The organism is Oceanospirillum maris DSM 6286, from assembly GCF_000422865.1.
Taxonomy (GTDB): Bacteria; Pseudomonadota; Gammaproteobacteria; order Pseudomonadales; family Halomonadaceae; genus Oceanospirillum; species Oceanospirillum maris.
In genome coordinates, this window is record NZ_AUGW01000003.1 from 288,357 (window position 1) to 335,836 (window position 47,480).

At 46.5% G+C, this 47,480-nt stretch carries 47 protein-coding genes (1 of these 47 only partly in view); 9 read left to right on the forward strand and 38 right to left on the reverse strand.

Features of this window, described 5'->3' with window-relative positions:
- On the forward strand, positions 1-184 hold the 3' portion of the coding sequence (locus G517_RS0101215) for an electron transfer flavoprotein-ubiquinone oxidoreductase (protein ID WP_245543159.1). Its footprint begins 1,490 nt before the window's first position; only the last 184 of its 1,674 coding nucleotides appear in the window; the start codon falls outside the window, past its left edge; it ends in the stop codon at positions 182-184.
- A gap of 125 nt (positions 185-309) precedes the next feature.
- Here the strand turns inward: G517_RS0101215 and G517_RS17300 are convergent, their stop codons facing one another.
- The 18 genes from G517_RS17300 to G517_RS0101305 form a co-directional block, all read right to left on the reverse strand.
- On the reverse strand, positions 310-2,619 hold the full coding sequence (locus tag G517_RS17300; RefSeq protein ID WP_051205823.1) for an ATP-dependent helicase: 2,310 nt from the start codon (positions 2,617-2,619) through the stop codon (positions 310-312).
- 104 nt (positions 2,620-2,723) lie between these two features.
- Complete coding sequence (locus G517_RS0101225; RefSeq protein WP_084632008.1) at positions 2,724-3,281, reverse strand: DUF1285 domain-containing protein; 558 nt, start codon at positions 3,279-3,281, stop codon at positions 2,724-2,726.
- 276 nt (positions 3,282-3,557) lie between these two features.
- Positions 3,558-3,905 carry a histone-like nucleoid-structuring protein, MvaT/MvaU family gene (locus G517_RS0101230; protein WP_028302876.1) on the reverse strand — a complete coding sequence of 116 codons (348 nt, stop codon included), beginning with the start codon at positions 3,903-3,905 and terminating at the stop codon, positions 3,558-3,560.
- 636 nt (positions 3,906-4,541) lie between these two features.
- Positions 4,542-5,195: a TetR/AcrR family transcriptional regulator gene (locus tag G517_RS0101235; protein ID WP_245543160.1), complete on the reverse strand. Its 654-nt coding sequence runs from the start codon at positions 5,193-5,195 to the stop codon at positions 4,542-4,544.
- Between the two features lie 209 nt (positions 5,196-5,404).
- On the reverse strand, positions 5,405-5,692 hold the full coding sequence (locus G517_RS0101240) for a hypothetical protein (protein WP_028302878.1): 288 nt from the start codon (positions 5,690-5,692) through the stop codon (positions 5,405-5,407).
- A gap of 206 nt (positions 5,693-5,898) precedes the next feature.
- Positions 5,899-6,705, reverse strand: a complete 807-nt coding sequence (locus G517_RS0101245) for a TatD family hydrolase (protein WP_028302879.1) — start codon at positions 6,703-6,705, stop codon at positions 5,899-5,901.
- 39 nt (positions 6,706-6,744) lie between these two features.
- A complete protein-coding gene (locus tag G517_RS0101250) occupies positions 6,745-7,134 on the reverse strand; it encodes a PilZ domain-containing protein (RefSeq protein ID WP_425413764.1) in 390 nt (129 codons plus the stop codon).
- Positions 7,135-7,183: 49 nt separating this feature from the next.
- Positions 7,184-8,194, reverse strand: a complete 1,011-nt coding sequence (locus tag G517_RS0101255) for a DNA polymerase III subunit delta' (protein WP_028302881.1) — start codon at positions 8,192-8,194, stop codon at positions 7,184-7,186.
- 25 nt (positions 8,195-8,219) lie between these two features.
- Positions 8,220-8,861 (reverse strand): dTMP kinase, encoded by a 642-nt coding sequence (gene tmk / locus G517_RS0101260; RefSeq protein ID WP_028302882.1) that lies wholly within the window; start codon positions 8,859-8,861, stop codon positions 8,220-8,222.
- 22 nt (positions 8,862-8,883) lie between these two features.
- Positions 8,884-9,942 carry an endolytic transglycosylase MltG gene (gene mltG, locus G517_RS0101265; protein ID WP_028302883.1) on the reverse strand — a complete coding sequence of 353 codons (1,059 nt, stop codon included), beginning with the start codon at positions 9,940-9,942 and terminating at the stop codon, positions 8,884-8,886.
- 103 nt (positions 9,943-10,045) lie between these two features.
- On the reverse strand, positions 10,046-10,966 hold the full coding sequence (gene pabC, locus G517_RS17305; RefSeq protein WP_084632010.1) for an aminodeoxychorismate lyase: 921 nt from the start codon (positions 10,964-10,966) through the stop codon (positions 10,046-10,048).
- Positions 10,967-11,072: 106 nt separating this feature from the next.
- A complete protein-coding gene (gene fabF, locus G517_RS0101275; protein WP_028302884.1) occupies positions 11,073-12,311 on the reverse strand; it encodes a beta-ketoacyl-ACP synthase II in 1,239 nt (412 codons plus the stop codon).
- A 151-nt stretch (positions 12,312-12,462) separates the two neighbouring features.
- Complete coding sequence (gene acpP / locus G517_RS0101280; RefSeq protein ID WP_028302885.1) at positions 12,463-12,696, reverse strand: acyl carrier protein; 234 nt, start codon at positions 12,694-12,696, stop codon at positions 12,463-12,465.
- Positions 12,697-12,803: 107 nt separating this feature from the next.
- Positions 12,804-13,547 carry a 3-oxoacyl-ACP reductase FabG gene (fabG, locus tag G517_RS0101285; protein ID WP_028302886.1) on the reverse strand — a complete coding sequence of 248 codons (744 nt, stop codon included), beginning with the start codon at positions 13,545-13,547 and terminating at the stop codon, positions 12,804-12,806.
- A gap of 23 nt (positions 13,548-13,570) precedes the next feature.
- Positions 13,571-14,515 (reverse strand): ACP S-malonyltransferase, encoded by a 945-nt coding sequence (fabD, locus tag G517_RS0101290; RefSeq protein ID WP_028302887.1) that lies wholly within the window; start codon positions 14,513-14,515, stop codon positions 13,571-13,573.
- 189 nt (positions 14,516-14,704) lie between these two features.
- Positions 14,705-15,718, reverse strand: a complete 1,014-nt coding sequence (gene plsX, locus G517_RS0101295) for a phosphate acyltransferase PlsX (RefSeq protein ID WP_211224207.1) — start codon at positions 15,716-15,718, stop codon at positions 14,705-14,707.
- 9 nt (positions 15,719-15,727) lie between these two features.
- Entirely contained in the window at positions 15,728-15,907 is a 180-nt protein-coding gene (gene rpmF / locus G517_RS0101300; protein ID WP_028302889.1) for a 50S ribosomal protein L32, read from the reverse strand.
- Positions 15,908-15,942: 35 nt separating this feature from the next.
- A complete protein-coding gene (locus G517_RS0101305) occupies positions 15,943-16,473 on the reverse strand; it encodes a YceD family protein (RefSeq protein ID WP_028302890.1) in 531 nt (176 codons plus the stop codon).
- Between the two features lie 198 nt (positions 16,474-16,671).
- Between G517_RS0101305 and G517_RS0101310 the strand changes: the two genes are divergently transcribed.
- Positions 16,672-17,250: a Maf family protein gene (locus tag G517_RS0101310; protein ID WP_028302891.1), complete on the forward strand. Its 579-nt coding sequence runs from the start codon at positions 16,672-16,674 to the stop codon at positions 17,248-17,250.
- A gap of 41 nt (positions 17,251-17,291) precedes the next feature.
- Here G517_RS0101310 and G517_RS17310 read toward each other — a convergent pair whose 3' ends face one another.
- The 3 genes from G517_RS17310 to G517_RS0101325 all read right to left on the reverse strand — a co-directional run bounded on the left by G517_RS17310 (position 17,292) and on the right by G517_RS0101325 (position 20,067).
- Positions 17,292-18,305, reverse strand: coding sequence for a S49 family peptidase (locus tag G517_RS17310; RefSeq protein WP_051205828.1), 1,014 nt, complete (start codon positions 18,303-18,305; stop codon positions 17,292-17,294).
- Positions 18,306-18,397: 92 nt separating this feature from the next.
- Positions 18,398-19,051, reverse strand: a complete 654-nt coding sequence (locus G517_RS0101320) for an HAD family hydrolase (RefSeq protein WP_028302892.1) — start codon at positions 19,049-19,051, stop codon at positions 18,398-18,400.
- 53 nt (positions 19,052-19,104) lie between these two features.
- Entirely contained in the window at positions 19,105-20,067 is a 963-nt protein-coding gene (locus G517_RS0101325; RefSeq protein WP_028302893.1) for an RluA family pseudouridine synthase, read from the reverse strand.
- Positions 20,068-20,777: 710 nt separating this feature from the next.
- Here G517_RS0101325 and rne point away from each other — a divergent pair.
- Complete coding sequence (gene rne / locus G517_RS17315) at positions 20,778-23,114, forward strand: ribonuclease E (RefSeq protein WP_211224208.1); 2,337 nt, start codon at positions 20,778-20,780, stop codon at positions 23,112-23,114.
- A gap of 186 nt (positions 23,115-23,300) precedes the next feature.
- Positions 23,301-24,134 (forward strand): hypothetical protein, encoded by an 834-nt coding sequence (locus tag G517_RS20835; RefSeq protein WP_211224209.1) that lies wholly within the window; start codon positions 23,301-23,303, stop codon positions 24,132-24,134.
- 100 nt (positions 24,135-24,234) lie between these two features.
- Here the strand turns inward: G517_RS20835 and G517_RS0101340 are convergent, their stop codons facing one another.
- The 10 genes from G517_RS0101340 to G517_RS0101385 all read right to left on the reverse strand — a co-directional run bounded on the left by G517_RS0101340 (position 24,235) and on the right by G517_RS0101385 (position 34,181).
- A complete protein-coding gene (locus tag G517_RS0101340; RefSeq protein WP_028302894.1) occupies positions 24,235-24,573 on the reverse strand; it encodes a hypothetical protein in 339 nt (112 codons plus the stop codon).
- Between the two features lie 188 nt (positions 24,574-24,761).
- Entirely contained in the window at positions 24,762-25,856 is a 1,095-nt protein-coding gene (murB, locus tag G517_RS0101345; RefSeq protein WP_245543161.1) for a UDP-N-acetylmuramate dehydrogenase, read from the reverse strand.
- A 27-nt stretch (positions 25,857-25,883) separates the two neighbouring features.
- Entirely contained in the window at positions 25,884-26,363 is a 480-nt protein-coding gene (locus G517_RS0101350) for a low molecular weight protein-tyrosine-phosphatase (RefSeq protein WP_036589989.1), read from the reverse strand.
- A 47-nt stretch (positions 26,364-26,410) separates the two neighbouring features.
- The gene (kdsB, locus tag G517_RS0101355) at positions 26,411-27,202 is read right to left on the reverse strand and encodes a 3-deoxy-manno-octulosonate cytidylyltransferase (RefSeq protein WP_028302897.1); all 792 of its coding nucleotides are present in this window, start codon (positions 27,200-27,202) and stop codon (positions 26,411-26,413) included.
- A 68-nt stretch (positions 27,203-27,270) separates the two neighbouring features.
- Positions 27,271-27,465: a Trm112 family protein gene (locus G517_RS0101360; protein WP_028302898.1), complete on the reverse strand. Its 195-nt coding sequence runs from the start codon at positions 27,463-27,465 to the stop codon at positions 27,271-27,273.
- Positions 27,458-28,504, reverse strand: coding sequence for a tetraacyldisaccharide 4'-kinase (gene lpxK / locus G517_RS0101365; RefSeq protein ID WP_028302899.1), 1,047 nt, complete (start codon positions 28,502-28,504; stop codon positions 27,458-27,460). The genes G517_RS0101360 and lpxK overlap by 8 nt, the downstream gene beginning before the upstream one ends.
- Entirely contained in the window at positions 28,501-30,279 is a 1,779-nt protein-coding gene (gene msbA / locus G517_RS0101370) for a lipid A export permease/ATP-binding protein MsbA (RefSeq protein ID WP_245543162.1), read from the reverse strand. The genes lpxK and msbA overlap by 4 nt, the downstream gene beginning before the upstream one ends.
- Positions 30,280-30,382: 103 nt before the next feature.
- Positions 30,383-30,784, reverse strand: a complete 402-nt coding sequence (locus G517_RS0101375; protein WP_028302901.1) for an ExbD/TolR family protein — start codon at positions 30,782-30,784, stop codon at positions 30,383-30,385.
- Complete coding sequence (locus G517_RS17320; protein ID WP_342662479.1) at positions 30,781-31,620, reverse strand: MotA/TolQ/ExbB proton channel family protein; 840 nt, start codon at positions 31,618-31,620, stop codon at positions 30,781-30,783. The genes G517_RS0101375 and G517_RS17320 overlap by 4 nt, the downstream gene beginning before the upstream one ends.
- A 104-nt stretch (positions 31,621-31,724) precedes the next feature.
- Positions 31,725-34,181 (reverse strand): DNA internalization-related competence protein ComEC/Rec2, encoded by a 2,457-nt coding sequence (locus G517_RS0101385; RefSeq protein WP_028302902.1) that lies wholly within the window; start codon positions 34,179-34,181, stop codon positions 31,725-31,727.
- A 134-nt stretch (positions 34,182-34,315) separates the two neighbouring features.
- Here G517_RS0101385 and G517_RS17325 point away from each other — a divergent pair, with 134 nt between their 5' ends.
- Complete coding sequence (locus tag G517_RS17325; RefSeq protein ID WP_084632011.1) at positions 34,316-34,966, forward strand: DUF2062 domain-containing protein; 651 nt, start codon at positions 34,316-34,318, stop codon at positions 34,964-34,966.
- 56 nt (positions 34,967-35,022) lie between these two features.
- On the opposite strand, the gene G517_RS17330 is transcribed toward G517_RS17325, so the two are convergent.
- Genes G517_RS17330 through G517_RS0101405 form a run of 3 tightly spaced genes read right to left on the reverse strand, consistent with a single transcriptional unit; the run spans position 35,023 to position 38,053 of the window.
- Positions 35,023-36,054, reverse strand: coding sequence for a phospholipase A (locus tag G517_RS17330; RefSeq protein ID WP_051205831.1), 1,032 nt, complete (start codon positions 36,052-36,054; stop codon positions 35,023-35,025).
- Positions 36,055-36,819 (reverse strand): lipoprotein-releasing ABC transporter ATP-binding protein LolD, encoded by a 765-nt coding sequence (gene lolD / locus G517_RS0101400; protein ID WP_051205833.1) that lies wholly within the window; start codon positions 36,817-36,819, stop codon positions 36,055-36,057.
- Positions 36,812-38,053 carry a lipoprotein-releasing ABC transporter permease subunit gene (locus G517_RS0101405; protein ID WP_028302904.1) on the reverse strand — a complete coding sequence of 414 codons (1,242 nt, stop codon included), beginning with the start codon at positions 38,051-38,053 and terminating at the stop codon, positions 36,812-36,814. Before G517_RS0101405 ends, lolD begins: the two co-directional genes overlap by 8 nt.
- Before the next feature lie 434 nt (positions 38,054-38,487).
- Between G517_RS0101405 and G517_RS0101410 the strand changes: the two genes are divergently transcribed.
- Together G517_RS0101410 and G517_RS0101415 are read left to right on the forward strand one after the other, a co-directional pair.
- Positions 38,488-39,555 (forward strand): agmatine deiminase family protein, encoded by a 1,068-nt coding sequence (locus tag G517_RS0101410; protein ID WP_051205835.1) that lies wholly within the window; start codon positions 38,488-38,490, stop codon positions 39,553-39,555.
- Positions 39,555-40,490, forward strand: coding sequence for a carbon-nitrogen hydrolase (locus tag G517_RS0101415; protein ID WP_028302906.1), 936 nt, complete (start codon positions 39,555-39,557; stop codon positions 40,488-40,490). Before G517_RS0101410 ends, G517_RS0101415 begins: the two co-directional genes overlap by 1 nt.
- Before the next feature lie 553 nt (positions 40,491-41,043).
- On the opposite strand, the gene G517_RS20650 is transcribed toward G517_RS0101415, so the two are convergent.
- From G517_RS20650 to G517_RS0101430, 3 genes are all read right to left on the reverse strand, one after another.
- On the reverse strand, positions 41,044-41,448 hold the full coding sequence (locus G517_RS20650) for a hypothetical protein (RefSeq protein ID WP_157833124.1): 405 nt from the start codon (positions 41,446-41,448) through the stop codon (positions 41,044-41,046).
- Positions 41,449-41,564: 116 nt separating this feature from the next.
- Positions 41,565-42,452 carry an LEA/WHy family protein gene (locus tag G517_RS0101425; RefSeq protein ID WP_028302908.1) on the reverse strand — a complete coding sequence of 296 codons (888 nt, stop codon included), beginning with the start codon at positions 42,450-42,452 and terminating at the stop codon, positions 41,565-41,567.
- A 98-nt stretch (positions 42,453-42,550) separates the two neighbouring features.
- Complete coding sequence (locus G517_RS0101430; protein WP_028302909.1) at positions 42,551-44,017, reverse strand: RimK family protein; 1,467 nt, start codon at positions 44,015-44,017, stop codon at positions 42,551-42,553.
- A gap of 370 nt (positions 44,018-44,387) precedes the next feature.
- Between G517_RS0101430 and G517_RS17335 the strand changes: the two genes are divergently transcribed.
- Positions 44,388-45,497 (forward strand): DUF2817 domain-containing protein, encoded by a 1,110-nt coding sequence (locus G517_RS17335; RefSeq protein WP_051205837.1) that lies wholly within the window; start codon positions 44,388-44,390, stop codon positions 45,495-45,497.
- Positions 45,498-46,676 (forward strand): GNAT family N-acetyltransferase/peptidase C39 family protein, encoded by a 1,179-nt coding sequence (locus G517_RS0101445; RefSeq protein WP_084632012.1) that lies wholly within the window; start codon positions 45,498-45,500, stop codon positions 46,674-46,676.
- Between the two features lie 156 nt (positions 46,677-46,832).
- Here G517_RS0101445 and G517_RS0101450 read toward each other — a convergent pair.
- Positions 46,833-47,480: RNA-guided endonuclease InsQ/TnpB family protein (locus tag G517_RS0101450; protein ID WP_028302912.1), on the reverse strand; the 648-nt coding region annotated here is incomplete at its 5' end.

The following is a 47,480-nucleotide window of genomic DNA, read 5'->3' on the forward strand; positions in this document are numbered from 1 at the left end:
TCAACGCTTCTGCCCAGCGGGGGTTTATGAAGTGGTGAAAGATGATCAAACCGGTGAGGATCGTTTCCAAATTAATTCACAGAACTGCGTCCACTGCAAAACCTGTGATATTAAAGACCCATCCCAAAATATCACTTGGGTAACGCCTGAAGGTGCGGGCGGCCCGAACTACCCTAATATGTAGACGCTCGACGAATAGCCCACAGCCCGCTATCTGTAGCATGACAAGTGCTATGGATAACAGGCTGTGCAGGTTTCTTTGCTTCCGTGCACCTGCTTCTGTGAACCTAAGTAAGTTTCCAGCAAAACTTAAAAAGCGATACGCTGAATCGGTGCTCGCTCGGCGATTAATACTTTTTTACCTTCTTGCTCAAAATCCACGGTAATACGCGTCTGTGCCCCAGACTCAATATGAGTCAAAGTTCCTCGGCCAAAAATCTGATGCTCCACTTTATCACCAACGCGATAGATTGATTCCGTTCGCCCTGTCTGCCGAGCTTTATAAGTTGTCGATTTGCCTTGAGAACGCACCTGAGGCTTTGAGCTAATATCTACATCATCAAAACCAGCAGCATTAAGATAGCCTTTAATAAGACCAACATTCTGTACTTGAAGAGCTGGGGCAATATCCTGTGGCACTTTAATGATACGAGCAACCTTCTTACAATCATCAAGGCACATCTCAGCCACAAAACGACTGGCCCGCTTCTTACGCTCATCGGATAAGCCATGATCTGTTAATAACCAAAGCCGTTCCTTAGCCCGAGTTATCGCGACATAGAACAGTCGTCGCTCGCTTTCTTCTGTTTTTTCATCGAAGTCCGTTGTATTTTGATAGCACGGGAAACTACCTTCCGTTAATCCGGCTAGAACAACATGAGGCCACTCAAGCCCTTTGGCACCGTGCACCGTAGTGATTACAACCGCCTCATTATCACTTTGACTCGCGCCAGATTGCTTCTGCTGCTCGATATGGGCCAGCATTTGACGAACGCTCATCGGCTGTTGGCGCATATAATTGACTAGTGCTTGCAGTGTTTGCTTACGTTCTTGGGCTTGATCTTTAGTAGCCGCAGCTTTATCAATCAGGTCATAGGCATCCGTATCCTGAAGAATTTTCACCGCCAAAGGGCCAACGGGTTGTTCTGCCGATTGTCGTTGTAGACTCAGTAAAAGCTGCAGGCGCTTTTTTAGCCGTTTAGCAGTAAAAGGCTTAAGGTTAAGCCCTGCAATAATATCATCAGGGTTCAAACCATAATGCTGAACCTGAGCCTGAATGGCTTGCTGTTCAACCTGACTCAAAAATAGAGGTGGAAAGCTCAACATCTGCCCTAAAGCAGTCGCCTCAACATCTGTATTAGCCCCACCTGAAGCCAGCTCCAAGTAAGCCAAAAACTGTCCGACCAAAGGCTGATTAAAGACAAAATGTCCCTGCTGGTGTAGGCGAAAAGGAATCTGCTGCTGAAGAAAAACCAACTGAATAGGCATGCTTAATGCCCAGCTACGCACTAATATAGCAAGGTTATCAGCCCCAACCTGAGCAATCACAGGCTGAATACTAGGCGCTAACTGATGTAGCTCTGTCAATAATTCAACCTGAGTATCCTTATGATCGACGGTGGCTAAGCAAAGTCCTGCCTCACGATTTTTATTTCGGCCGATAAGATGATTCGCCGCTAACGCCAAGGTTACGCCATAGCGGAAAGAATAAGATAATGGGTAGCTGGTGGAAGGTTGGAATTGCCGTGAAAAATCTCGCAGCATAAACTCAGGCCGCGCACCACGCCACTCATAGATACATTGATCAACATCACCAACGGCCATAACCTTGGCTCGCTTACCGGCCAAAATACTCAGCAAGAACTGCTGAATACTATTGATATCCTGATACTCATCCACAATAACGTGATCAAGATGATTACTGATCCGCCCTTCAAGCTCAGGGTGAGACAAAACCGCCATAGCTGGACGATAGAGTAGGTCAGAAAAAGTCATTAGGTTTTGTTGCGCTAAAACCTGCTCTAGTTGATCAAAAGCCTCAATAAAATAGCGTTGCTCTTCGGGTAAACCCAACAACCGAAACTGTTCTTTGGGGGATTCAAGATCGGCCTTAACTCGCTCAACAAACTGGATAAAAGCTTCAAGGTGGTCTTTATCCAAAGCCTTACGCCGAGTCGCTTGATCCCTATCGGGTAAGGCCTGAGTGATCCCTTGACGTACTAGCTTCTCATAGGGCCAGCCATCACGGACAAGCTGACGAGAACTGAGCACCCCCCAACGAACAAGACTCTCGCAGAGCTTATGACCAATAGAGTGGAACGTACGAATATCAGGTCGTGGATAATGTACCTGTTGGCGCAGGTATTCACGCTCAAGCTTAGCTGAAAAGTCTTCCCGTGCAGAACGGTTATACATCAACACTAAGACACGCCTAGGTTCAAATCCTTGCGATAGTAAAAAAAGCACGCGATGGACAAGGGTTGTTGTTTTACCAGCCCCTGCTACGGCCATCACTCGGGCATGATCATTACTGTGATGAACAACACTTTGTTGCTGCTCAGTAAGATGTAAGGGAGCAGAAAAAGTATTGCTTAACGTTGGAGGTTTTGGCAAAGACACACGTATTCTCAAAGCAATGATAAGGAAATAAAACAGGCCATACAAAGCCACTTCTCAGTTTAAATACATTCAGACAAATCAAAAAACATAATTCAACCGAGATTTTACAAGGCTCCTAGAGCCCAGTAACGACCATCACTGAAAAGGCCTAAATAGGTTTTACCACCATGCTCAAAAGGCTCTGCCGCCTCGACAAGCTGGTAAAATAGGTTACGATGCAGCCGCCCAGTTAAGCCCGAGCGCACATGTAAGTAGGGCTTTGGCTCACCCGCCTCAGATTCCTCTACGACAAGAGGGTGCTCACGATCAAGCAGCACTTCATCACCAACATTGGTCACAAAGCGTAACGTACCATCAACAGAATCAAGCTGCTGAGTGATGATAAAAGGCACATCATCAACTTGAATACCTACTTTCTCAACCGGTGTAACCAGATAATAACGGTCTTCTTCGCGTTTTAAAATTGTCGAGAACATGCGAACTAAAGCCACTCGGCCAATAGGCGAACCGTTATAAAACCACTGGCCATCGCGAGTAATACGCATATCAATATCACCACAAAAATCAGGGTTCCATTGATCAACGGGAGGCAAGCCAGACTCACCTTGGTTTTTTTCGATATGCTGTGATAGCTGTGCAGGTGAAAAACTACCGGATAACATTCTCTATCTCCTAATACGAGATATCATTTTAACCCAATAGATAGATAATTACTGCGTTTGTCCTTTCAGGAGCGGAGATGTTTCTTATAGCACTAAACAAAATGTGCTAAGTAATATGCCAAAATAACATAGCTAAATAGCAGGACTAAACCTAAAAAAGCAGCCGAAGCTGCTTTTTACTAACCTATCATCTCAATTCAGCATGAATGATGTGAAAAGTTATTTGAAATACAAATACACGCATTTCTAATCATCAGTCATCTATTAAGACGACTCTTAAGAAACCTTCCAACCTTGTACAGTTTCTTTACCATACTGCTTAATCCAGTCTTGGTAATTCTTCTGACGACCACCACGAACCTCGATCACTTCACCTGTGGTCGGGTTTTTATACTCTGTCGGTGTACGTTTACGGCGAGGCTTACTGCCGTCACTGCTAACATTAGCATTAAACAAAGCAAGAAGTTCTGTCTCTGACTTGTCAAACTTAGCAAGAACTTCTTCAATAGCATTTTTAAACTCAATCTCTTGCTTAAGCTCTTGTTTCTCTTCCATAGCCAGCAATTCTTCTTGTAGCTGGCGCATCAAACGTTCTTTTTCACGGTACTTGTTAATAATAGACATTTGCAATCTCTTCTTAAAATACAGGAGTGTGTGGGGTAATGGGTATTCTTCTTGCCTCAGGCAATTTATGCATCAATCTCGCAATAATGTCATTCAGGCCACGTATCATCATGGCCGCATAGACTGTTTTTAAAATCCTTTAAAACACCTGAAGAAAAGCCTTAATCCAGCTTATATTAATATCAGTACAATAGAATTACAAGAAAACATAAAACAACATATGAATACCGCTATTTATTAATCAGATCCAAAGCCTATTTAATTTTCTATTATCCAGCTCTAAATACATACAGCCTCTTACAAAACAGATCATAAACACTTCCATACGTATAAGATATAAACCACCAAGCATAAATTTCTTACTGAACACCTCTTACTGAACAAGGCAGAGAATCGCAGAGAAGCCCGTGTCAAAAGCAAACAAAAGACAATAAAACATAAGAAATGTTCCCGGCACCAGCCGTATTTTGGATTAACAAAGAGATGTAGAAGTATCAAGAAGATATTGAAAACGCACTCTATTAGATTACGTTTTATTAGATTGGTAAGAAAATATCATCAAAGGAAAAGCGATTTAAAACAGAAAACAGGCCTCAAAGAGGCCTGTAGGCAAGATCCCAAAGTAAAAGGAAAGAACTAAGGCTCTTCTCGATTGCGTCCCCGTTGACCACGATTGCCCATGCGTACACCAATTTCCATCAAGAAGGTAAAGAATTCATCTTTATCTTGAATCACTTCTTGGAAAAATCGAGATTGATACAGTGCCGCAGCGCCATGAACTAAAGCCCAATGGGCGCAATAATGAAAGTACGAAGGAACATCTTCTAATTTATTTTCATCGATACGGTCGGTAATCAGATCCGTTAAGCTTTCTAAGTTACGAGCTCTAAAGTTATGTAATTCGCCTAAAATATCAGACTCACCAGATGCTTTAATCAGCTTTTCCTCTAAACGGGAAAAGAGCAGATATTTGCCTGGGTCCTGCATGCGAAACTCAAAATATGCCCGAGAAAGCGCTTCTTTATCTGCTGAAATTTTAGGGGATTGGAATAGATCTGCGAGATCTTTTTCGTAATCGAGCATTAACCGCAAATAAATTTCAGATTTACTGCGAAAATGCTTATAAATGGTGCCCTTACCAATACCCACATGATCAGCAATCATCTCTACAGTGACGCGATCTTCCCCATGCTCCAGAAACAGCTCTAACGCTGCTGCTAAAATATTGGTTTCTCGTTGACGAAACTCTTGCACTTTACGGGCTTGTTTTTCCACTGCTGATAACGTCATACCATCTACTGCCTAAAAAAATGCACATATTGAATTACCGATGTCACCTGAATACAGTTCACACCGACGGATGCTGCGCTGCACACAGTAACATTATAAGGCCAATTTGACCAGATTGTTTTTTTTTAGTCACGCTGTAATAAAATAACCCCCAAAGCTGAATTTCCAGCTATTGAGGGTTATCTCAAATGATATTGTTTTTTTATATGCTAATGAGGCATTACGCTTAATGGAATATGAGCTAATTTAGGATGCACATTCAACTCAGGATTCATGACAAAAACACCGCCAGCATCTTTAACACAACGTAAGCTCTGTTCGCTAATATCTGAAAAAACCAATTCCCTGTCATTATCACGAATAGTTAGGCAGCCATGTTGATCAAAGAAAACACGGGCTGTATCTAAATTAAAATCTGGACCTAATTTCGGTAACAACACACGGTTGAATGCAGGACGAGCAATGATATCAAACTGTTCGACTTGATATGTTTTCATGTCGATTACTCCATGTTTATTTATTTTATAGTCATTGTTATGTCATACATTCAGTATAGTCTTGTTCGGTTTGGGCAATATGACGCTTTGATGAATTCGTATACAAAGAGCCCTATAACTTGATGCCTGTCACACTCTTCTATCGCACTCTTCTGTCACGGTCTCTGACAGCATCCTTCTGACAGAGCAAAAAAGCAGCATTTTATCTACACGTCTAGGTCATCCGCTGTTATTTTCGGCTTAGCACCTTTAAATAAACGGAAGAAGTTAGCGGTTGTCTGCATCGCAAGCTCTTCGTATGAGATACCCCGCTGCTCTGCGATAAACTCCGCGACATCACGAACATACTGAGGCTCGCATTTTTTGCCACGATGAGGCATTGGTGCTAAATAAGGCGAATCGGTTTCAACAAGCAAAGCGTCTAATGGAACAGCCTTAGCCACTTCTCGGACTTGATCTGCATTGCGGAACGTCACAATGCCAGAAATCGAGATATAATAGCCTAAGGCAACACCGCGCCGAGCCATATCCAAGTCCTCCGTAAAGCAGTGCAGCACGCCTTTTGCGTCAGGGCCATATTGCTCTAGCATTTCAAGAGTGTCTTCTTTCGCTTCACGGGTATGGATAATCACAGGCTTATCAACTTTTTGCGCAGCAATTAAATGCCGCTTAAAGCGCTCTCTCTGAAGCGCTTTGCTTTCTGGCGCATAATGATAATCCAGTCCGGTTTCACCAACGGCCACAATCAGTTCATCCTCGGCCTCTTTAACCAGCTCCTCAACCGTTGGTTCATGGGCCAGATCTTGCAAAGGGTGTACTCCGGCAGAAGCAAATACCGTTGGATACTGACGCGCCATATCTTTTAATTCAGCAACATCGTCAAGCGTAACACTAACGGCCAAAAAGTGGCTGACACCTCGATCATGGGCAGCATTTAACGCCAGAGAAAGATCACCCTGATAAGCAGTTAAATCTAAACGATCCAGATGGCAATGGGAGTCAATAAGGTACATAAAAATCCTGTGTCTTTTGAGTAAGTCATGGGTAAAACGCTATAAGGTATGCGTAGGGCTTTGGGAGTTTAGGCGACCGGCAAGGCTAGCCTCTATTTTATCGCGAAGAGAACCTTGCTTGTCCGTAAATTGAACACCAATACCAGCCATTCTTCGACCATGGGCATCTTGGGGAGTCACCCATACCACATGAGCAGTAACCGGTATCTTCTCTGGTTCAGAGGCTAGGTTAAGTAGCAAGTGTAATGTCTGTCCTAAACGGAAATTACCGCGAGTGGGTAAAAAGAGTCCGCCGTTGTGTAAAAAAGGCATATAGGCTTCATAAAGTTCATCCTTGTTAAGCAAATTCACCACAACCGATCGCTTTACTGCAGCCTTATCGTCGCCGGTTGTATCCATTGAAGAGTCTTGTAAAGAGTCTTGCGCCATAACGATTATACCTTTTTCAATATGCAGATACGGCTATTGAAACATACAGTCATACCAGCATTTTATCGGCCCAGCGGATCAACAAAGCCTCCATTGCAAGCTGAGCATTAGGGTTTGCACCTGATGCTAGTTGTGTGCGTAAACGCCCAACATCCCTAAATAGCGCTTGCGCATGATTAAGTGTTGCGGTGTGCTGCCATTGCCGATACAGAGGCAACATATCAGGAAATGATATTGATGCTTCATCCTCAGTAATACTCCAACGACACCAGTCCGTTAGCCACTGCTGCATCCAGCGTAACGTCCAGCGTATTTCCCCTTCAATAAAACTAGGGGCTAGCTCAACAGGATCGCTACCACGGGTTAGCCCTTCCATCAAGGATACTAGCTTGTCTCGCTGCTTATGCAACGATTCTAGCGCTAGCTCTTGGGCCATCAAAGGATTCCCTTGTGCCATTTTCAGCAGCTTTTCAGCATGCAGTGATGCTTGACTAGAGAGATGATTTTTCAACCAGATCAACGATTGTTCATCATTTGGTATCGGTAATGAAAACTGTTGGCAGCGACTTCTAATTGTCGGGATTACAGCACTTAAGCGGTGAGTCAAAAGAATGAAGAGAATATTTTCACCCGGCTCTTCTAAGTTTTTTAGTAACGCGTTAGCCGCATTAATATTCATCGCATCAGCAGGCTTTAAGATAACCACACGAAACCCACCTTGCTGCGCGGTCTTGTTCGCGTATTGCTGTAAGCTTCGTATTTGCTCTATACGTATCTGCTTACCTTCAGATTCCGGTCGAATCTCTAGTAAATCAGGATGAGTCCCTGCGGCGAACAGTAAACAGGTTGCACAGGTGCCGCAAGCACCATTATTAGGCGTACGACATAATAGATAGGCTGCAAATGCTTTCGCAAGATGATGCTTCCCTACACCTTCTTCCCCAGCGATCAACAGAGCATGAGGTAAGCGGCCTGACTGATGCTGCTGAATAAGCTGCGACCAACATGACTCCTGCCAAGCAAAAGGCTTTAAAGGTGAATCTTTAGCAACATTCGTCATGTTCATTTCCGTTAATCAAACCCTATCAAACAAAAAATCGCGCTAAAACCCCAGCAATATCCTGCTGTACTTTATTAATACTCTGTCCGGCGTTAATCACGGCAAAGCGTTCAGGTTCCTGTTTAGCCCGTGTTAAATAACCTTGGCGAACGGTCTCAAAAAAACGGGTTTGTTCTTGCTCAAAACGATCCGTGGTACCTCGCTTTGTCACCCGCTGTTGAGCAATCTCTGTCGGCATATCAAGCAAAAATGTTAAATCAGGACGAAGTTGTTCCTGTACAAGCTGTTCCAACTGCTCAATCCAGCCTAGATTTAAACCGCGGGCATAACCTTGATAAGCATAGGTCGCATCCGTAAACCGATCAGAGACAACACAACACCCTTGAGCCAAAGCCGGTAATATTTTCTGATGTAGATGCTGCGCCCTTGCAGCAAACATGAGTAACAGCTCCGTTTTTTCACCGACAGACTCTTCTCGTTGTGCCAATAATAACTCACGAATTTCTTCCGCCATAGGCGTACCACCCGGTTCACGGGTCACAACAGATCGATGCCCTTGCTCCGTTAACCACTGCTGAATAAAGGCTAAATTTGTGCTTTTTCCAACCCCCTCAGACCCCTCAAGCGTAATAAAGCAACCTGTCTGTGTTTGTTCTGTTCGAGTCATGAATAATCAGCCTAAATATCTATCAATTTTGCGTGGTAGGTGCGGATTGGTAATTCTTTTTGCGTTTATCTATCTGATAACGGCGTACGGCTCGGTTATGTGCCTCTAAAGTAGAGCTAAACTCATGGCTGCCATCACCACGGGCGACAAAATACAACGAACCATCTTTTAATGGATGCAGGGCAGCATGTATCGCCTCACGCCCCGGAAGTGCAATGGGCGTAGGAGGTAACCCATTGATCCTATAGGTATTATAAGCTGTTTTCTCTTGCAGATGTCGACGGGTAATATTGCCCTGATAACGATCACCCAAACCATAGATAACCGTAGGATCTGTTTGTAAGCGCATCCGCTGCTGTAGCCGCTGAACAAATACACCCGCTATTCGCGGGCGTTCATAAGCAACGCCAGTCTCTTTTTCAATAATGGATGCCATGATAAGCACTTGATATGCATTATCATAGGGCTGTGCGACAGAGTCTACTTGCTGCCATTCCTCATCAAGAACCCGCTGCATTTTGTCATAGGCGCGCTTTAATATTTGTAGATCACTAACGCCTTTATAAAACTGATAGGTATCTGGGAAAAACTGCCCTTCATGATGAGGCACCCTAGATAATGGGCGGCCAGAGACATATTGCATAATCTCGGGATAGCTCATCTCTGCTGATTGAATCGTCAGCTTATCTTGTTGCTGCAATATAGCCAGCGCTTCAGAGAAACGTAACCCTTCTGGCAAAGTAACCTGATAGTGCACCGTATTGCCGGAAACTAAAAGCGCCATTAGCTCACAGGCATTAACACCTATAGGGATTTGATATTCTCCTGCCTTCACTGCAGCTTTGTCTGGATTCAATTTTAACCAGATTTTTAAAGGCCATACTTTAGCCAGCACACCGGACTCTTGGAGTTGGGCAACCACTTGATTCGCTCCCATACCCTGACGAACCTCATAAATCATGGGTTCTTTTATGGATAAAGGTGTGCTCAATAACTGCTTCCAGTAGGCAAAGGCCCCAACAGCAACCATCAAAACCAAGCCTACAATTGCACCGATGTTACGGCGAGTTAGAAACCTCATCGATTTTCCTTAGAAATTAATTCTTACGCACTGCTCTTAAATATTTTTCTAAAAGAGCCCCTTAAGTCATTAAGAAACTAGCGTACTACTTAGACTATCGCCTTCATTCGCTACAGGGTAATTGTAATTTAGGGTGAAAATAGTGACTTAATCGCTGCACCAAAGGATCGTGGGCAGAAGGCCACTGTTTAATAAGCTCACCAGAATCCTGCCGAAAAGATTTAACCGGTATCACCCCCCGAACACTGTTACAGATAAAGACAGCCTCTGCGGCGATAAGGTCATTCTCGGTCAAATCAATAACATGGCAGCAAATTTTAGACGCTCTATCTTTCGAAGAGCTTAACGGCATAGAAGTAGACGCAACAAAACAATCAGAGGAAAGGCCGTCTAAAGAATCAATAATAGCATCACGCATAACACCTTGAACGCCGCATAAATCAAGCTTAGGCGTTAACAATTGCCCGTCTTTCACTAAAAAAATATTCGCCATAGTCGCTTCTATTAGATGAGCGTTTCGGCTAAACATTAACCCTTCAAAAACCTCATCCTGCCACTCTGCTCGCGCCATTACTTGCTCAAGGCGATTAAGGTGTTTCATTCCTGCAAGAAAGGGCTGCTCTGCGAGACGTAAATGACAACAGCGAACATCAACACCTGTTTGATAATGATCGATCTCTGCCAAAGGTAAAGCCATGCCTTGCAATACCCAAGAGCTGCTCATCAGATCGAGAGATCGATAACCACGCCCACCTTCGCCACGGGTTAAGATTAGCTTAGCAATACCGTTCTGTCCTGAAACGACCTTCGTTATATAACGCTGAAGCTGATCACGGCTAAACGGAAGAGGTATACCTAAACGTCCAGCAGAACGAGAGAGTCGCTGCCAGTGACGATCAAACAACCACGATTGCCCTTGAAGAACACGGAATGTTTCAAAGAGACCATCACCATAGGCTAGGCCCCGGTCTTTCACCGTAATACCGTTTTCAGTACGACCATTTATTAGTGTATGGAATGTCATAGAGGTTATTTCAAAATAGGAAGGCTGGGTAAAAGATCACGTCATAATTCAGAAAAAACCAGATAAAGAAAAGGGAGCCTTAAGCTCCCTTTTAACTTAACGTCTTTTATACACGGGAGAACAGCAGAGAGCCGTTAGTTCCGCCAAAGCCGAAGGAGTTAGATAGCGCGTGATCGATTTTCATATCACGAGCCGTATGCGGCACATAGTCCAGCACACAGCCTTCCGCTGGATTTTCTAGATTGATCGTTGGAGGAGCAACCTGGTCACGAATAGCCAACACAGAGAATACCGCCTCTACTGCGCCAGCAGCACCGAGTAGATGGCCGATCATCGACTTAGTTGAACTGACCGCAACATTTTTAGCGGCATCACCCATTACCCGCTCAACCGCACGACTTTCTGCAACATCACCCGCCGAGGTAGACGTACCATGGGCGTTGATATAATCCAATTGATCAGGATTTAGGCCCGCATCTTTTATGGTATTCGCCATGGAAGCCGCTGCGCCACGACCATCTTCCGGTGGTGATGTCATGTGGTAAGCGTCGTCACTCATGCCAAAGCCTGTCAGCTCTGCATAAATCGTCGCGCCACGGGCTTTAGCATGTTCGTACTCTTCAAGTACCAGTACACCGGCACCATCAGACAGAACAAAACCATCACGATCACGATCCCAAGGGCGACTGGCCGTTTGTGGATCATCATTACGTGTTGATAGTGCTCGAGCTGCAGCAAAGCCACCAAGGCCCAATGGCGTTGTCGCCATCTCTGCACCACCAGCAACCATCACATCTGCATCACCATAGGCGATAGTACGGGCTGAATAGCCAATATTATGTGTACCTGTGGTGCAGGCCGTTGTAATAGCAATATTAGGCCCTTGGAAACCAAAGCGAATCGCCAAGTTGCCAGAGATCATATTGATAATACTGCCCGGCACAAAGAACGGCGAAATTTTACGCGGCCCTTTTGCCAGTAAATTATTGTGATTGGCTTCAATCATCGGTAAACCACCGATACCTGAACCAATAGCAACACCGATACGAGAGGCATTCTCTTCGGTACACTCCAGCCCAGAATCGCCCACAGCTTGAATAGCTGCCGCCATGCCGTACTGAATAAAAGTGTCCATTTTGCGAGCATCTTTCGCGGACATGTATTCGGAGATATCAAAGCCTTTAACCGAACCACCAAACTGGGTGGTGAAACCCGTTGTATCAAAGTGTTCGATTGCTGCGATACCGCTTTTACCAGCCAGAATACCGTCCCAGCTGTCTTTTACACTATTACCGAGGGGCGTGATTAAGCCCAGGCCAGTAACAACGACCCTTCTGCGAGGCATTGTGCTTCCTCCAAATACGCTAAAAAACTACCGTGGCTTTGACATAGACCTTGTCAGATAGATCTTGCAACGGCAATAAAAGAAAAGCCGCCTCTGCTACGCAGAAAGCGGCTTCTTTGTAGTCAGTCTAAGACTGAATACTCACCGAATCTTACTGGTGAGAAACTACGTAGTCGATTGCTTCCTGAACGGTAGTAATCTTCTCAGCTTCTTCATCAGGGATCTCAGTTTCAAACTCTTCTTCTAGAGCCATTACTAGCTCAACAGTGTCAAGAGAGTCTGCACCTAGATCATCAACGAAAGAAGATGCATTGGTAATCTCTTCGTCTTTAACACCTAGTTGCTCACTTACGATCTTTTTTACACGCTCTTCGATAGTGCTCATAACTTAAAATATCTCCTGTGGGACAAATTCCGAACTGCAATAAAAGCTGACCGGTATTTTATAGAGGGTTACGGAATGGCGCAATAGCAACCAATCAACAACCCGCTTTAGCGCATGTTCATGCCGCCATTAACTTGCAGAGTTTCACCTGAGATGTAACTCGCACCTTCACTCGCCAGGAAAGCGACAGCGTTAGCAATCTCTTCTGGTTGACCCAAACGGGCCAGAGGAATTTGTGTCAGCAACATATTATGTTGCTCTTCAGGTAATGCATGGGTCATATCCGTAGCAATAAAGCCCGGAGCCACAGCATTCACTGTAATATTACGAGAAGCTACTTCACGTGCCATTGCACGGGTAAAGCCTTCCAGCCCTGCTTTAGCAGCCGCGTAGTTGCTTTGTCCCATGTTACCCATGGTTGCCACTACAGAGCTGATATTCACAATACGACCCCAACGCGCCTTAGTCATACCACGTATCGTTGCTTTAGAAACACGGTAAACAGACTTGAGATTGGTATCTATAACAGAATCCCACTCATCTTCTTTCATTCTCATTAGCAGGTTATCTTTTGTGATACCTGCGTTGTTGATAACGATCAAAGGAGCACCGAATTCTTCTGTAATCGCTTTAACAACAGAATCAACAGAATCTTGAGAGGTTACATTTAGCACATAACCTTTGCCTTTATAGCCTTCTTCAGCAAGGCCTTGAGAAATATTTTCTGCGCCGGACTCAGAAGTGGCAGTACCAACAACAATGGCACCCATTTTTCCCAACGCGTAAGCCGTTGCTCGACCGATACCACGGCTAGCACCTGTGACTAGGGCTACTTTTCCTTCAATACTCATCTGATTCTCCATAAGAGTAAAACTTAGGCGCCTTTAACCAACTCAATCGTCGACGTTAATGATTCAGGATCATTAACTGCAAGCACTTTTAGACTACGCTGAATTTTCTTATTAAGACCGGCAAGAACCTTTCCTGGGCCACATTCAACGGTCGTATCAACACCTTGAGCAATCATATACTCAACACAGGAGACCCAGCGTACAGGGCTATACAGCTGCGCTAATAGATTGGCACGGATGGTATCAACATCGCTTGTTGGTAGACCATTTACATTCTGGACAACAGGAATGCGAGGCTCTTCAATAACAATTTTTTCTAACTCTATAGCTAAGCGATCTGCCGCAGGCTTCATCAGCGCACAATGAGACGGTACACTAACAGGCAAAGGTACAACTCGCTTTGCGCCCAGTTCTTGACACTTAACACCTGCACGTTCTACCGCCGCTTTGCTACCGGCAATAACGACTTGACCTGGGCAATTATAGTTAACAGGAGCAACAACGTCGCCTTCTGCTGCCAATAAGCAGGCTTCTTCTACTTTGTCATCGGACAAGCTAAGAATAGCGGTCATAGCACCTGTACCTTCAGGCACAGCATCCTGCATAAACTCTCCACGCAGCTTAACCAAGTTAATTGCATCGGAAAAATTCATTGCACCGGCACAAACTAAAGCACTGTACTCACCGAGACTATGACCAGAAACCATGGCAGGCCTTGGGCCTTCTAATTCTTGCCACACACGCCAAATAGCAACACTTGCGGTTAAAATCGCCGGTTGTGTTTTGTCTGTTTGATTCAGCGTCTCCGCAGGGCCTTCTTGAGCCAACTGCCAGAGATCGTAGCCTAAAATCTGTGAGGCTTCTTCAAATGTCGTGCGAACTACCGCATAACGATCGGCCAGTTCACTCAGCATGCCTACTGCTTGCGAACCCTGTCCAGGAAAAACAAAAGCCAAGGACTGTGTCATAGCAAACCCTTTACACTGTTATTATTAATGCGTTTTCCGTTAACCATACAACCGAAAACCCGATGATTCTTTGCGTCTTAATCTATCCCATTAGACCTATCCCGTTAGAATAGGTCTAAGTCTTTATCCGACGACATAGGCTAGAATAGCGCGCGATTATAGCACAGCAAAAAAAAATCGAACCCAAATTTACAAATTCATACGCGAGTTATCGCACGCAACCTTTTCACCCACCCGATGACACAATCCAGCCTCTACCGCATGCTGCGCATGCACAATCGCCCGATAAAAACCTTCTACCTCAGCAGCACCATGGCTTTTTACCACAACACCTTGTAGTCCAAGCAAGACAGCGCCGTTATATCGCTCTGGATTAAGAGAAAGCTTTATACTCTTCAATACAGGTCGAACCAGCACGCTCACTAGTCGCCCATAAAGCGTTCGCTTAAAACCTTTACGAATTTGCTGAAATAAAAACCGAATCACGCCTTCACTGGTTTTTAAAGCGGTATTACCAGAAACGCCATCGCATACAATCACATCAACTTGCCCGGAAAAAATATCACTACCTTCAACAAAGCCTTGATATGAGATTGCGTCTGACTGCCCTAAAAGAGCCGCCGCCTCCCGAACAAGGTCAGTACCTTTTAATTCTTCCTCACCAACATTGAGCAAACCAACGGAAGGCAAGGGTTTATTCTGCATCACCTCAGCCATCGCAGAACCCATTAAAGCAAACTGATACAGGTCATCCGCATCACAGCCTAAGTTAGCCCCTAGATCAAGCATCAAGCATTCGCCACCTTTAGCCGGTAACTGACTACAGATTGCAGGTCGACTAACCCCAGGATACATTTTAAGCAGATAGCGACTAATTACCGCTAGCGCACCGGTATTACCAGCGCTCACACAGGCTTGCGCTTCTTTATCAGCAACCGCTTGCACGGCGACATGAATAGAAGAACCTTTTTGATGGCGCAACACATGCTTTGGACTATCGCCCATGGCAACAGAAATATCAGAGTGGCGTAATTGAATACGATCTAACAGAGGGGATTTTTCTGGCAGCAACGGCTTGATTTGTTCAAGGTCACCAACAAGTAGAATAGAAAGATACTGACTTTTTTTCAATGCACGAAGGGCGGCAGGGACAGCAACGCGGGGACCGAAGTCCCCGCCCATCGCATCAATAGCGATCAACACAAGCAGACCTTATTCGTCGCCTTTGTCAACCACTTTGGTGCCACGGTAAAAACCATCTGCAGTCACATGGTGACGCAGGTGAGTTTCACCAGTAGTTTTATCTTCTGACAGCGTAGACGCAGTCAATGCATCGTGAGAACGACGCATACCGCGCTTAGAACGGGTTTTACGGTTCTTTTGAACAGCCATGACAACTCACTCCTAAATACAACTAGAGGTTGCAGTTAACGTTTTCCTTTCAACTGTGCAAGCACGCTAAAAGGATTTTCCGGTTTAGTTTCAGGTTGGACTTCTTCTGCTTCACCTGAAACCAGCATTTCACTTGTTACCAAGCAATCACCTTCATCATGATACAACGCAATGGGCAGCGTCAGAAGAATTTCATCTTCTATCACGGGTAATAACTCAAGCTTCTCGTCTTCGACGATCAGCGGTTCATACTGTTTCGGCAAGTTAGCCGCAGCCTCATCAGAAGCGGCGATAGCTAACAGAAATTCGCTATCAACCTCAAAAGGCATCGCTTGCATGCAGCGCTGACAAGGAACCTGAAACAGGCCCTTCAGCCTACCGCGTACAAAGCGGATTCTCTGAGGGTCAATATCGAACTCAAGACGTACATGGCAATGCCCTTCGGTACTCATTAGGACATCAAGCACGCGATGGCATTTTTCTAGAAGAATATCCCCTTCCAGAACACCAGCATCACGAGCTAATTTGTACGGCTCGATCGTAATGGGAAGTCGGTCACCAAACATAAGCGCGCAATAATAGGGATATGACCCGCAACTGTCAAAGAATTGAAGTCAAGAACAGCAAATAATCTCTGAAAAGATCGGATACAATCCGTTTTTCAGGGGGCAATCCATCCCCTAATCAGTGTATCGTTCGCGAAAACTGGCCGATATCAATTTATCAACTGGCCGATACTAATCCATCACAAGGATATTATTTTCATGCTCTCATTAGTTCTGGCGTCCACTTCCCCTTATCGAAAACAGTTACTCAACAAGCTTGGGTTACCTTTTATACAAGATTCACCCAATATTGACGAAACCGCCTATGAAAAAGAAAGCGCCAGCACACTGGTCGAACGCCTTGCCAAAGAGAAAGCTTTCGCTCTGACAGAGAATCATCCTAACAGCCTGATCATCGGCAGCGACCAAGTCGCTACCTTTGACGGGCGCATTATCGGCAAACCGCACACTAAAGACAACGCTCAAAAACAACTTAACCGCTTTAGTGGGCAAAAAATTACGTTTTATACGGGCTTAGCGGTTCATAATAGCGCGACAGGTGAGACCAAAAGCCTTGTGGAGTCCTTTGTCGTACATTTTCGCGACCTAACGGAACAAGAGATCATCCACTATATCGAACGAGAACAACCGCTGGACTGTGCCGGTAGCTTTAAAGCAGAAGGTCTCGGCATCACACTCTTTACTCACTTAGAAGGCCGAGACCCTAATACCTTAATCGGCTTACCACTTATCGCTCTTTGTGATCTTTTAATCGCCTTTGGTCATTCACCGCTATAGCCGTACAAAACGAGCGACTTAGAGAATACAAAACGAGCGACCTAGTACAGCTTTTGCTCACTGAGCAACGCTTTTATCTGAACACCCATTTCACGGCTGATCTGTTTCCACGGAGACAGCTCAGGCGTAAAATCAACCAGTCGACTGACACCAACCTTGCTCTCGGCCACTTGGCGCACACTGGCCAAACCATCAATCAAGCCTAAACCGACGGCTTGCTCACCACTCCAAACAAGACCAGAGAAAACCTCATCTTGATCAGCAAGGCGATCACCACGGCCATCTTTTACTGCCTTGATAAATTGCTGATGGGTTTCATTCAACACTGATTGCCAAAACTGTGCCTGTTGATCGCTCATCGTCGTAAAAGGATCGAGAAAGGCTTTATTATCACCAGCGGTAAAGACACGACGTTCAACGCCGAGTTTATCAATAAGCCCACCGAAGCCAAACCCAGCGGAAACCACACCAATAGAGCCGACAAGACTTGCGCGGTTAGCGTAAATTTCATCCGCACCAGCGGCGATATAATAAGCACCGGATGCCCCCATATCACGGATAACCGCATAAACAGGCACATCAGGGTTTTCGTGACGCAAACGCACTAGCTCGTCATAGACCTGCCCAGAATGTACCGGGCTACCACCAGGGCTGTTAATATTCAAAATAAGAGCACGGGTACCGCTATTATCAAAAGCAGCGCGTATTCCACGGATTAAACTATCAGCATTCGCTTCTTGCTCTTCGCCAATCTGCCCTAGCACATTAACAATCGCCACATGATCGCCGGTTTCAATATCACCGCTAATTTGATGAGCGGATCGCCAGAAAATAGCCATAGCCACCAGCACAACCGCTAAACGCACAAAACGGAAAAACAGTTTCCACCGACGCCCACGACGCTGCTCTTTCAAGGTCTCCATCAGCCAAGTCTGCATCAGCTTATTCTGTTGAATAGCAGGATCTTCAACCGTAGGGCTAACCTTCTGCATCACCTCTGCCGTGACTTCAGTTTTTTGTCCTTTTTCAGGCTCATTCCAATCTGATTGACTCATAACGTCATAGGATCCTTTTTCTCTTTCTAACAGCATTATTTCTTAACAGGCTAACAGCATTAGCACTCAATAACGCATTAACAAACCGTCACTTATTCTTCTAACAACCAGCCAACAAGTTGATCGAAGCGATCAGCGGTAAATACCGGCTTATAGCCCTGCAGCCGGTCGGGATGATGGGCACCATAGGTCACAGCCAAACGATCCATGCCTGCATTTTCAGCCATCCCTAAATCAAACTCTGTATCACCAACCATAATCGCATCACGAACATCAAAGCGGGCTTCATCGAGCAACTCATGCAACATAAGAGGATCAGGTTTTGATCGCGTCTCATCAGCGCAGCGAGTTAAATCGAAATAAGACCCCAGCGCCAGATCCACCAAAACCCGATCTAAACCTCGACGACTTTTACCTGTGGCAACAGCCAAGGTGCATCCTGCCGCTTTTAACCGAGTTAAACCCGTTTCAACGCCATTAAAAAGCGGCATTTCAAGGGTCGACCGCTCAAGAAAGTGATGGGTATAACCCGCTCTCATCTGCTCAACACCCGCATCATCAATACCAGGGCAAATATGGCGAATCGCCTCAGGTAGCCCCAGACCGATAATATTGCGCACCGCTTCATCCGTAAGCGGAGGTTGCCAGCCACAATCTTCACCAGCAGCTTGCATACTGCTAATAATACGCGCCTCAGAATCAACCAAGGTGCCATCCCAATCAAAAATCACAAATGGATATTTCACAATACACCCTTTATCAATAGTCCTAAACAGCTGGTAATTAAAAACCAACAGCCCTAAACGGCTGATAGCTGATCTAAAATCCGCTGCAAACTTGCCTCATAAGGTGCTTCAACCACCGTATAAGCACCTGTCGCAGGGTCAGGAAACCCTAAGGAAGCCGCGTGAAGGAAAAGCCGTTTAAAACCTAAGCTCTTAAAATGACGATCAACTTTCTCATCCCCATACTTCACATCGCCAATCAGGCTATGACCAATAGACTGAGCATGCACCCGAATTTGATGGGTACGCCCTGTAACAGGTTCCGCTTCAACCAAAGTACAAAAAACCCCCTTCGCGTCATAACGTTTTAAGATATTAAAGCGCGTCAAAGAAGCCTTGCCCTCTTTTCGATCCACCTTGACCACCCGCTCACGGCCACCAATATCGTGTTTTTTCAGCGGTGCATCAATCTCAGTGACAGCCTGGGGCCATCGACCAACTGTCAAGGCATGATACGTTTTACGAAACGCCTTTGCTTTTAGCTGCTCTTGCAGGAAATTAAGCGCTTTACGATTTTTTGCTAACAACAAACAGCCCGAAGTATCTTTGTCGAGTCTATGTACCAGCTCAAGATAGCAGCCTTCAGGTCGAATCTGCCGAAAGCTTTCAATCAAGCCTCCTTGAATACCCGATCCAGCATGAACAGCCAAACCCTGAGGCTTGTTCATCACAATCCAGTCATCGGTTTCTTTTAAAACCGCCGCCTCTAAAACCCGCGCCAATGCTTTGCTAACAGGCATATCCTCAGCTTTTTCAGCCATACGAACCGGCGGCACTCGAACCACATCATCCGTCTGCAATCGGTAAACGGCCTTGACTCGTTTTTTATTAACCCGCACTTCACCTTTACGAATAATTCGGTAGACAAGATTTTTTGGCACGCCTTTTAGAAACGTGATCAGAAAGTTATCAACCCGCTGACCCTCATGATGACTATCAATGGTGACAAAACGTACAGAGTGAGCAGCTTCAGCCACATGGCCTCCTGAGCAGTTCTTGAGTGAATTCAAATTGATGGTTTAAGTGATAACTGCTATATTGCACACCGCCTGAAAAGACAAACAACAGACATCTATTTGTCAGACATCTATCGTCGCCTGCATACCTGAGCGATGGGGTACGAAATCCCCCGACAGGAAAAACAGCTCGGCGTTCAGGCAGATACCACCGCTACAGTGTTCAATGGCGCAGGGTGTTAATAACACGTTATTAACAACGGGCTATAAGCAACAGCGTGATGGTAACAGATTACACATTGAATGTGAGCTGATTGATCAGCTCGCAATTTCCGTTAAACAGCACACCCAAACAACTTAAATTGTGCAAACGGATCAACTTATGTTTCGTGTCCGGTGAGACTTGCGGAACGACTGGATTGTTAAGCGTTGGCCGATTGCCAAGCTTGGTACCATCATTTGTCGTCATTCAGTCCTGTACCTTGCCACCAGTATGTTTTTCACCTTTTACTGAACCCGCCCTCAGCACCGAAGAGTCGGAGGGCCTCAGGTCAGTTAGAAGCTCGGCCCTTTGATCGAACCACTGCTTCACTTTTATAGAGCAGAGTAATAACGAAAGAAATCAGCCGCTGTTGAAGAGCATTAAGCACGCATAAAAATATTGATTCTAAGCTAAGCTAAAGTTGGCCAGATAATCTGGTATTTGGGTGTCCCAAGGACCCAAAATCTCGATGAAAAGAATGCTAATCAACGCAACTCAACCTGAAGAGTTGCGTGTTGCCCTTGTAGATGGCCAGAGACTTTATGATCTGGATATCGAATCAGGTTCCCGTGAGCAGAAAAAAGCCAATATTTATCGTGGCCGTATCACCCGTATCGAACCGAGCCTTGAAGCTGCGTTCGTTGACTTTGGTGCGGAACGTCACGGTTTTCTGCCACTAAAAGAGATCTCAAAAGAGTATTTCAGCAAGAAACCTTCTGAAATTCATGGCCGTATCAATATTAAAGACGTGGTTAAAGAAGGCACTGAAGTTATCGTTCAGGTCGACAAAGAAGAGCGTGGCAACAAGGGCGCAGCCCTAACCACCTTCGTTAGCCTTGCCGGTCGCTATCTTGTTCTGATGCCGAATAACGCCCGTGCTGGCGGTATCTCTCGTCGCATCGAAGGCGATGATCGCACCCAGCTGCGCGATGCCATGAACCAACTGAAAGTACCGTCTGATATGGGCGTTATCGTTCGTACAGCGGGTGTTGGTCGCAGCGCAGAAGAGCTACAAGTTGATTTGGATTACCTCCTTCAACTATGGGATGCGATTAAAAGTGCTGCGGTTGAACGTCCTGCTCCCTTCTTGGTTTACCAAGAAAGCAACGTCATCATTCGCGCCATGCGTGACTACCTACGCCAAGATGTTGGCGAGGTACTGATCGACAGCCCAGAAGTACATTTAGAAGCGATGAACTTCACTCAACAAGTGATGCCAAGCTTCCAAAGTAAGATCAAGCTTTATGAAGACCCTGTGCCTTTGTTCAGTCGCTTCCAGATCGAAAGCCAGATCGAAACTGCCTTCCAGCGTGAAGTAAAGTTACCTTCCGGTGGTTCTATCGTTATTGATCACACCGAAGCATTGGTGTCTATTGATATTAACTCCGCCCGTGCAACCCGTGGCAGTGATATCGAAGAAACCGCTCTAAATACCAACGTTGAAGCAGCCGACGAGATTGCACGCCAGCTACGCCTGCGTGATATTGGTGGCTTGATTGTTATCGACTATATCGACATGACGCCGGTTAAAAACCAGCGTGAAGTTGAAAACCGTATGCGCGATGCCCTAAAAGTAGATCGTGCTCGAGTTCAGATTGGTCGTATTTCTCGCTTTGGCTTGATGGAAATGTCCCGCCAACGCTTACGTCCATCCCTTGGCGAAACTAGCGGTGTTGTTTGCCCGCGCTGCGATGGCCAAGGCACGATTCGTGACGTTCAATCGCTTGCTCTATCGATTATGCGTCTAATCGAAGAAGAAGCGATGAAAGATCGCACGGCACAGATCCGAGCTATCTTACCGGTTAGCGTTGCCACCTTCTTGCTGAATGAAAAACGTAAAACCTTAAGCGATATTGAAACACGCCAAGGTGTTGATTTACTGATTGTGCCGAATCCCCATATGGAAACGCCACACTATGAAGTTTCTCGCCTACGCGATGACCAAATGGAAACCATCGGTGAAGAATCTAGCTTTGAAATCAGCCTAGAAACACCGGAAAAAGAAGAAGAGACGGCAACGCCTAAAGCAACAGAGCGCGTTCAAGCAGCTGTACGTAGCGTTGTACCTACGCATACCGCTCCTGTTGCCGCTCCTGCGCCTAAAGAAGCAGCGGCAACGCCTAGCGAAGGCTTCTTCTGCAAATTAATGAAAGGCCTAGGTAAACTATTCTCAAGCGATGAAGCCACTAGCGCCACAGAGCAGAAGAAGGCCCAGGAAGAATCCGAAAAAGAAAACCTTAACGTCCCTGACAAATCTGGCCGTAGCCGTCGTCGTAATGAGCGCAAACCACGCCGTGATAATCGTCGTGACAGCAGTTCTAGCCGAGATGGTAGTTCTAGTCGAGACGGTAGCTCTAACCGCGATTCTAACCGCGACAACAGCTCAAATCGTGATAGCAACCGTACTTCCCGTGAAGAACGAAATCCTCGTGATGATCGTAATCGCGATGATAAGCAGTCAGATGACAAGTCGTCACAAAATGATCGTAAATCAGATCATAAAAAGTCTGATAAGCGTAACGAACGCAACACCGACCGCAATGATCGCAAACGTCAAAGCAGTCGTGACAACAAAGCTAAAGAATCTAATGAATCTTCAGCGGAAGAGATTCAAGAGCAGAAAGCACAAGCTGAAGCTCGCGAAAATAACCGTCCGAAGAATAAGCGCACCCGTAACAATCCACGCCGTCGTCGTCGTAATCGCAATAGCGAAACAGCCGATCAAACGACTGCTCAGGATCAAAATGCGAATGGCGCAAATAATACAAATACTCAGCCGCAGACCAAACCGGAAAGCGCAAAGTAATCCGATAGCAATGCTCAACCTGAAAAGCCAGTAGTAGCAACTAATGTTGAAGCAACATCCGCAGTACAAGATGATGCTCAAACTAAAGATGCCGCCAAAGCAATTTGGGCAAAAGCAGAGGCGACTGTTGCATCACAACAAACAACCGTTGCCTCTCAACAGAACAGCCCAGCGCAAACAGAAAACGTGATTGCACTAGCGGATGCTCCTGTACAGGCCGATGTTGAAGATGCCAATAAAGCCGCTAAAGCAGCCTCAGCGCCTGCCGGTGGCACCCAAAGCGCACCTAAAGCAGCACCTGCACCTGTAGTTGAAGAAACAGTTGAACAAACGGTTGAACAAACAACAGAAAAGGCAGCTAAGAAAACAACTGAAACAGACGTTGAAGTAGCTAAAACCACACCGGAAACAAAAGCAACGGTTGAAACACCAGCCATCGCTGAAGAGCCAGCGGTTGAAACGCCTACTAAAACTGAAGTTGTAGCAGAAACGCCTGACATTGAGAAAGCGTCTGACGTTAAAGCCGCACAGGTAGACGTTATTCCAGAAGCGACAACCGAAACACCGGCTGAATCTACTGAAAAAACTGAAGCACCGGCTGAAAAAGCGGTTGTTGTTGATGTTGCTGAGCCAGTCGCAGAAACGGCTAAAGCTGAAGTAGCTCCTACAGAAGCTCCTAATACGGCTACAAACATAGCGACAACAGATACCGCAGCAACAGCAGAGCCTGCCGTTGAAACCGCCAGCACTGAGCAACCGGTAGCTGAAGCCGTTGAAAATACAGCGATTGAAGAACCCGCTGCCAATAAGCAACCGAAAAAGCGTGTTAGCCGCAAGGTGCGTGCTAAAATCGCCAAAGAAACCGGTGATATCGAACTGAAGATTCCAACGCTTAAGCCTAGCGAAAATCCAGTTCTGGCAGTAAAAGAAAAGAAAGAAGTGACTAAGCCTCGCGAACGTTTACCTCGTTCAGGTCGCGTTGCGAATGATCCACGCCTAAGCCGTGACAGCGGTGAATAATCCGAAGGATGATTAATACTCTTATTTAAGCCCTAATCATCCATGGATAAAAAAACCCAGCCTTATTAGGTTGGGTTTTTTTGTATCTGTTATATCTCGTTTACTTTTTTTCCTTACAGGCAGCTGTACTGCCATTTAAGGTACATCTCTTCTTTGCCATTCTTTCCATCACGTCACTAATCCGTTGCATAGACGACATAACGGTATTCAAACTATCCAACTGCTCAGAAAGCTGTTCCTGTAAATTATCAAGATGCCTGATAACAGGATGGTTTCTTTTATCGTGGGATACTTCTTTTTTGTTGATGGCCTGAGACTCGCTAAACCGCATCTGATCAGGGACACTGCGCTGACGGGAGGTCAAACGACTGAGGTCATCGGTCTGTAGGCTAACCAACCCATCTTGCTTTAGGAGTTCTGATTTCGTCCGTGCATTCATAAACCACCTGCTAGTATTGAGTAAGATCCGAGGCTTGTCAGCAGACAAACCTGTGAATTAACACACTATTAGAATGGTCTTTCCAGATTGCAGAACAATGAAGACTTTAAGGCAGGTAGCTGACGAAATTAAGATAAAAAGATGACGACAGCTTCAAATAAGAATGTAAGAACAAAACGTAAATTAACTTAGTTGACAACCTGAGGTTCACGTTCAAGAACAACACCAAAACGCTGCTCAACGCCCGTCACAATCTCACCGGCCAATGCCAGCAATTCGCTCGCTTGCCCCTGACCGTAATGCACCAGTACCAAGGCCTGCTTGGGGTAAACTCCAACACAGCCTCGTCTAATGCCTTTAAAGCCACTTTGCTGTATTAACCAACCTGCTGCCAGCTTATTAAAGCCTTTTTTGGCGGGATAAACAGGCAGCTCAGGGTGAATCGCTTTCAGAGCCGTTGCTTTTGCTTCTGTCACTATGGGATTTTTAAAGAAGCTACCGGCATTACCGATCTCTTTGGGGTCTGGTAATTTACTTTGACGAATAGTGCAAACTGCATTGGCGATCGCCAGCGGTGTTAAGGTCTGACTTTCTATTTGATCCTCTAAACAAGCCGCTAAGTCGCCATAACCCAGCACAGGACAGGCCACGGTCTGCAACCGTAACTGTAAGTGCGTAATAATCAGCTGCTTATCGCCACCGGCTTGATAATCTACCCGTTTAAAAATGCTGTCCCGATAACCAAAAGCACATTCATCCAAGGTCAGAACTACAGGCTGACCATCTTTGACTTGAAGCCCTTCCACCGCGACTAAACAATCCGCTAGCTCAACACCATAAGCCCCGATATTTTGTACCGGAGCTGCGCCAACACAACCTGGAATCAGCGCCAAGTTCTCCAGTCCATACAACCCTTTCTCTGCTGTTTCCATCACCAGGTCATGCCAAGTAACACCGGCCCCCACCCGCAACAACATACTACCATCTTGCTGAGGTTGATAATCCCGCTCGGTATTTGCCATTTGAAGCGTTAAACCAACAATATCAGCCGCTAAAATCAGGTTACTACCGCCACCCAGAGCAAAAATAGGCCATTTTTTTTGTTGAGCATATCTTATCGCTTCTTGGCAGGCCACAAGGCTATCTGGCTGACAAAAGTGTTCTGCATAGGCGGTAAAGCCTAGGGTATTAAAGCGGGTTAAATCTTTATGGTGTTCAAACATAATGGCGAGATCTGCTATTTCATTTCTGCGATTTGTGCTGATCGATTGATACCGATTCATAGTTGATAACCCAATATCAGCAGCGCGTTATTTTAGCCGCTGCTGAAGCTCGACTAATAACTTATGACCGGCAGCTTCAACAAGGTCTAGCACCTGCTCAAAGCCCTCATCACCGCCATAGTAAGGGTCGGGGACTTCTTTTCGACCAAGCTCTGGAATGTAATCCAAAAACAAACCAAGCGAGGCTTTACTTTCAACAGGCTGAATCGACTTTAGGTTATCCAGGTTGCTAATATCCATCGCTAGAATATAGTCGTACTGGTTAAAATCTTCAGAAACAGCCTGACGAGCACGAAGCGCACTTAAATCATAACCACGCTCAGCGGCAGCTTGTTGAGTACGAGGATCAGGTGTTTTACCAATATGCCATGCAGCAGTACCGGCGGAATCAACTTCAATTTGCTGCTCTAAACCGGCATCGACCACCAGCTGACGAAAGACACCATCGGCGGTGGGTGAGCGGCAGATGTTGCCAAGGCAGACGAACAATACTTTAAGGTGCGCCACAATTTGATCCTCTTAAGCGGCTGATCTTTTTAATCCAGATCTTCCAGTTAATCCAAATCTTCTAGGTCGGTATAATCCGAAAACTGACGTCGAATATGAGCACGAACCCGCTCAAGATCTTCAGCGGTATCGACACCAGCGGGATGATTTTCATCCGCTTCCGCCACATGAATTCGGACACCATTCCAAAGCGCTCGAAGTTGCTCTAACTGCTCAGCCATTTCAATGGGCGCAGGCGACCAGCTCACGAAGTCATTCAGCATTTTCACTCGGTAGCCATACAATCCAATATGACGATACAAAGGAGAAGCTGGCAGCTGATTAATTTCTTTTGAGAAGGCATCTCTAGCCCAAGAGATCGTTGCACGGGAGAAGTAAAGCGCATAACCCCGAGCATCCGTAACGACTTTAACCACATTCGGATTATGTACTGCATTTAAATCTTCAATCTGTTCGCACAGGGTAGAAATACCCGCCGAAGGATCAGCGGCCAGATTATGAGCAACCTGATTAATGAGTCTCGGGGGGATCAAAGGCTCATCACCCTGAACATTAACGATAATGTCATCCGCATAGAAGCCCAGTTTCTGAGCGACTTCCTGTAGGCGATCCGTGCCAGAAGGGTGCTCTGCCGACGTAAGACAAACCTCTGCACCAAACTCTGAGGCTGCATCAGCGATACGGGCATCATCGGTGGCAATAATAATACGGCTGGCTTCACTTTTAGCTGCTTGATCATAAACCCGCTGCAGCATCGGCTTACCTTCAATATCCAACAAAGGCTTGCCCGGCAAACGCGAGGAAGCAAAACGAGCGGGGATAACAACGGTAAAAGACATCAAAATGATCCTTATTTCTTAAACAGCGTAATAAACAGCAGAACCAGCCTCTACTAAGGGCGGTTGATCTAATGATTTGTTTTTTCTAAGCGCTCGTCAGCCGTCAACGTTCTTGCTTCATTTTCAAGCATGACCGGAATATCGTCCCGCACGGGAAAAGCTAAGCCATCAAGTTTGCAGATTAATTCATTATTTTCCTGCTTATAAATCAGCTTACCTTGGCAAATAGGGCAAACCAGTAGAGCGAGTAGTTGCTTATCCATGATCTTTTCTCTTTAAAATATCGAGTAATTGGTGGTGTAGTTTCAAAATAATATCGGGATTTATTTCAGCTTCAACATCCAGAACCCAGTGCTTTTCACTGGCCCAGCGTTGACATTTAACCCCATCTTTGGCGGTCATCAATATTAATTGATCATCCGGTAAATCGTGGGCTGTAAATGAATGATGATCATCCAAAGGTCGGCGCTCAAAGCGAAATCCCATCCCATCTAGGGTCTGAAAGAAACGCTCAGGATGGCCAATGCCTGCAACCGCAATGGTTTTTTCTTTATGGGTATCAAAGGACGGCTGTTGAGCCGTAAACGTTTGCCCCGTTTTCAGATTACGCCAATAACGAGGCACCAGCGCCATCGGCTGCGCCTTGGCTTCACCAACCGCTAAGGCACGATCAGCGCCATTAGCGAGGACTAAATCAACCTGCTGCAAACGATCAGCGGATTCACGCAAAGGGCCAACGGGCAAGCAATGGCCATTACCCAGCCCACGTTTGGCATCCACAACCACCCATTCAATATCACGGGGTAGACTCAGATGCTGTAGGCCATCATCGCTAATAATCAAATTACAGGGTGTTTTTCCTGCAAAGGCCCCTTGAAAAAAAGCGGGAGTCAGCAGCGCCTCTGCTGCCCGAAAGCGATTCTGGTCAACCACCACAGGGCATTGTGTTTGCATCGCCAACATGACTGGTTCATCACCAACTAAAGCTGGGTCGCTTTCAACCGTTACGGCAACAGGGCTATCCCCTTTTTGCCCAGCCTGACCACCATAACCTCGGCTGATAATACCGGGGTGCCAGCCTAACCGTTTAAGCTCACGGCATAAAAGAGCAACAATGGGGGATTTACCCGTGCCTCCAACATTGATATTGCCAATCACTAAAACAGGAACAGGCAAAGACTGTTGTAATGCTTTTTTACGCGCCTGATCCCGCGCGGCTAATACGCGGTAAAGGATCTCAAGGGGCGCTAACAATAGGGGCCACTTAGCCCCGGTATACCACGCTCGCTCTAACGCCTTCATGATGAGGCATCAACATCGCTAAATTGCATGGCATGTAACTGGGCATAGGCACCTTGCTTCGCTAGCAAGGCTTTATGGCTACCAAATTCAACAATTTCACCTTGATCCATCACCATAATAACATCCGCATTCTCGATGGTTGATAACCGATGGGCAATCACAAACGTTGTGCGATTTTTCATCACCTCATCTAGCGCCTTTTGAATATAGCGTTCAGATTCTGTATCCAAGGCTGATGTTGCTTCATCCAGAATTAGAATTGGCGCATCTTTTAAGATCGCTCGGGCGATCGCCAAGCGTTGACGTTGGCCGCCGGACAACAACACACCATTATCACCCACTATTGTATCTAGCCCCTCAGGCAACTCGTTGATAAACGACATGGCATAGGCTGATTTCGCAGCCATTTCAACCTGCTCCCGAGTAACATTCGGCTGTCCGTAGGCAATATTGTTTGCCACGGTATCATTAAATAGCGTGACCTGCTGTGTCACCATGGAGATCTGGCGGCGAAGACTAGCCAACGTCACCTCACTCAGCCTATAACCATCAAAGTAGACCTCGCCTTCAACCGGCTCATAAAAACGAGGAATTAAGTTAATTAGCGTTGATTTACCGCTGCCCGAGCGCCCCACCACGGCAACCACTTGCCCAGCTTTCACCTCAATATTGATCGCTTTTAACACCGCTTTTTCAGTATTGGGGTAGTGGAAACTAACATTCTTAATACTGACATCACCCTTAATGCGTCCAAGCTCTTGCGTGCCATTGTCCGGTTCATCTTCTTTATCAAACTGCTCAAATAAGTCTTCCGAGGCGGTAACCCCCCGTTGAATATGGTTGTTCACTTCTGTGAGCTGTCGAATCGGTTTAGCGATCAAGGAAGCCGCTGTAATAAACGCGATAAACTCACCTGGGGTCATACCCTGCATAATGGTAGGATCAAGTGCCAACCAAACCAATGTACCCATAGCAAAGGCGACAATTAACTGCACAATCGGCGTGCTTAATGCTCGAGTTACGGCCATTTTTAAAAACTGTTTACGGTTCTGCTCACTGGCCTGATAAAAGCGCTTCCGTTCATGCTCTGTACCATCAAAACTACGAACAACGCGATATCCTGTGATCGCCTCCGAAGCCACATGAGTCACATCCCCCATAGAGCTTTGGATTTTGCGACTCACTTTACGAAAACGCTTACTGGCAATATTGACCACAAAGCCAATGAGCGGCGTCATCGCAATAAAAATCAAGGTTAAGCGCCAGTTGTTGTAAAAGAGATAGAGTAATAATCCAAAAACAAAAATACCCTCACGAATCACCACGGTTACCGCTTGGGAGGCCGCATTAGTCACCTGATCGATATTAAAGGTTAGTCGTGAAATGAGATGCCCTGAAGACTGAGCATCAAAATAGGAGACAGGCAAAGAGAGGTATTTATCAAACAGTTGGCAACGCAGTTTGTGTACAACCCCTCGCGCAACAATTTCCATAAAGTAAATACCCAGGAAACTACCAAAACCACGGGCCGCAAACGCTGCCACCATCAATGTTGGAAATAACCAGCGGAAGTCGGAATTTTTCTGCTCAATAGAGTCCACTAAGTATTTCATCAACTCCGCAAAGGCGGTGCTCGATGCGGCATAAATAATGTAACCAAAAATACTCAGAGCAAACGCCCAACTAAAAGGCTTAACGTATGTCAGTAAGCGAAAATACGAGCTTGTGGCGCTCTTACTTTGGCCGTCTTGGTCGACCAATTTAATATCAGACAAGAGTAACTACCTTACATTAATAAATCGAAAATACAGCTCACTTGCCACGCTCAACCGGAAAGTGATCACCGGCAATCGTTGACATTCATTCTGATCATATCAACTATGGCTCATAGCGCGTTTGAAAACTCACTTGAGTTAAACCGGCACCTGTCAGTGCATCTAAAACACGGGTTACTTGGCCATGCCTTGCACGCTCATCGGCAATAACAACAACGCGCTCTGGGGCGGTATGATCCTGTAAAAACTGAGTTAAAGTATCAGGGAGATTATCACTAGCCTCGCCATTCACCGAAATAGCGCCGTCTTCAGATACTTCAATCTGTAAAGGAGCTCTATCTCTAGCCTGTTCTCCGTGGAGCGCTTCAGGCAGCTGCAAGTCTAGTTCAGAGGTTTGATCGAACGTTGTTGAAACCATAAAAAAGATTAGCAGCAGAAACACCACATCAATCAGGGGCGTTAGGTTTAACGAAATAGGTTCGCAGGGGCGGCGTTGAAATTTCACTCGGATGACGCCTTTTTCTGTGCAACACCAGCTCTTTGTACAACCTGAGCAGCCTCAACCGGCCGTGTTTTTGTTTTCTGAGCACCTGCTTGTTGAGCTCTTAATTGCCGTTCTCTTAATCGCTGGTCCTGTGCTTGCTGGGAGGAAACTTGTGTCTGTTGAGGGGGCGTTTGAGCCTGTTGAGAAGACGCTTGCGCCTTGACTGTTGCACCAACATTTTGAACCCTCTTCGCCCGTTGACCAAAAAGCTCATCAACGAGTTTGATAGACTCTTGCTCCAGATGCACAACAATTTCTTGTACCTTGCGCTCAAAAAATCGATGGAACAACAGGGAAGGAATCGCAATAGATAAACCTGCCGCCGTTGTGACCAAAGCCTGAGAAATACCACCGGCTAAAGCAGGTGCTTGACCTGCCCCTTGCTCCATGATGACGGCAAAAACATCAATCATGCCTAAAACAGTCCCTAACAGACCTAGTAAAGGCGTAATCGCAGCAATAGAACCTAAAAGACTTAAGAAACGTTCTAGGTCATGCACAACCGCTGCGGAAGCTTCTTCGATCGACTCTTTCATTATTTGGCGGCTAAATTCTAAATTGCGCAATCCCGCTGCAAACAAAAAACCAAGAGGCGAATTTTGTTCCATTTCATAAAGTTGCGTTGATGATAGCGGCCCTGATAGCGCTTGCCGAATCACTTGCTGTCGTAATGTTTTAGGCGCGATACGCCCGCACCGCAGCACCCAGAAACGCTCTAAAATAATCGCGACAGCGGCGACGGAGGACGCCACAATGGGTAACATTAACCAGCCACCGGCAGAAAAAATAAAGTCCACGTTTTTTCCTTTGCTGAACAAGTGATCGCATAAAAATCTGGATCGCTAGTGTACACCATAGTTAAGCCTGCCTGAATGCAAAAGCAGCAGACGTCTACTTTTTTTCAAGGCTGCCATAGCCAGCGTAAAGGGATCTGCTCCCGTCGCCCTTCAATCAACCAAAAAGGTTTATGATGAGGTGCCGATGACAACGTTATAGCCCCCAAATCTGCCGTATTATATTCTTTAAACCGAATAGGACTTGCAGCAATCGATATGGTTCTTAAATAAGCCATCCGCTCAAGAACCTTTTTGGAAGGATGACCATAGCTGTTATTAAAGCCTGCGGAGTAAATAACACCTTCGGGATTAACCTCCGCCAAAAATGCCAAACTGTTGCCACTGGCACTGCCATGATGGCTTGCAATCAACCATTTGGCTTTAAGGTTCTGCCCAGAGTTCAGCAGCCACTGCTCCGCCTGCTGATCAATATCACCTGTCAATAACAGACTTTTCTCAGGGTGTCGTTTCGATTGCAGATGCAGCACACACGAATACTCATTATCAGAGCGCGGCACGCCGTCATGCCTTAGAAACGCTGGGGGATAAAGCACGCGAATACTGACCACACCCATTTGCCACTGCTGCCCTGCGGTACACAGCACTGTAGAGGCTTCAGCCTGATCAGGCTCATCAAGTATATCTACCGGTGCATCCGCAAGCCCACCCAATAGTACTGTCTGTCCGACAATAATCTGCCGAGCAAAAGGAGTAAGACTCTCTAAACCACCAGCATGATCATTATCGTTATGACTAATGACCAGATAATCAAGAACAGCCCCTTCCGACCTTAACAACGGAGGAAGCACCATTTCTATCGGCATAAAACCTGAACGAAACTTTGGCCCCGCATCGTAGACCAGTTGCTGATCACCACTTTTAACCCTAACCGACAGCCCTTGGCCGACATCAAAGACCTGCACCATAAAATTAGATTTAATGTCAGCCCCAAGATCTGTATCCGCAAGCTTAGCAGAGAAAAACAGAACCAGTACCGCCAATAACCAAGCTCCCCGAAAGGGCAATGCTGGCAACCCTAAAACCAAGGCCGTTAACAACAATGCCACACTGTTCGGTAGGTCAAGGGGCCAATAGCCCCAATTTAACCCAACACAAAGCTCCAACCACTGCCAAAAAACTTGCTCAAGTTGCTGCAGCCATTCAAGCGCAATTGGAAATGGCATCCATAAAAGTAAAAGTGCAAAAGGTAGAATAATCACCGAGACCAAAGGTATCGCCACAAGATTGGCTAGGCCTGAAACTAAATCAGGACTGTTAAGCCAGAAACTTTGCACTGGCAGCAAACCCAATAACAAGACTAGCTGGATGTGCAAAAACAGCGCCCTATGTCGCCCTCCAGACACTACGAATAACAATAGGGCCACCGCTAAAATACTGTAATAAAAACCGGGGCGAAGTAAATACAGCGGCTGGCTTAATAGCAAAAGCACAACAACCAACAACAAAATACGCCACGGCGATAACAAGATGCCAAAACCGCGTAGAGCAAGCACCGCTAGCGCCATCATTAAAGCACGGGATATTGCTACTCCAGAGGGCCAGATCCATAACATAGGCAAGAGTAAACATATAGGAGCCGTTAAGAGTAGTAGCCGATGCCAGCGCCGATCCAAAGGCGCCAGCCGAGGTAACAAAGACAAGAGTAACCAACCAGCCCCCAACAGCACGCCCAGATGTAAACCAGAAACCACCACCAGATGCACCGTGCCGGTTGTTTGCAGCAACGACCATTGGTGAGACGTAAGATCATCCGTTCTGCCGGTAAGCAGTGCTGTAACAAGGTTTGAAATTCCAGGGCCTAAAACTATAGAGCTTGAAGTTGCAGAATTTGAAACCCCAGCGCTTGAAGCTACGGGGCTTAACCCTTTAAGTACATCAACCCGTGCCGAGAAAGCACTGCGCCAATTTGAAAGCGCCCGGTAGAACCAAGGGGCTTGACTCAACCGCCGACTAAAAAGCTCATGGCGCACATAACCACGGCCTTTCACGCCCTTTGCTAGCTGCATCAAACGGTAGCGGCTTTGCCCTGGATTCATAAAGCCACGAACCGGATACAGGCGTACAACAAAATGCCATCGTTCACCAAGGTGCGCTAGACGGTCAGACTGATGTTTTTGTTCTGGTTGCTGTTCTGAGAGGTAGCGATTTAACACCACTTGTCCGTTAAAATGACAATTTTTTTGCTGATCGACCACAGACAAACAGTGATCAACACGAAATAATAGCTGTTGGCGCTCGGACTGTTGCTGTAAGACATCAACCACTACCCCTTGAACAGAAAGTTCTTGTCCTGCAAGGTGTTGCGGAAATAGCCCGTTAAATAAGACCGCTAGATACACGTTTGAGTAGAGATAGGCTAGAATCACTAACCCCATGGTGATGTGATGCTTTTTCAACAAAGCGACCGCAAGCGCTGCGAGAAAAAGAACTGCTTCTGCGGGTGGCCAGTCATAATCAAACAAGCCAGCTGCTAAGCCCAAAATAATAACAAGAAACCACATCGACCTGACCTCCTGTCTGGATGATGTTTTTTGACCGTTGATACGATTTGATCATTGAAACTATTTGATCATTGACACTAGAGACAAGGTCAAATATGTGGATAATGATCCGCTCTCAACAGGTGAACCTAAACATGCCAAGACGTATCATCAAGAAATATATGCCCGACCCCAAGAAGTTACAGCAACAAAAGTCTCTACGTTTTTTGGGTAAAATTCTTGAAGACCCAGGCTTACTACATCTTACTCGCCGCTCTGTTGCGACAGCCTTTATGGTCGGCATCTTTTGTGCTTTTATCCCAGTTCCGTTTCAAATGGTACTTGCCGCTGCTGGTGCGATGTTACTGCATTGTAATCTTCCGATCTCTATCGGCCTTGTCTGGATCACAAATCCGGTCACTATGCCGGTGATGTTTTACGGCACCTATTTGGTCGGTGCGTGGATACTAGGGGTCGAAGCTCAACCCATGCCGGATGAACTCACCTTAGAATGGTTGGGACAACTTCTTAATGATGCTTGGATACCGCTTTATTTAGGCTCTGTGGTAACCGGTATTGTTATGGGTGTTCTCAGCAATATCGGCATTCGCCTATTATGGCGCTGGCAGGTCAGCAAAAGCTGGAAAAAGCGTCAATTGCGTATTCCCAAACCCTTGCAGAAAATTGTTGATATCGCTACAGAAAAGTCAGACCAAGTTCTGAATCCAACCAAGTCAGCCGATACCGATGATACTAGCGCAACGCAACAGGACAGCCGCACAAAAAAACATGACGATGAGCCATAAGCTCATCATCATGTTTTTTAATAACAGAAGAAAACAAGGCTAAGACTACAAAACGGCTACAAAACATCATTAATGGAGATGCCAAGACCGATTCGATTGGTGTAATGGTCATAATCAGCCAAGGTATCTCCGTAGCCTGTTTTCACCAGCAAATAACCTTTATAACGCTCACCGGATAAAGGAAAACTCCAGCTAAACTGCATATTTCCTCGGGAAAAATCACTATCAAGATGATTACGCATTCTAAATGTCAGCACATGATTAGCTTTACTATAGGCCATATCCACTTCGCTTAAACCAACGAATTTTGTAATATCAGGATTATCATCATCCTCTGCTTGCTCTGGGATTCTAAACCAGCGCCTTACAGCAATCCCCCAGTCACCACTAGCAAATATCGCTTCGGCGAACACTCGGTTCCAGCTTCGAGAGAAACTACCACTTTGTCCATTGGATTGATGATTAAGCCCCAATAAAATACCTTCAAGGGTTAATTCATCAAAGATATCGTATTCTGTGCTAACGCCATAAATAAGCTCTGGCTCATAAGTTGTCTCGCGAAAGGGAGATGATTCCTGATACAACTGCCAGTGCGATTGCTGTGTATAGGCGATCATTAGCCCATCGTCTTCAAAGAAAAACTGAGAACCCAAGGGGAACTTAAGACTGATTTGAAACTGGGTTTCTACCGGCCCGTATTCAGAATCCCGATAACCAACCGACTTAGAATAACCACTGTAATAGCTCACCGGTAAAAAGTAATTAGCTTTATAGGGTAAAAAAGCCAACGGATTCTGTGCTAATTTAATCTCACGGGTAGCACGTTGTCTTAAGGCTGTTGGCGTACCAAAGACCGTTTTTGCCGTATCTTCCATTCTCTCGGCTAAGCTTTTTTCTGCTGGCTCTGTCTCAGGTTCCGAGCGAGCCAAAAGCTGTACATCTTGAACTTGAGGCTGAACCGAAGATTGAGGTTGAGACGGAGGCAATGACCAAGCGCCTTCCTCAGCAGCCTGAGATAAAGCCGCCCCTAAAAGACCTACCGTTATGCCTGTCATCAAAAAATATGATTTCAAAGGAATAGGCAACATTTAACCCTCTTTCTCAACCGCATTCACATAAATTGACTGCTCGACCAACTGCCCTTGATCCAAACGTAAAATCCGATCCATACGCTGCGCCAACGCCATATCATGGGTGACGGTGATAAAGCAGGTTTGATGCTCTCGACCAATATCCAGCATCAACTGATTCACCGACTCTGCCGTATTAGGATCAAGATTACCCGTAGGTTCATCCAGCAAGACACAGGCAGGCTCTGCAACCAAAGCCCTTGCGATGGCGACTCGCTGACGTTCACCGCCGGATAACTCTGACGGCTTATGATCAACCCGATGACCAAGACCCACACGCTCCAGCAGAGCCAACGCGCGCGGGGTAATCACTTTGCGTTTTTCACCCCGAATCAGCAGCGGCATCAGCACATTCTCCAACGCAGTAAATTCTGGCAAAAGATGGTGCAACTGATAAACAAAACCCAAGCTGCGATTACGAAACAACCCCAGCTCCGCATCAGAAAGTTTTGCCAGTGCCTTACCATCAATAACCACATCGCCAGAAGTTGGAGTATCCAAGCCTCCCAGCAGGTGCAATAACGTGGTTTTACCCGAACCGGAGCTACCGACAATAGCAATGCGCTCACCGCGGAAAGCCCGAAAATTTAACTGACTGAGGACCTGGACCTTCTCTGGGCCGTTGATATATTCCATCGTCAAATCCGTGCATTCTAAAACAGCGCTTTTTGATGATACGGAAGTAGCCGATTTTATAGTGGACTGTCCAGATATATTACTCATAGCGCAGAGCCTCCGCCGGTTGAATGCGAGACGCGCGCCACGCAGGGTAAAGAGTTGAAAGAAAGCTCATCACAAAAGCAGAACCGGTAATCACCGCCACATCATCCCAACGTAACTCCGATGGTAGGTAGCTAATAAAATAAACCGCACTGTCTAAAAACTGGATGCCGAATAGCTGCTCAACCCAAGCGACAAAGTCACTCACATTCAATGCAGCGATAATACCAAGCCCCGTGCCTATCAATGTACCGGTTAGCCCAATCACAACACCCTGCACCATAAAAATCCCCATAATGGTGGCTGGGGTGGCACCAAGAGTTCTTAAAATAGCAATATCACCTTGCTTATCGGTGACAACCATCACCAAGGTTGAAACAATATTGAAGGCAGCCACCGCGATCACAATCATCAATAGCAGGCCAATCATGCGCTTTTCCATCTGAATCGCCTGAAACAGGTTACCGTGGGTTCGTGTCCAGTCGCTGCCTCGCATATTCGCAGGAAGGTTTTGCAACTCATCCCAAACGACTTTTCGGGCATCAAACAGATCATCTAACTGTAAACGCAAGCCATGAATATCATCACCTAAGCGCATCAACGTCTGCATATCTTTAATATGAGCCACCGCTAAGCTGCTATCCAGATCTGCGCCAACACTAAAAAGCCCAACCACGGTAAAGCGTTTCATACGCGGGAAAACGCCAGCCGGAGTAATAGAGGCTTCTGGAATCATCAGTGTGACCTTATCCCCCACACCTACACCAATAAAACGCGCCAGCAGATCGCCCAAAATCACCCCAAATTCACCAGGGCGTAAATCGTCAAGCGTACCGGCGGTCATATGTTCATTAATAATAGACACACGACCTTCCATCTCTGGCATCACGCCATTGATCAAAGCACCACGGACATAGCCTTTATGGGTGAACATACCTTGAGCTTTCACATAAGGTACTGCGGCCTCAATCTTCACATTTTTCTCAAGCTTAGCCGCCACTTCAGGCCAGTTTTGAAAGCCGTTCTGAGAACTAATGGTCGCATGGGGCACCATTCCCAGAATGCGCTGGCGCAGTTCACGGTCAAAGCCGTTCATCACCGACAACACAAGAATCAGTACCGCAACGCCCAAGGTTAAACCCAGCATTGAGGTTAGAGAGATAAAAGAGATAAAGTGATTGCGCCGTTTAGCGCGGGTATAGCGTAAACCGATAAAAAAAGGAATCTTATCTAACATTTTGTCCGACTCTGGCTGTGACTCTGGCAAAATATTGAAGCTATGCCAGCATTCATATAAAGAAGATCTGATAACGGCCATCTTCTCGCTAACAGGCTGTTTTTTCTTGGGCTTATCATACGTCAAAGCCACGGCATTGGGCTAATTTTGCTATTTTTTCATCACCTTGTTACTACTTTTTTATAGCGTTATTACGATCGTTTAATCAACAAAGGAAATAGCACTGGACAAAGCCAGATACTCTGCTAAATTCCTGCCCAAAATGAGGTTAAAAGTGCGTCACCGGATCGATCAGACTCCTTAATATCAGGCAAGTTTCTAGTCACAGGTTATTTTGATCGTTTTCGATTCTAGCCCAGCACCAGACAAAACGCTCTTTTGCATTCCCTTATCTCTACTTTCGCATTCCCTTATTTATAAAGGTATCACCACCGATGAGTACCGCTTCAGTTAAGACAGAAACCAATACAGCCGATCCCCATCTGCTGCCAGAGTGGGCACCTCAAAGCGGTGTTATGCTGACGTGGCCCCACCCTAATAGCGACTGGGCGCCCTTTTTGACTCAGGTTGAGCCCGTTTTCCTACAGATTGCTGAAGCGATCGCCCATCATGAAAAAGTACTAATCACGGTCTCCAATGAGGCGAAAAAGCAGGCTATTCTCAGCCATTTTGCGGGGAAAAATCTAAGCCAACAACTGAGCATCTTCATCCAACAGAGCAATGATACTTGGGCGCGGGATCATGGCCCGATTACAGTCACCCATAATGATAAACCTCTATTGCTAGACTTTACCTTTAACGGCTGGGGTAATAAGTTTGATGCTAAACTGGATACCGCACTGAATGGCAAGCTTGCTACAGAAAATGCCTTTGCCTGCCCAATGGAAACCGTCGATCTGGTGCTGGAAGGTGGCAGTATTGAATCAGACGGCCACGGCACGCTATTAACCACTAGCGAGTGCTTACTAGCGTCAACCCGTAACCCGTCTATGGATAAAGCGGCCATCGAAGCGCTGCTATCGGAAAAGTTTGGCCTAAAACGCACCCTATGGCTCGATTACGGCTATCTGGCAGGCGACGACACCGATAGCCATGTGGATACCTTGGCACGCTTCTGTGACCCACACACTATCGCCTATGTTCAGTGTACGGATGAAAGTGACGAGCACTATCCCGCATTGAAAGCGATGGAAAATCAACTAAAAGCCTTTACCGATTATCAGGGCCAAGCCTATAAGCTGGTACCTCTGCCGATGGCCGAGCCTTGCTTTAGCGAAGAGGGCCACCGCCTGCCCGCCACTTATGCTAATTTCCTGATTATTAACGGCGCGGTACTGCTACCCATTTACGGTAATGAACAACTGGATCAGCAAGCCATTCAGCAAATAAAAATTGCTTTCCCAAACCATAAAATTATCGCCATCAACTGCCGCCCGATTGTTGAGCAGTACGGCAGCCTGCACTGCCTAACGATGCAGCTACCTGAAGGAGTTCTTGCCTAATGGCCAACCCAACAGACACATCAAAACGCAGCACCTCCTTAAAAGTCGGTCTGGTGCAGCAACATGCCTTTAACGATAAGGCCAAGAGTCTGTCGATCAGTGAACAAGGATTGCGTGAACTGGCTGCAGAAGGCTGCGAACTGGCGCTACTACAAGAGCTACACGCCACCCAATATTTTTGTCAGACTGAAGATACCAGCCTGTTTGATCTGGCGGAATCGATCAACGGCCCAACCAGTCAGCGTTTATCCGCACTGGCCGATGAACTCAACATGGTGATTGTTGGCTCTATTTTCGAAAAGCGGGCTCCGGGGCTTTATCACAATACTGCCGTGGTATTCGATAAAGATGGTTCACTGGCGGGCACGTATCGCAAAATGCATATTCCCGATGATCCCGGCTTCTATGAGAAATTCTATTTCACACCAGGGGATGCCACCTTTAATGATGGCCGCTCAGGTTTCAGCCCCATTGAAACCAGCGTAGGTAAACTAGGGGTTCTGATCTGCTGGGATCAGTGGTATCCCGAAGCCGCCCGCCTGATGGCGATGGCCGGTGCTGAGATTCTGCTCTACCCCACCGCTATCGGCTGGGATCCACGGGATGATGCCGCGGAACAAACCCGCCAACAAGATGCTTGGACGCTGATCCAGCGCGCCCATGCCGTCGCCAACGGCCTGCCAGTCATCGCCGCCAACCGTGTCGGCCACGAAACCGACCCAAGCGGTCAAAGTGAAGGTATTCAGTTCTGGGGCGGCAGCTTTATCGCAGGCCCACAGGGTGAACTACTGCAACACGCCGAAGAAGATGCCTGCGTACTCGTCGCCACCCTCGACAAACAGCGCACCGAAGACACCCGCCGTATCTGGCCGTATTTCCGCGACCGCCGGATTGATGCCTACGGGGATCTGACCAAACGGCACCTGACGCCTTAACCAGAGTGGCCAGACAATCTGGCCACTCTGTATCTGCCGCGACCGCCGGATTGATGCCTACGGGGATCTGACCAAACGGCATCTGACGCCTTAACCTCTGGGATTTAAAACCCCAAACCCGACTAGCTCCCACGCTCTGCGTGGTAGCTCACAGAATCTATGCATTCCCACGCGGAGCGTGGGAACGAGTCATAACCTATCGGGTTTAGGCTCTGCCAACAAAAACGCCCCTTGGAGTGACCCAAGGGGCGTTTTTGTTTGTCCGACTAGCTCCCATGCTCTGCGTGGTAGCTCTCAGAGTCTATGCATTCCCACGCGGAGCGTGGGAACGAGTCACAAATCAATCGTATCCCGAGCTTGGAATACCTGTCGTTAAAGGTGGGGGCTTAAACAACAAACTAATCCAGCTTACTTTGACCTTGCGAGAGACTATTAAATCTACAGCCGGATTTAAGGACTTACTAGCTCCCACGCTCCGCGTGGTAGCTTAATGTATCACCGCGTAAACGGTACCCAAAGAGTAAGGTATGGCGACTAGCCAAAAAAAATCGCACTACCGAGCACCTGGAATTCCTTTTAAGGGAATATGTCCTTCCATACTCCAGTTACGAATGATGCTGGAGCCGGTATTTCTAATCCGGTAGCGGTATTGACCTGTTGTCCTTGGGAAGAAGTTGCGGTTGAGGCTCCTTGCGCCACGGCTTGTACTCTTAGAAACCGGTACCCATAAACCTTGGCGTCGTTGCTCAATAATATGCTCTATAACACTGTTTGGGTTATTACCCGAAAGGTCTTTGAATTTAAAAGAAACCGCACCCAAGCAGGAAATCTTAAACGGCCCATACACGTTATCGAAAGACCCTGCGGCCACGCGAGATCCACTACTGGATACAGACATATTGGCGCAAACGGCGGCCTCAACTAGGTAGCTGGCACTCAGTAAAAAAAGGGTAGTCAATGAGATACATAGCTTTTTGATAGGTCACCTCCTGCTCAACCTCTTGTTCAAATAATCACTTACTGCCGCTATCCCATAAAAAGACGATAGGTAGTGGCAGTTATAGCATTAGCTTATCAAATCATCTTACCATCTTTGAAGACAAAGTCTGTTTTCTGTACATCAAATCCCGGCAGATCAGGGTTAAGTTCCCAGCTACCTTCAAGTTGAAAATCCGGCAGACTGCCTTGCTCAATAATAGATAACAGGGAGCGGCTGGCGTTATCCCATGAGAAGGTAACAGGAATTGCGATACGGGTTTCACTATTGCTCGGCAGCGGGGTTGTTTGATCCATCTTAATATCAAATGGCTTTAAGCCATTAATAACTAGCGCACCCTGTAGCTTGTTTAGATTTACACCAAAGATATTAGGATTATTAACCGGTAGTTCAACGTTAAGTCGAAAACCTTTTAGGTCGATACTGTCGAGGCTTATGCTCGGCATCTTAATTTCAGGTAGTTTGGGGGTAGGAACCGTTTGAGTCAGGGTAATGGGTTTAGACCATGTCATCCCTAAGGGGCCGTTCAGGGTTAGCTCTGTGCTGAATTGGTATTCCAGCTCATCTTTACTAAGCATATCCGGCAGTAGATTGATTAGATTGCTAATGCTGACTTTAAAGGGAAGATGTACATTAGCCTTGCCTGCGGGCTTGATATTTAAGCCACTGCTGTCACCTTGAATCAGCTTTTCACCTTCGACATTAATATCGTAGTTAAAATCAGCGAGTTTTATATCGATCAGATTAGGGTTATAGAGTTCGATATCCGCATCAAAATAAATATAATTAAAATCAATGTTACTGACTTTAATCTTATCTGATACGACTTCCGGTGCTTTTAGCGCACTTTCCATTAAGGGTGCAATCGAGGAGCAGCCCGCTAATACAGTGGATGCCAGCACCAGAAATAATAGCTTTCTAAGCGCGCGAAATGTAACCGTGGAAATCAAGGCAGCAGCCGACATATAACATCCTCCAATAGTGGTGGATCTATCATGCCATAATTCAGGCTAATTGAGTTAAGTCTGCTTGCCTTGATTAAGTAGGGTTATTTATTAATACATCATTCGCTAACGCGCTTTTCCAGCCGGTTTAAGAATTCTTGCATAATAATTTGATACAGCTCTTGTTTAAGCCAAGCATCTTCAACATCAGAATCTACATTGGGGTTGTCATTCACTTCAATAACATAGGCTTTATCGCCAGACTGTTTTAGGTCGATGCCGTATAGGCCATCGCCAATCAATCGACTGGCTTTTATCGCTGCGTCGATCACCGCTTTTGGCGCTTCGTAAGTCGGCAGAGTATCAAAGCCGCCGGACTCCACTTCACTACCGCCGTGGTTATAGATCTGCCAGTGATCTTTCACCATGTAGTAACGACAGGCGAAGATAGGCTTGTTGTTCAGCACGCCAATGCGCCAATCAAAGTCGGTGTACATAAATTCTTGCGCTAACAACAGTGCAGATTTTTGGCTTAGCTGCTTAGCTCCAGCGGCTAGTTCACCACGGTCGCTCACCTTAACGATGCCTTTAGAAAAAGCACCATCAGGAATTTTCAGTACCATGGGGAAACCCATCTCGTCCGCTAGCTTATCCAGCGCGGCTTTACTCTGGTTACTGATAATACGAGTTTTAGGTGCAGGCACCTTATTGACCGTCAATAGGTCTGATAAAAAGACCTTGTTGGTACAACGCAAAATAGACGTTGGATCATCCATCACGACCAAACCTTCACTTTCAGCTTTTTTGGCAAAGCGATAGGTGTGATGATCAATATTGGTGGTTTCTCGGATAAAGAGCGCGTCAAATTCAGCTAGGCGCATATAGTCTTTTTTAGTGATTAGCTCAGCATCAATACCTAAGCTTTCTGCCGCTTTAATAAAATTATTTAAAGCCACGGCATCACTGGGCGGCATCGCTTCATCAGGATTATGCAAAATGGCTAGATCAAAACGTGCGCCTCTTTTCGGCTTAGCCTTGCGCCACATTTTCCGGCTAAAACGGTCCAAAGCCTCGGCGAAATTCTGCTGCTCGGTCTCTGTCTTTAAGTCTTTCAGCGATAGAAAGCGAAGACTATCCAGTTGCCATACTTTACGTCGCACTAATGTCAACTCTAGTGCAGGTGCAGGAAAGCGCTCAAACAGATTCTTGGCGAGGGGTTTTAGGGCTTTGTGCTCGGTTTGACCAAAAAACACCCGAAGAGTTAGGTGATCGCCCTCTAGCAATTGGCTGTTTTTATCAGCAAGTTCAGCAAGGCCGTCCAACTGCATCAGGTAAAGCGCTTTACGCCCTAGGTCATTGATCGACTGCACCGCAGGCAACACGGTATGGCCGCGAGCTTCTGCCAGCAAAGAGCAGTAGTAACCACGACTTAGGTACTTATAGTGTCGACAAAGATTGATCACGCGGGTGCGCTCACGTTTTTTCACGGGCAGCGCTAGATACTCATCAAAAGTGATGACATCTTGACTCGGGTAATAGGGTTTCCAATCGTCTTTATTTTCAACCACGACGTAAAGAGTAGACATAGCACGGCTTCCTAGAATAATGGCTATGCATAGGGGCTTTTTAGTCCATAGGAAAGAGGCTCAAAAAGACCGCTGCAGTGTTGCGGATTCTGCGCCTGAATCTTGCCGCTTAGCAAGCTATTTTTATGCAAAAATAGCCGTAAAAATAGATGCTCAATATTTCGTGATAAAGCATCAAAAAAAGCTTGTCAGAGAAAAAATATCAGGCGTATTATCCATCAGCTGAACACCTAGACAGAAGACACAGAATGTTGCGTCCCTCTATTTGTGTTTCCGATTATGTTGCAGCGCCCAATACACAGTACTGCCTTGATAGCCTATCGCTTCCACGGCGCTTTATTGATCGATTGTTTTGTGTGAGGCGTGCCCCATGCCCCTGTTAAAAACACCTGTTGTGGCCGACGACTTCGTACTGCCCTTTGCTGAAGCACGCCGCCATTTTCGTAGTCTTGCCAGCACAGCCCTAGACACCCTTCCTGGCCAACTATTACATTTTGCTCACCCTGAGACCGGCCCCCAAGGCGAGGCCTTAAGCAGTGACTGGCTCTGGCTCGGCGAGAACTCAGCACCAGCGGTGTTAGTGATTATCTCAGGCACTCACGGTGTGGAAGGCTACGCCGGTTCTGGTCTACAGCGGCAGCTGTTATCTGATCTTGTGAATGTGCTGCAACAGAGGGCTGGACTTTCTGCTCTCATCATTCATACGTTAAACCCTTGGGGTTACGCATGGCAGCGGCGAGGCGACCATAACAATATCGACCTGAACCGGAATTTTGTTGATTTCAGCCAACTTTTACCGACCAATGCTGATTTTAACGACCTACATGCGGCATTAATGCTACCGGCAAGGGAGCGTTCACGCGCGCTAAATCAATGGCAGAAGCACCTAGGCAATAGACACTATGAGCAGACTGTCAGTGGCGGCCAATACCAAGAGGCATCAAGCTTGTTTTATGGCGGCCAAAAGCCCTCATGGAGCCAGCAGACCCTAGTCAGCGGTCTAAATATACTAAGCCTGAATCGCGCCAAACGCGTACTGGTGCTAGACCTTCATACTGGGCTTGGCCCCTATGGTTATGGTGAATTGATCAGTGATCACCCCTTTGGTAGCGCCGGTGATATTCGGGCGACCCAATGGTTTGGGGATCAGGTCTCACGCCCTGAGCTGGGTACATCAAGCTCGGTGCCAAAAACCGGATTAATGGATTATTACTTTCACCGTTTGTTGACTGACCGTGGCTGTTTTCTCACCTATGAGATGGGAACCTACGGCACTCAAGCGCTATTTGATGTTTTATGTGAAGAGCAAAGAATGTTTAACGCACTGGGTGGTGATCTGGGTGAGCAACACCCTGCCAGCCTTGCCCTAATGCGCCACTTTTGTCCTGATGATGTTCATTGGCAAGCGGCAGTTACGGCTCGATTACGTCAAGTGGTCGGTATCGGTATCGATCAGCTGCTAAAAGAGGTTCGAAAATAGATGGCTAAAGATTCGGCAATAACAATGGCAACACAGAAGAACCACCCGTCTATTGTACCGACAAAGGCCTGTAGCCAAGATCTCAATGCCTTAATCGCATTAGAGCAAGCGTGTTTTAGCAGCGACCGTTTGTCTCGTCGCAGTTTCCGCCATTTTTTGACCGCGCAGGCGAATGATAAAACCGAACCGCCAAGCTCATCACTTTGGTTACTGCGAGCCAATAACCAGTCCAATGCACCGATTATTGGCTATGGACTGCTATTGTTTCGGCGAGGTACTCGCTTGGCACGCCTGTACTCTCTTGCCATACATCCTGATTACCAAGGTCAAGGGCTGGCAGGTTTACTGTTAGATCACCTAGAACAAGAGGCTGAAAAGCTCAAGCTGGTTTTTCTGCGCCTAGAAGTGCGCCAAGATAATCAAGCGGCGATCCAATTGTATGAAAAGCGCAGCTACCGTCGCTTTGGTCAGATTAAAAGCTATTACGAAGATGGTGAACATGCGTTACGAATGGAAAAACGCTTGCTACGCAGCATAACCGCAACCCCGAAAAACCTGCCTTATTATCGGCAGAATACAGACTTTACCTGTGGGCCATCTGCACTATTAATGGCGATGCGGGCACTGGATGGCCAGGTAGCGATGAATCTTGATGAAGAGTTACAGATCTGGCGAGAAGCGACCACCATTTTTATGCTCTCAGGTCACGGAGGTTGCTCCCCCCACGGTTTAGCCCTAAGTGCTTGGCGCCGGGGCTTTAGTGTTGAGTTATATGTCAATACAGAGCAAACGCCTTTTATTGACTCGGTGCGGGATGATGCTAAAAAGCAGATTATGACCCAGGTACACCGGCGGTTTTTAGAGGAGATCGAACGCTCGGATATTCAACTGCATCACGAAGAGTTGAGCACCGATAAACTACAACAGCACTTGCAAGCTGGTGCCAGTATTATCAGCCTGATCAGTACATGGCGCTTTAACCGTAACAAAATCCCCCATTGGGTAACGCTGGTACGGGCGGATGATGCTTATATGTATTTAAGTGATCCTGAGCCCGATGATGATCGACTGCATACCGCTACGGACAATATTGCCGTCCCCGTATCCTTAGAGGACTTTAACGCCATGAACAGATATGGCCGTAACAAACTGCACTGCTCTTTGGTGCTCACCTTATAAGCCTATAAAGCTAAAGACAAAGCTAAATACGAGCAACCAAAAAAACTGATCGCAAAAAAACCCTGATCGGTGATCAGGGTTCTTTGTGTTCAACGAGCACTTATGCATAGACGAACTGATTGACATCCTCCCTCCACTAAATCAGACAAGCTGACTCTAGTGGGGGATTCCTACTCCTAGACGGCCATGCCCGACCGCGAGAATATTCTTAGCCGCGTTAACATCGCGGTCGTGCGTGACACCACACGCACTGCACGTCCATTCTCTTATTCCAAGCCCTGCGATACCCTTCGGCCTCGAATCTGGGCGTGAACCACAGTTCGAACAGGTTTGGGTGGTGTACGACTCGTTAACCTCTTTAAAAACAATGCCTGCGTGAGCGCATTTATAGTCCAGCATCGTTTTTAGCATGTGCCAGCCAGCATCTAATACTGACTTCGCCATCTTGGTTTTGGTTAATGAGGAAGATTTTACATTGCCCACGTAGATTTCACCGCAACGATTCACCAGCTCGTGGCTAAACTTGTGCAGGGCATCTTTGCGCCGGTTGGCAATTTTGGCGTGAATTGCCTTCACACGTTTTTTCTTTCTAGCTCGCTGGGCAACGGCCAGCTTAGGTTCCAGATTTCGATAGAACCGGCCAGCTTCAAGCTTTGAACCATCCGAACAGGTGGCGGTATCTTTAAGTCCCAGATCAATGCCGATACTTTCTTGACCGCTTGGGCGCTCCAACTCGGCATCCACCACGACGTTGAAATACCAGCGCCCTCGGGCATCCTCGTTGAACGAGCCTGCCCTGAACTT

What these genes read in the sequence shown, in the direction of transcription:
- G517_RS0101415 (WP_028302906.1), top strand. Translation starts at nt 39,555, where the DNA reads ATGGCCAACCCAACAGACACATCAAAACGCAGCACCTCCTTAAAAGTC.
- G517_RS0101385 (WP_028302902.1), bottom strand. Translation starts at nt 34,181, where the DNA reads ATGTGGTTTCTTGTTATTATTTTGGGCTTAGCAGCTGGCTTGTTTGAT.
- G517_RS0101305 (WP_028302890.1), bottom strand. Translation starts at nt 16,473, where the DNA reads ATGTTTGGTGACCGACTTCCCATTACGATCGAGCCGTACAAATTAGCT.
- G517_RS17310 (WP_051205828.1), bottom strand. Translation starts at nt 18,305, where the DNA reads ATGAGTCAATCAGATTGGAATGAGCCTGAAAAAGGACAAAAAACTGAA.
- mltG (WP_028302883.1), bottom strand. Translation starts at nt 9,942, where the DNA reads ATGAGGTTTCTAACTCGCCGTAACATCGGTGCAATTGTAGGCTTGGTT.
- G517_RS0101340 (WP_028302894.1), bottom strand. Translation starts at nt 24,573, where the DNA reads ATGAATGCACGGACGAAATCAGAACTCCTAAAGCAAGATGGGTTGGTT.
- G517_RS0101230 (WP_028302876.1), bottom strand. Translation starts at nt 3,905, where the DNA reads ATGTCTATTATTAACAAGTACCGTGAAAAAGAACGTTTGATGCGCCAG.
- tmk (WP_028302882.1), bottom strand. Translation starts at nt 8,861, where the DNA reads ATGACTCGAACAGAACAAACACAGACAGGTTGCTTTATTACGCTTGAG.
- lolD (WP_051205833.1), bottom strand. Translation starts at nt 36,819, where the DNA reads ATGAGTAATATATCTGGACAGTCCACTATAAAATCGGCTACTTCCGTA.
- kdsB (WP_028302897.1), bottom strand. Translation starts at nt 27,202, where the DNA reads ATGTCTTTTACCGTTGTTATCCCCGCTCGTTTTGCTTCCTCGCGTTTG.
- G517_RS0101310 (WP_028302891.1), top strand. Translation starts at nt 16,672, where the DNA reads ATGCTCTCATTAGTTCTGGCGTCCACTTCCCCTTATCGAAAACAGTTA.
- G517_RS17330 (WP_051205831.1), bottom strand. Translation starts at nt 36,054, where the DNA reads ATGTTGCCTATTCCTTTGAAATCATATTTTTTGATGACAGGCATAACG.
- pabC (WP_084632010.1), bottom strand. Translation starts at nt 10,966, where the DNA reads ATGACATTCCATACACTAATAAATGGTCGTACTGAAAACGGTATTACG.
- acpP (WP_028302885.1), bottom strand. Translation starts at nt 12,696, where the DNA reads ATGAGCACTATCGAAGAGCGTGTAAAAAAGATCGTAAGTGAGCAACTA.
- G517_RS0101405 (WP_028302904.1), bottom strand. Translation starts at nt 38,053, where the DNA reads ATGTTAGATAAGATTCCTTTTTTTATCGGTTTACGCTATACCCGCGCT.
- G517_RS0101250 (WP_425413764.1), bottom strand. Translation starts at nt 7,134, where the DNA reads ATGGCGCAAGACTCTTTACAAGACTCTTCAATGGATACAACCGGCGAC.
- G517_RS0101240 (WP_028302878.1), bottom strand. Translation starts at nt 5,692, where the DNA reads ATGAAAACATATCAAGTCGAACAGTTTGATATCATTGCTCGTCCTGCA.
- G517_RS0101235 (WP_245543160.1), bottom strand. Translation starts at nt 5,195, where the DNA reads ATGACGTTATCAGCAGTGGAAAAACAAGCCCGTAAAGTGCAAGAGTTT.
- G517_RS0101410 (WP_051205835.1), top strand. Translation starts at nt 38,488, where the DNA reads ATGAGTACCGCTTCAGTTAAGACAGAAACCAATACAGCCGATCCCCAT.
- G517_RS0101255 (WP_028302881.1), bottom strand. Translation starts at nt 8,194, where the DNA reads ATGACGAATGTTGCTAAAGATTCACCTTTAAAGCCTTTTGCTTGGCAG.
- fabF (WP_028302884.1), bottom strand. Translation starts at nt 12,311, where the DNA reads ATGCCTCGCAGAAGGGTCGTTGTTACTGGCCTGGGCTTAATCACGCCC.
- rne (WP_211224208.1), top strand. Translation starts at nt 20,778, where the DNA reads ATGAAAAGAATGCTAATCAACGCAACTCAACCTGAAGAGTTGCGTGTT.
- G517_RS0101445 (WP_084632012.1), top strand. Translation starts at nt 45,498, where the DNA reads ATGGCTAAAGATTCGGCAATAACAATGGCAACACAGAAGAACCACCCG.
- G517_RS17335 (WP_051205837.1), top strand. Translation starts at nt 44,388, where the DNA reads ATGCCCCTGTTAAAAACACCTGTTGTGGCCGACGACTTCGTACTGCCC.
- G517_RS0101245 (WP_028302879.1), bottom strand. Translation starts at nt 6,705, where the DNA reads ATGTACCTTATTGACTCCCATTGCCATCTGGATCGTTTAGATTTAACT.
- lpxK (WP_028302899.1), bottom strand. Translation starts at nt 28,504, where the DNA reads ATGAAGGCGTTAGAGCGAGCGTGGTATACCGGGGCTAAGTGGCCCCTA.
- G517_RS0101430 (WP_028302909.1), bottom strand. Translation starts at nt 44,017, where the DNA reads ATGTCTACTCTTTACGTCGTGGTTGAAAATAAAGACGATTGGAAACCC.
- fabG (WP_028302886.1), bottom strand. Translation starts at nt 13,547, where the DNA reads ATGAGTATTGAAGGAAAAGTAGCCCTAGTCACAGGTGCTAGCCGTGGT.
- murB (WP_245543161.1), bottom strand. Translation starts at nt 25,856, where the DNA reads ATGAATCGGTATCAATCGATCAGCACAAATCGCAGAAATGAAATAGCA.
- fabD (WP_028302887.1), bottom strand. Translation starts at nt 14,515, where the DNA reads ATGACACAGTCCTTGGCTTTTGTTTTTCCTGGACAGGGTTCGCAAGCA.
- G517_RS0101225 (WP_084632008.1), bottom strand. Translation starts at nt 3,281, where the DNA reads ATGTTATCCGGTAGTTTTTCACCTGCACAGCTATCACAGCATATCGAA.
- G517_RS0101425 (WP_028302908.1), bottom strand. Translation starts at nt 42,452, where the DNA reads ATGTCGGCTGCTGCCTTGATTTCCACGGTTACATTTCGCGCGCTTAGA.
- G517_RS0101360 (WP_028302898.1), bottom strand. Translation starts at nt 27,465, where the DNA reads ATGGATAAGCAACTACTCGCTCTACTGGTTTGCCCTATTTGCCAAGGT.
- rpmF (WP_028302889.1), bottom strand. Translation starts at nt 15,907, where the DNA reads ATGGCTGTTCAAAAGAACCGTAAAACCCGTTCTAAGCGCGGTATGCGT.
- G517_RS17325 (WP_084632011.1), top strand. Translation starts at nt 34,316, where the DNA reads ATGCCAAGACGTATCATCAAGAAATATATGCCCGACCCCAAGAAGTTA.